Origin of the sequence: Streptomyces sp. NPDC005955, from assembly GCF_042871255.1 — a bacterium.
Taxonomy (GTDB): domain Bacteria; phylum Actinomycetota; class Actinomycetes; order Streptomycetales; family Streptomycetaceae; genus Streptomyces.
Genome location: NZ_JBIAIF010000003.1, coordinates 453,642 through 510,711 on the forward strand (window position 1 = coordinate 453,642; position 57,070 = coordinate 510,711).

Genomic DNA, 57,070 nt, shown 5'->3' on the forward strand with positions numbered 1-57,070 from the left:
CCGTGGTGCCGGAGCGGTACCAGCCGCGGCTGCGGCTGCTGACCCGCGGCGCCGAACTCCCCACCGAGCAGGAGATCGCCGAGAACCGCCGGGCCGCCCCCGCACGGCTGCGCGGCGCCGAACGCATCCGCGAGGACGACGCCGGATGACCCGCGGGGCGAGCGGTCACGCGGCCCGGGCGGTCCGACCCGGGAGGAGCGCATGAGCAGGCGACCGGCACTGCGCGGACGGGCCGCCCGACTCGCCGGGCTGCTGCCCGCCGGGCCCAGCCGGGCCGCCCGCACCCCCTTCGTCCTGCTGATGGTGCTGCTGCTCGGCGGCGGTCTGATCACCCTGCTGATGCTGAACTCGTCCCTCAACGAGGGGTCCTTCCGGCTGAGCGAACTGAAGCGGGAGACCACCGAGCTGACCGACGAGGAGCAGGCGCTGCAACGGGACGTCGACGCCTACTCCAAGCCCGGTGCGCTGCTGCGCCGCGCCCAGGAGCTCGGCATGGTGCCCGGGGGCAACCCCGCCTTCCTGGAACCCGACGGAAGGGTGCGCGGGGTCCCCGGCGAGCCGGCGCCCACCGCGCTGAGCGCCCCCGGAACGCTCCCGGCCGCCTCGGGCACCCCGTCCCCGGCGCCCTCGACCCCGGCCGCCCCCGCAGCGAGCCCGTCCACCGCGAGCCCGTCCACCGCACCGACGGGGGACGCCAGCTCGACGCCGTCCGCGACCGCCGCCCCGTCGACCTCCGGAGCCCCGGCCGCGCCCCCCTCTTCGGCTTCGCCCGCTTCCTCGCCCAGCCCCGAACCGACGACCTCCGGCAGGTGACACGGTGACCGACAGGGAACCTCCGCGACGCAGGGTCCCCGGCCCGTCCCGTCCGGACCGCCGGCCCCGCCGCGACCCCGGTGAACGCCTCTCCCACGACCCCGACCGCCCGTCCCGTCCGGACCGCGGCCGGCCGGACGGCGCCGACCGGCACGCGCACGGCGAGGGCGACCGCCGGGGCGGGCCCGAACGCATCCGCCGCCCCGCCGCCCCGCGCCCCCCCAGCGGCTCCGAACGCGCACGGACCGGTGAAGCGGAGCCCGCCGCCAGCGTGCGCCCCCCGCGCCGCCCCCGTCCCTCCACCGGCTCCTCCGGCCCGCCCAAGGGACCCCGGCAGGGCAAGACGCTGCGGCTGGGCAGCCCCCGGCCCCGGCTGCGGATGGTCAGCGTGGCGATGACCCTCGTCATGCTCGCCTTCGTGGTCCGGCTGCTCCAGGTCCAGGCCGTCGACGCGCGCGAGTACTCCGCGAAGGCCGAGGCCAACCGCTATCTGACCCGGGTGGTCGCCGCCGAGCGCGGCGCGATCACCGACCGCTCCGGGGTCGCCCTCGCGACCAGCGTCGACGCGTACGACATCACCGCCGACCCGGTGATGTTCAGCCCCGAGGAGACCAAGATCGCGGACGCCGCCGAGCAGGCCGCCGCGCTCCTCGCCCCCATCCTCGGCCAGGACACCGGCGAACTGACCAAGAAGCTCAGGACGCCCAAGACCCGGTACGTGGTGCTGGCGCGCCGTCAGACCCCGCAGGTCTGGAACCAGATCAAGGACCTCAAGAGCACGCTCGCCGACAAGGCCCGGGCCGACGGGGCGGCCGGCGACAAGGACGCCGCGAACGTCCTCGGCGGCGTCTTCCAGGAGCCCACCAGCCAGCGCGTCTACCCCAACGGCGACCTCGCGGCCGGCCTCCTCGGCTTCGTCAACGCCCAGGGCAAGGGCGGCGGCGGCCTGGAACAGCAACTCGACAAGCGCCTCGCCGGCCGTGACGGCGAGGTCACCTACGCCCAGTCGGGCGGTCGCCAGGTCCCCACCGCGGGCGGCACCGAGACACCGGCGGTCCCCGGCTCCGACGTCGAGTTGACCATCGACCGGGACATCCAGTGGGCGGCCCAGAACGCCATCGCCGAGCAGGTCAAGAAGTCCAAGGCCGACCGCGGCTACGTGATAGTCCAGGACACCCGCACGGGCGAGGTCCTGGCCATGGCCAACGCCCCCGGCTTCGACCCCAGCGACCTCTCCGCCGCCGGCTCCGCCTCCCTCGGCAACGCCGCGCTCCAGGACGCCTTCGAACCCGGCTCCACCGCCAAGGTCATGTCGATGGCGGCCGTCCTGGAGGAGAACGCGGCCACCCCGTCCACCAAGGTCACCGTCCCCAACCGGCTGCACCGCGGCGACCGGCTCTTCCAGGACGACGTCGACCACCCCACCTGGTACCTCACCCTGAACGGCGTCCTCGCCAAGTCCAGCAACATCGGCACCATCCTCGCCACCGGCCAACTCGGCAAGACGCAGCCCCAGGCGAACCGGGTCCTCCACTCGTACCTGCGCAAGTTCGGCATCGGCGGCCCGACCGGGCTCGGCTTCCCGGGCGAGACCCCCGGCATCCTCGCGGCCCCCGACAAGTGGTCGACCTCGCAGCAGTACACGATCCCCTTCGGCCAGGGCGTGTCCATCAACGCGATGCAGGCGGCCTCCGTCTACTCGACCATCGCCAACGGCGGGGTCCGCATCGAACCGAGCCTCGTGCGCGGCCACCACGGACCCGACGACCGGTTCACCCCCGTTCCCGAACCCGAGGAGACCAGGGTCGTCAGCGAGCGCACCGCGCGGACCCTCTCCCGGATGCTGGAGTCGGTGGTCGACGACGAGCAGGGCACCGGCGTCAAGGCCCGCATCCCCGGCTACCGCGTGGCGGGCAAGACCGGCACCGCCAACCGCGTCGACCCGGTCACCGGCAAGTACCGCGGCTACACCTCGTCGTTCGCCGGGTTCGCCCCGGCCGACCAACCCCGGGTCACCGTCTACTGCGCCATCCAGAACGCCACCAAGGGCAGCTACTTCGGTGGCCAGATCTGTGGCCCCGTCTACAAGGAAGTCATGCAGTTCGCCCTCAAGAGCCTCCAGGTGCCGCCGACCGGCACCCCGCCCGCGCGGCTCCCCGTCACGTTCACGCCCTGACCGCACGCGGTGGCCCTGACCGGCCCACCGAGCGACCGCCGCACCACCCGAGAGCCACCAGGAACCGCCCGTGACCACGAACACCCCTCCGCCGGGGAACCGACCCGGAGTTCCCGCCCGGCGCCCCGCACCCACCGACGGACCGGCCGTGACCGTCGCGAACCGGCCATTTAGCCCCCAGTACGGTGCGCCGGGTACGCTCACCGCCGTGTCACACGCCGATCCGTCCCACCTCACCCAGAAGGGCGCTTCCGTGAGCTACCCGGGGCCGCCGCGACCGGCCCATGTCCCTGAGACCACCCTCGCGGAGCTGGCCGATCAGCTGGGCCTGACGGCCCCCGCCCGGGGGAAGGTCACCGGCATCACCCACGACTCCCGCGCGGTGCGCCCCGGCGACCTGTACGCCGCGCTGCCCGGCGCCCGGCTCCACGGTGCCGACTTCGCCGACCAGGCCGCCGGGCTCGGCGCCACGGCCGTCCTGACCGACCCGTCGGGAGCCGACCGCGCCGCCGCCACCGGACTCCCGGTCCTCGTGGTCGACGACCCCCGCGCCCGGATGGGCGCCCTCGCGGCCACCGTCTACGGGCACCCCGGCGAGGAGCTGCTCCAGATCGGCATCACCGGCACCTCCGGCAAGACCACCACCGCGTACCTGGTCCAGGGCGGCCTGGACGCGTCGGCCGGCGGGGTCAGCGGGCTCATCGGCACCGTCGAGATGCGGATCGGCGACGAACGCGTCAAGTCCGAGCGCACCACCCCCGAGGCCACCGACCTCCAGGCGCTGTTCGCGGTGATGCGCGAACGGGGCGTCGAGGCGGTCGCGATGGAGGTTTCCAGCCATGCACTGGTCCTCGGTCGGGTCGACGGCTGCGTCTTCGACGTCGCCGTCTTCAACAACCTGAGCCCGGAGCACATGGAGTTCCACTCCGACATGGAGGACTACTTCCGGGCCAAGGCACAGCTGTTCACCCCGGACCGCAGCAAACAGGGCGTCGTCAACTACGACGACGCGTACGGCCGTCGCCTGGTCGCCGAGGCGACCGTGCCGGTCGTCACCTTCTCCGCGGAGGGCCACCCCGACGCCGACTGGCGCGCCGAGGACGTGGAGGTCGGCCCGCTCGGCTCCACCTTCACCGTGCGGGGCCCGGCGGGGGAGCGGCTCAGCGCCCGCGCCCCGCTGCCCGGCCCGTTCAACGTCGCCAACACCCTCGCCGCGATCGTCACCCTGGCCACCGCCGGGCTCGACGCGCACGCCGTCGCCGAGGGCATCGCCGCCGTCCCCGGGGTCCCCGGTCGGCTGGAACGCGTCGACGTCGGCCAGCCCTACCTGGCGGTCGTCGACTACGCCCACAAGACCGATGCCGTCGAATCGGTGCTGCGCGCGCTGCGCAAGGTCACCGAGGGACGGCTGCACGTCGTGCTCGGCTGCGGCGGCGACCGCGACACCACCAAACGCGGCCCGATGGGCGCCGCCGCCGCGCGGCTCGCCGACACCGCCCTGCTGACCTCCGACAACCCCCGCTCCGAGGACCCCCTCGCGATCCTCGCGGCCATGCTCGCGGGCGCCGCCGAGGTGCCCGCCCACGAACGCGGCGAGGTCCGGGTCTTCGAGGACCGGGCCGCCGCGATCACCGCGGCCGTCGCGCTCGCCGGACCGGGCGACACCGTGCTCGTCGCGGGCAAGGGCCACGAACAGGGCCAGGACATCGGCGGGGTGGTCCGCCCCTTCGACGACCGCCACGTGCTGCGTGACGCCATCGAGTCCTCCCGTGCCGCCCGGCGCGCCCTCGCCGCCGCCGACGGCCCCGCCCCCGCAGCCGCCGCTGCCGACGCCGGCGGTGCGCAAGCCGGCGAAGCGGCCCAGCAGACCCAGGGATGAACACGTGATCGCCCTCTCCCTCGCCGAGATCGCCTCCGTAGTCGGCGGACAGCCGCACGACATACCGGACCCCTCGGTACGCGTCACCGGACCCGTCGTCCGTGACTCCCGCGAGGTGGTCCCCGGCAGCCTCTTCGTCGCCTTCGCCGGGGAACGCGTCGACGGCCACGACTTCGCCGCCCAGGTGGTCGACGCGGGCGCGGTGGCGGTGCTGGCCGCCCGGCCCGTCGGCGTCCCCGCGATCGTCGTGGACGACGTCCAGAGCGCCCTGGGCGCCCTGGCCCGGGCCGTCGTGGAACGCCTCGGCGCCACCCTGGTCGCCCTCACCGGCTCGGCGGGCAAGACCAGCACCAAGGACCTCCTCGCCCAGGTGCTCCAGCACCACGGGCCGACGGTCTGGACGCCGGGCTCGCTCAACAACGAGATCGGGCTGCCGCTCACCGCCCTCAGCGCCACCGACGACACGCGCTACCTGGTCCTGGAGATGGGGGCGCGCGGAATCGGCCACATCCAGTACCTCACCGAACTGACCCCGCCGCGCATCGGACTCGTCCTCAACGTCGGGAGCGCCCACATCGGCGAGTTCGGCGGCCGGGAGCAGATCGCCCGGGCGAAGGGCGAACTCGTGGAAGCCCTCCCGGCCGCCGCCGAGGGCGGGATCGCGATCCTCAACGCCGACGATCCGCTCGTCCGCGCGATGGCCGCCCGCACCAAGGCCCGGGTCGTGCTCTTCGGGGAATCCGGCGAAGCGGACGTACGGGCCGAGAACGTCCGGCTCACAGCCTCCGGACAGCCTTGCTTCAGCCTTCACACACCCTCCGGGTGCGAAGACGTGACCTTGCGCCTGTACGGTGAGCACCACGTGTCGAACGCGCTTGCCGCGGCGGCCGTCGCCCATGAGCTGGGCATGCCCGTGGATGAGGTCGCACGCGCGCTCTCCGGAGCGGGCACCCTCTCCCGCTGGCGGATGGAGGTCACCGAGCGCCCCGACGGCGTGGCGGTGGTCAACGACGCCTACAACGCGAACCCCGAGTCCATGAGGGCCGCCCTGCGCGCGCTTGCCGCGATGGGAGGCGGCTCCCGGGACCGAGGGGGCCGCACGTGGGCGGTGCTCGGTGCGATGGCCGAGCTCGGTGACGAGGCGCTCGCCGAGCACGACGCGATCGGACGGCTAGCCGTCCGGCTCAACGTGAGCAAGCTCGTGGCAGTCGGGGGCAGGGAAGCGGCCTGGCTGCGCATGGGCGCCTATAACGAGGGTTCGTGGGGTGAGGAGTCGGTGCACGTGTCCGACGCACAGGCGGCGATCGACCTATTGCGCGGTGAACTGCGGCCGGGGGACGTAGTCCTCGTCAAGGCATCCCGGGCGATCGGCTTGGAGCGGGTGGCCCTGGGGCTGCTGGAAGGGGACGCGAGCGGCGAGGGTGAGGTCGCCGCCCGATGATGAATCAGATCCTCTTCGCCGGTGTCATCGGTCTGTTCCTGACACTGGTGGGCACGCCGCTGCTGATCAAGCTGCTGGCCCGCAAGGGCTACGGCCAGTACATCCGCGACGACGGCCCGCGCGAGCACCACAGCAAGCGCGGTACGCCGACCATGGGCGGCATCGCCTTCATCCTGGCGACGCTCATCGCGTACTTCCTGAGCAAGCTCATCACCGGTGCCCCGGTCACGGTCTCCGGGCTCCTGGTCCTCGGCCTGATGGCCGGAATGGGCCTGGTCGGCTTCCTCGACGACTACATCAAGATCGTCAAGCGCCGTTCGCTGGGCCTGCGGGCCAAGGCGAAGATGGCCGGACAGCTCATCGTCGGCATCGCCTTCGCGGTCCTGGCCTTGCAGTTCAAAGACCAGCGCGGACTCGCCCCGGCCTCCACCAAGCTCTCCTTCGTCATGGACTTCGGCTGGACCATCGGCCCCGTCCTGTTCGTGGTGTGGGCGCTGTTCATGATCCTCGCCATGTCCAACGGCGTGAACCTCACCGACGGACTCGACGGCCTGGCCACCGGTGCCTCGGTGATGGTCTTCGGCGCCTACACCTTCATCGGCGTCTGGCAGTACCAGGAGTCCTGTGCCGACGCGAACAAGCTGACCAACCCGGGCGCGTGTTTCGAGGTCCGGGACCCACTGGACCTCGCGGTGGTCGCCGCCGCCCTGATGGGCGCCTGCTTCGGCTTCCTGTGGTGGAACACCTCGCCGGCCAAGATCTTCATGGGCGACACCGGTTCGCTGGCCCTCGGCGGCGCCCTCGCGGGCCTCGCCATCTGCTCCCGCACCGAGCTGCTGCTCGCGCTGCTCGGCGGCCTCTTCGTCCTCATCACCATGTCGGTCGTCATCCAGGTCGGCAGCTTCCGGCTCACCGGGAAGCGCGTCTTCCGCATGGCACCGCTCCAACACCACTTCGAACTCAAGGGCTGGTCCGAAGTCCTGGTCGTGGTCCGCTTCTGGATCATCCAGGGCATGTGCGTGATCGTCGGACTCGGCCTCTTCTACGCCGGATGGGCAGCGGACAAGTGACCTTCGAGGGCACCCGGCCCGCGGATTCCTTCGCGGGACAGCACATCACCGTCGCCGGCCTCGGCGTGAGCGGCCTCAGCGCCGCCCGCGCCCTGGCCGGCTGCGGTGCGCACGTCACCGTCGTCGACGGCGGTGACGACGACACCCGCCGGCGGACGGCGGCCGTTCTCGCCGAGGAGGGCATCGCGGTCCGCCTCGGCGACGCGGACTCCCTGCCCGACGGGACCGACCTGGTGGTCACCTCACCCGGCTGGAAGCCCTCCTCGCCGCTGTTCGCCGCGGCCGCCGCGGCGGACGTCGAGGTGATCGGTGACGTCGAGGTCGCCTGGCGGCTGCGCGGCCCGGACGCGGCCCCCTGGCTCGCGGTCACCGGCACCAACGGCAAGACCACGACGACCCGGATGCTCGGCTCCATCCTGCGCGCCGCCGGACTGCGCACCGCCGAGGTCGGCAACATCGGCACCCCGATCGTCGACGTGGTCCTCGGTCAGGAACGCGCCGACGGCGCGACCCACGACGTGCTCGCCGTGGAACTCTCCAGCTACCAACTGCACTGGGCGCCCTCGGTGCGCGCCCACTCGGCCGCCGTCCTCAACCTCGCCCCCGACCACCTGGACTGGCACGGCTCCATGGCCGCGTACGCCCGGGACAAGGGACGCGTCTACGAGGGCAACCGGGTCGCCTGCGTCTACAACACCGCCGACCGGGCCACCGAGGACCTGGTGCGCGAGGCGGACGTCGAAGAGGGCTGCCGGGCGGTCGGCTTCACGCTCGGCCCGCCCGGACCCTCCCAACTCGGGGTCGTCGACGGCATCCTCGTGGACCGCGCGTTCGTGGCGGACCGGCAGCGGCAGGCCCAGGAGCTCGCCGAGGTGTCGGACGTGAACCCGCCGGCCCCGCACAACATCGCCAACGCGCTCGCGGCCGCCGCGCTCGCCCGGGCCTTCGGCGTGCCCGCCGCAGCGGTACGGGACGGGCTGCGCGCCTTCCGTCCGGACGCCCACCGGATCTCGCACGTCGCCGACGTGGACTCGGTCGCCTACGTGGACGACTCCAAGGCCACCAACACGCACGCCGCCGAGGCGTCGCTCGCCGCCTACGAGCCGGTGGTGTGGATCGCGGGCGGACTCGCCAAGGGGGCGTCCTTCGACGAACTCGTCGCCTCCGCGGCCAAGCGGCTGCGGGGCGTGGTCCTGCTGGGTGCCGATCGCGCGTTGATCGGGGAAGCCCTGGCGCGACACGCGCCCGAGGTGCCCGTGGTCGACGTGGACCGGACCGACACTGGGGCGATGTCCGCGGTGGTCGGGGCCGCCCGGGGGCTGGCGCGCGCGGGGGACACCGTCCTCCTGGCCCCGGCCTGTGCCTCCATGGACATGTTCACCAACTACAACGAGCGCGGGGACGCGTTCGCGGCGGCGGTCCGCGAACTCGACTCCGACGGCGCCTGAGCCGGTCACGTGGACGCGCGGGGCGCCCGTAGGTCTGGGAGGGTTCGCGTGAGTGCGTCGTGGCCGGAGCGTGGTGGCGGTCGGGGTTGCGCATGGTGAGCGGCAGCGGGCGGGCCGCGGCGGCCACCCGGCGGGAGCCGGCGCCCGCGGTGCCCGTCACGGGGCGGCGCGAGTCGTCGTTGAGGCGCCTTCGCGGCCGGGCCCGACGGGCCTGGGACCGCCCGTTGACCGCCTATTATCTGATTCTCGGCAGTAGCTTCCTCATCACCCTGTTGGGGTTGGTGATGGTCTACTCGGCGTCCATCATCCGGGCGTTGCAGCTCTCCCTGCCCGGGTCGTACTTCTTCCGCAAGCAGTTGCTGGCCGCCGCGCTCGGCGCGATCCTGCTGCTGGTGGCCTCCCGCATGCCCATCAAGCTGCACCGGGCGCTCGCCTATCCGATGCTCGCCGGTGCGGTCACCCTGATGGTGCTCGTCCAGGTGCCGGGGATAGGGGTCGCGGTCAACGGCAACCAGAACTGGATCGAGTTCGGCATCTTCCAGCTCCAGCCCAGCGAGTTCGGGAAGCTGGCCCTCGTGCTGTGGGGCGCCGACCTCCTCGCCCGCAAACAGGACAAACGACTGCTGAACCAGTGGAAGCACATGCTCGTGCCCCTGGTCCCGGTCGCGTTCATGGTGCTGGGCCTGATCATGCTCGGCGGGGACATGGGGACGGCGATCATCCTGACCGCCATCCTGTTCGGACTGCTGTGGCTCGCGGGGGCGCCCACCCGGCTGTTCGCCGGGGTCCTCGCGGTCGCGCTGGTGGTCGGCGCGGTCCTCATCAGGACCAGCCCCAACCGGATGTCCCGCCTCCAGTGCATCGGCGCCTCGGAACTGGGCGGCCCCACCGACCCCTGCTGGCAGGCCGTCCACGGAATCTACGCACTGGCGTCCGGCGGACTCTTTGGTTCCGGACTCGGTGCCAGTGTGGAAAAATGGGGTCAACTCCCGGAAGCCCACACTGACTTCATCTTCGCGATTGCCGGTGAAGAACTGGGTCTCGCGGGCACTCTGTCCGTGCTGGGGCTCTTCGCGGCTCTAGGCTATGCGGGTATCCGCGTGGCCGGACGCACGGAGGACCCCTTCGTGAGGTACGCCGCGGGTGGCGTGACCACCTGGATCATGGCCCAGGCCGTGATCAACATGGGTGCGGTGCTCGGCCTGCTGCCGATCGCCGGTGTCCCGCTCCCGCTGTTCTCATACGGGGGATCGGCCCTGCTGCCGACCATGTTCGCCGTCGGCCTGCTGATCGCCTTCGCGAGGGACGAACCCGCGGCCCGGGCGGCACTCGCCCGGCAACGGGCCCACGGCCGCAAGCGGACCGCGGGAAGGGGCTCCGGGACGGACCGGGCGTCCCGGAGTTGGAACACGATGCGACGGCGCGTCAGGACGCGCCCGTCCGGAGAGCGGTGAATTTCGGTGCATGTCGTACTCGCCGGCGGAGGTACCGCCGGACACATCGAGCCCGCGCTCGCCCTGGCGGACGCCCTGCGTAGGCACGATCCGACCGTGGGGATCACGGCGCTGGGCACCGAGCGCGGCCTGGAGACCCGGTTGGTCCCCGAGCGGGGCTACGAACTGGCACTGATCCCCGCCGTGCCGCTGCCCCGCAAACCGACCCCGGAACTGATCACCGTTCCCGGACGGCTGCGCGGCACCATCAAGGCGGCGGAGCAGATCCTCGAACGCACCCGGGCGGACGCCGTGGTCGGTTTCGGCGGCTACGTCGCCCTGCCCGGCTATCTGGCCGCCAAGCGCCGCGGCGTGCCCATCGTGATCCACGAGGCCAACGCCCGCCCCGGCCTGGCCAACAAGATCGGCTCCCGGTACGCGGCCCAGGTCGCGGTCTCCACCCCGGACAACAAGCTGCGCGGCGCCCGCTACATCGGCATCCCGCTGCGCCGCTCGATCGCCACCCTCGACCGGGCGGCCGTCCGGCCCGAGGCGCGGGCCGCCTTCGGGCTGGACCCGAACCTGCCGACGCTCCTGGTGTCGGGCGGGTCGCAGGGCGCCCGCCGCCTCAACGAGGTGGTCCAGCAGGCCGCGCCGTACCTCCAGCAGGCCGGCATCCAGATCCTGCACGCGGTCGGCCCCAAGAACGAACTGCCGCACATCGACAACATGCCCGGGATGCCGCCCTACATCCCGGTACCGTACGTGGACCGGATGGACCTCGCGTACGCCGCGGCCGACATGATGCTCTGCCGCGCGGGCGCGATGACCGTCGCCGAACTGTCCGCCGTCGGACTTCCGGCCGCCTACGTCCCGCTGCCCATCGGCAACGGGGAACAGCGGCTCAACGCCCAGCCGGTGGTCAAGGCGGGCGGTGGACTGCTCGTCGACGACGCCGAGCTGACGCCGCAGTGGGTGCAGGGCAACGTCCTGCCGGTGCTGGCGGACCCGCACCGGCTGTACCAGATGTCCCGTGCCGCGTCGGAGTTCGGCCGCCGGGACGCCGACGACCTGCTCGTCGGCATGGTGTACGAAGCGATCGCGTCACGCGCCAGGGCGTGACCCCAGTGCGGTTCGCGCCCAGAGCGTGACGGAAGGCAGGGAACGTGGCCGGACCGACGACCGCGGACGGTGAGCGGGACCCGGGCTCCGGCCCGCCCGGTCCCCCGGGGGAGCCGGGCCGGTTCGCCGCCCTGGCGTCCCGGCTGACCGGCCGTCTGCCCCGGTCCCGTACCCGCACGCTGGTACTGTCCGCGGCGGCCCTGGCCGTCCTCGTCGGCGGGGGGATCTGGACGCTCTACGGGTCCCCGTGGCTGCGGGTCGGCAAGGTGAACGTCTCCGGAACCGGCGTGCTCGGCCCGGACGAGGTGCGGGAGGCCGCCGGAATCCGGCTCGGCACCCCGTTGATCTCCGTCGACACGGACCGGATCGCGGATCGGCTCGCCGACGAGTTGCCCCGGATCGACGAGATTGACGTCGTTCGTTCCTGGCCGCGGGGAATCCGCCTGGAAGTCACCGAGCGGAAACCGGTCCTGATCGTGGAAAAGGGCGGAAAGTTCATCGAAGTGGACGAGGAAGCGGTGCGGTTCGCGACCGTCGCCCGGGCTCCCGCGGGCGTTCCCGTACTGGAATTGACGCCCCGTCGGACCCCCGGGCCCCAGCGCTTCGCCACCGGGGAACTCACCCGTGCCGCCGTCGAGGTCATGTCCGCCGTCCCGGCCCGGGTGGCCCGGCAGACGCGTACCCTCAAGGTCCGCAGTTATGACTCGATCACGCTGGAGTTGGCCGGTGGTCGTACGGTCGACTGGGGCAGCGTCGAGAAGGGCGAGGCGAAGGGCGTCACCCTCACCGCGTTGATGAAAGCGGCTCCCAAGGCCAGGCACTTCGACGTCAGCGTTCCCACCGCCCCGGCGTCAGCGGCGAGTTGACGCACATTTGCCCAGGCCAGCACCCTGAGTGGGCAGCGCTACGGCTGATCACATAGGGTGAAAAGAAAAACGGGAGGTTCGGCGTGTTCGTTGAACGCGCGCCACTTGTCGACTTAGTGTCCTGTTCGGAAGAGTCCAGGGAACAGGCACACTGGTAACCCTAAACTTCAGCGTTAGGGTTCGGGTCGGCGTTCGGACCGTCCCAATTCGGCATTGGCCGTCGCGGCGCGACACGGCGAGCGACGGCACGTAATCGAGGCGAGAGGCTCTCGACGTGGCAGCACCGCAGAACTACCTCGCAGTCATCAAGGTCATCGGTGTCGGCGGCGGTGGTGTCAATGCCATCAACCGGATGATCGAGGTCGGCCTCAAGGGTGTCGAGTTCATCGCGATCAACACCGACGCCCAGGCGTTGTTGATGAGCGACGCCGACGTCAAGCTCGACGTCGGTCGCGAACTCACCCGGGGCCTGGGAGCCGGGGCCAACCCGGCCGTCGGCCGCAAGGCCGCCGAGGACCACCGCGAAGAGATCGAGGAGGTCCTCAAGGGGGCCGACATGGTCTTCGTCACCGCCGGCGAAGGCGGCGGCACCGGCACCGGCGGCGCACCCGTCGTCGCCAACATCGCCCGCTCGCTGGGCGCCCTCACCATCGGCGTGGTCACCCGGCCCTTCACCTTCGAAGGCCGCCGCCGCGCCAACCAGGCCGAGGACGGCATCGCGGAACTCCGCGAAGAGGTCGACACCCTCATCGTCATCCCCAACGACCGACTGCTGTCCATCTCGGACCGCCAGGTCAGCGTGCTCGACGCGTTCAAGTCGGCCGACCAGGTCCTGCTCTCGGGCGTCCAGGGCATCACCGACCTCATCACCACCCCCGGCCTCATCAACCTCGACTTCGCCGATGTGAAGTCCGTGATGTCCGAAGCCGGTTCCGCGCTGATGGGCATCGGCTCCGCCCGCGGCGACGACCGCGCGGTGGCCGCCGCCGAGATGGCGATCTCCTCGCCGCTGCTCGAAGCCTCCATCGACGGGGCCCGCGGCGTGCTGCTGTCCATCTCCGGCGGCTCGGACCTCGGCCTCTTCGAGATCAACGAGGCCGCCCAACTGGTCAGTGAGGCCGCTCACCCCGAAGCCAACATCATCTTCGGCGCCGTCATCGACGACGCCCTCGGTGACGAGGTGCGGGTCACGGTCATCGCCGCCGGGTTCGACGGGGGCCAGCCCCCGGCCAAGCAGCACGGCAGCCTCGGCGCCAGCAGCACCAAGCGCGAGGAGTCCGCTCCCGCCCGCTCCGCCGAGTCCCGTCCGACCTACGGCGGCCTCGGCAGCGTCACGCCGCGCGAGGAGCCGCCGGTGAAGTCGGAGCCCGTCGAGGCACCGGTCTCGGGTGACTACACGTCGGCTTCCTCCGGCGCCCCGGGTTCCTCCGGCCTTTCGCCGCAGGTCCCGCCCGCCCGGTACGACAGCGCCGCGGAGGAACTGGACGTGCCGGACTTCCTCAAGTGATAGGTCGATCCGGCGAGGTGATCCCGGACCGGAGCACCACGAGCGGCGCGCACTTCGCCTTCACCGACAGGTGGGGCGGGGTGAGCGCCGCTCCGTATGAACAGCTGAACCTCGGCGGGGCCGTCGGAGACGACCCCGCCGCAGTCCGTGCCAATCGTCGTATCGTCGCCGGCAACTTGGGGTTCGACCCGGCCGCCGTCGTCTGGATGAACCAGGTCCACGGCAAGGACGTCGTCGTGACCGACGGGCCCTGGGGCGAGTCCCCGGCCCCCCGGGTCGACGCCGTCGTCACCGCCCGGCGCGGGGTCCCGCTCGCCGTGCTCACCGCGGACTGCGTGCCCGTCCTGCTGGCGGACCCGGTCGCGGGGGTCGCCGCCGCCGCGCACGCCGGACGCCCCGGCCTGGTCGCCGGGGTGGTCCCCGCCGCGGTGGCCGCCATGACGGAACTCGGCGCCGAACCCGCCCGGATCGTCGCGCGGACCGGTCCCGCGGTCTGCGGCGGCTGCTACGAGGTGCCCGAGGCGATGCGCGCCGAGGTGGCCGCCGTCGAACCGGCCGCCCACGCGGAAACCACCTGGGGCACTCCCGCCGTTGACGTGTCCGCCGGAGTGCACGCGCAGTTGGAGCGCCTCGGAGTGCACGACCGGAAGCGTTCCGAGGTGTGCACGCGGGAGTCGCACCACCACTTCTCGTACCGCCGCGACCGCACCACGGGTCGGCTCGCGGGCTACGTCTGGTTGGACTGGTAGGACATGACTGACCGTAAGGGACAACTAGCGGCCAATCTGGCGAAGGTGGAGGAACGCCTCACGGCGGCCTGTGCCGCCTCGGGACGGGACCGGGCGGACGTCACGCTCGTCGTGGTCACCAAGACCTACCCCGCCAGTGATGTCCGCCTCCTGTGGGAGCTCGGCGTCCGGCAGGTCGCGGAGAACCGGGACCAGGACGCCGCCCCCAAGGCCGCCGCCTGCGCCGACCTCCCGCTGACCTGGCACTTCGTCGGGCAGTTGCAGACCAACAAGGTCCGCTCGGTCCTCGGTTACGCCTCCGAGGTGCAGTCCGTCGACCGGGCCAGGCTGGTGACCGCGCTGTCGGGGGAGGCGGTGCGCGCCGGTCGCGAGGTCGGCTGTCTCGTCCAGGTGGCGCTCGACGCCGGGGAGAGCGCCCGCGGTGAGCGCGGCGGGGTCGGACCCGGCGGGATCGGGGAGTTGGCGGCCCTGATCGCCGGGGCCGAAGGGCTCCGGCTGGACGGTCTGATGACCGTGGCACCGCTCACCGGTCCGTACGCCGGACGGCAACGCGAGGCGTTCGGGCGGTTGATGGATTTGTCGACTGCCCTGCGCGCGGAGCATCCTGCTGCGAACATGGTGTCAGCAGGGATGAGCGGGGACCTCGAAGAGGCCGTTGCGGCCGGAGCGACACATGTGCGCGTCGGTAGTGCGGTACTCGGAGTCCGTCCCGGGCTCGGGTAACGTCACCAAGAAGTCGGACCACAGCAGAAAATATGGTCATTACCGTTGATTTGACGGGTCGACCACGTGGATCGCGGAGACTTGGTTGGCGTCAGCCGATCCACCACGCCGATCCACCACAGAGCGGAGGACTCAGAGCATGGCCGGCGCGATGCGCAAGATGGCGGTCTACCTCGGCCTCGTGGAGGACGATGGGTACGACGGCAGGGGTTTCGACCCCGATGACGATTTCGAACCCGAGTTGGACCCGGAGTCCGAGCGGGATCACCGACGGCACGACACGCCGCACCAGTCCCATCAGGGCCACGGTCAACCGCTACAGTCCCAGCGGGACGAATCGGTACGAGTGGTGCAACCCCCCGTGCAGCGCGACCCCGTGCCCCAGTCCGCCGCGCTCGCGGTGGAATCGGCACGCCCGGCGCGCATCGCTCCCGTGGCATCCATCACACCCGACCGCCAGAGCTTGGAGAAGAACGCGCCGGTGATCATGCCCAAGGTCGTGTCCGAACGGGAGCCGTACCGGATCACCACGCTGCACCCGCGGACGTACAACGAAGCCCGTACCATCGGCGAACACTTCCGTGAGGGCACTCCGGTGATCATGAACCTGACCGAGATGGACGACACCGACGCGAAGCGACTTGTCGACTTTGCCGCTGGCCTCGTCTTCGGTCTGCACGGCAGTATTGAACGCGTGACCCAGAAGGTGTTCCTGTTGTCTCCTGCTAACGTCGATGTCACGGCGGAGGACAAGGCTCGCATCGCAGAGGGCGGGTTCTTCAACCAGAGCTGAGACGCAGGACCGGCCGCAGGCCGATAATCCGGTACGACGACGCAGGCACGAACCAGGGGAGAGGGACAGCACCAGATGCGCGTGTTCTTGGACGTGATCTACATCGCGCTGATGTGTTTCCTCATCGTGCTCATCTTCCGGTTGGTCATGGACTACGTCTTCCAGTTCGCCCGCTCGTGGCAACCCGGCAAGGCGATGGTGGTCGTTCTGGAGGCCACCTACACTGTCACTGATCCACCGCTGAAGTTGCTGCGACGGTTCATCCCACCGCTGCGTCTCGGGGGCGTGGCGCTCGACCTGTCCTTCTTCGTTCTGATGATCATCGTCTACATCTTGATCTCCGTCGTGAGCCGACTGTGAACGATGACGGTCCCCGCTGATGCGGGGGTTGATCCCGCCGACGACTACGTTGAGGTAAAGAGATGCCATTGACCCCCGAGGACGTGCGGAACAAGCAGTTCACGACCGTCCGCCTTCGAGAAGGCTATGACGAGGACGAGGTCGATGCCTTCCTCGATGAGGTCGAAGCCGAACTGACCCGCCTGCTACGCGAGAACGAGGACCTGCGCGCCAAACTGGCCGCGGCGACCCGGGCCGCCGCGCAGAACCAGCAGCAGGCCGGAATGCGCAAGCCTCCGGAGCAGCAGCAGGAGCGACCGGGTCCGGTGCCCGCTGCCATATCGGGACCGCAGCCGGTGCCGCCGCAGCAACAGCAGCAGATGGGTGGCCCGATGGGCGGCCCGCCGCAGTTGCCGAGTGGTGCACCGCAGCTGCCGGCCGGTCCGGGTGGCCACGGCCCGGGCCCCATGCAGCAGGGTCCCGGCCCGATGCAGCAGGGCCCCGGTCCCATGCAGCAGGGTGTCCCCGGTCAGATGCAGCAGGGTCCCGGTGGACCGATGCAGCAGGGTGTCCCCGGCCAGATGCAGCAGGGCCCTGGCGGACCGATGCAGCAGGGTCCCGGTCAGATGCAGCAGGGCCCCGGCCCCATGCAGCAGATGGGCGGCCCCATGGGTGGACCCATGGGCGGCCACGGTCCGCAGATGTCCCAGCCCGGTCAGGGCCCCGGTGGCGACAGCGCCGCCCGGGTGCTCTCGCTCGCTCAGCAGACGGCCGACCAGGCCATCGCCGAAGCGCGGTCCGAGGCCAACAAGATCGTCGGTGAGGCCCGTAGCCGCGCCGAGGGTCTGGAGCGGGACGCCCGCGCCAAGGCCGATGCGCTGGAGCGGGACGCGCAGGAGAAGCACCGCGTCGCGATGGGCTCCCTGGAGTCCGCCCGCGCCACGCTGGAGCGCAAGGTCGAGGACCTGCGCGGCTTCGAGCGCGAGTACCGCACGCGGCTGAAGTCGTACCTGGAGTCCCAGCTGCGTCAGTTGGAGACCCAGGCCGATGACTCGCTGGCTCCGCCGCGGACGCCGTCCGCCGCGTCGCTGCCGCCGTCGCCCGCGCCGTCGATGGCTCCGGCCGGGGCGGGTGCGCCCTCCTACGGCGGGCAGTCCATGGGTGGGGCGCCCGCGCAGGGTGGTCCGTCGTACGGCGGGCAGCAGGCGATGTCGCCCGCGATGACGCAGCCGATGGCTCCGGTTCGGCCGCAGGCGCCGCAGCCGATGCAGCAGGCTCCCTCTCCCATGCGGGGCTTCCTCATCGATGAGGACGACAACTGACGGGTCGCTGACCCGAGTAGGGCGGGGCCCCCGGTACGCCGGGGGCCCCGCCCTTTTGCTGCGCGGCCCTGTACGTCCACCCCCACGTACGCTGTTCCGCGCGGTGCGCTGCGGTTGCCCGCGCAGTTCCCCGCGCCCCTGGATTCCGGGCGCTTCTCGCCGTCGTCGTCCGCCCGACGAAGTGCCACGTGGGCCCCGATAGGGGCGCGGGGAACTGCGCGAGCAACGCCAGCGCACCCGCACCCGGCGACGCACCCAGCAGCAGCCCCGAATAGGGGCGCGGGGAACTGCGCAAAGCGCCCAGCGCACTGCACGGAACAAAGCACCGTCAGGTGGGCGCACCGGATAGGGGCGCGGGGAACGGCGCGGGCAACCGCCGCGCACCCGCAGGGGAACGAAGGAGCCGGGGCGCACCGTCGTGAGGGTGCGCCCCGTGCGGGGTCAGACCTTGCGGAGGCTGAACGTCAGGGACAGCGCAGGGTCCGAGAAGACAGGAGCTTCGGGCTCCGCCCGAACGAACTCCGCGGCGAGCACCTCCTCGGACACCAGCCCTCCGTGTTCCGACAACGCCTCGACGACCCGCTCGTCCCCCGCGTCCCAACGCAACGCGATCCGATCCGCGACGTCCAACCCGCTGTTCTTGCGGGCCTCCTGGATCAACCGGATCGCGTCCCGGGCGAGTCCGGCCCTGCGCAGCTCGTCGGTGATCTCCAGATCGAGGGCGACGGTCGCCCCCGAGTCGGACGCCACGGACCAGCCTTCGCGCGGGGTCTCCGTGATGATGACCTCGTCCGCCGCGAGCTCCACCTTCTCGCCGTCGACCTCGACGAACGCCGTGCCCTCGCGCAGCGCGAGCGACAGCGCCGCCGCGTCCGCCTCGGCGACGGCCTTGGCGACCGCCTGCACGCCCTTGCCGAACCGCTTGCCGAGGGCACGGAAGTTCGCCTTCGCCGTGGTGTCGACCAGGGAGCCCCCCACCTCGGACAGCGAGGCGAGCGAGGTGACGTTCAGCTCCTCGGTGATCTGCGCGTGCAGTTCCACCGGGAGCGAGTCGAAGCCGGACACCGCGATCAGGGCCCGGGACAGCGGCTGACGGGTCTTCACCCCGGACTCCGCACGGGTCGCCCGCCCGAGTTCCACCAGCCGTCGCACCAGCGCCATCTGTCGGGACAGCTCGGGGTCGATCACGTCGAGGTCCGCCTCGGGCCACGTCGACAGGTGCACCGAGCCGGGCGCGTCCGGCGTCACCGGGACCACCAGGTCCTGCCAGACCCGCTCGGTGATGAACGGGGTCAGCGGCGCCATCAGCCGGGTGACCGTCTCGATCACCTCGTGCAGGGTCCGCAGCGCGGCCTTGTCGCCCTGCCAGAACCTGCGGCGGGAGCGCCGGACGTACCAGTTGGACAGGTCGTCGACGAAGGCCGACAGCAGCTTGCCGGCGCGCTGGGTGTCGTACGCGTCGAGCGCCCGGGTCATCTGGTCGGTCAGGGCGTGCAGTTCCGACAGCAGCCACCGGTCGAGCACCGGGCGCTCGGCGGGCGCGGGGTCGGCCGCGGAGGGCGCCCAGCCGGACGTACGGGCGTACAGGGCCTGGAAGGCGACCGTGTTCCAGTAGGTCAGCAGCGTCTTGCGGACCACCTCCTGGATGGTGCCGTGCCCGACGCGCCGGGCCGCCCAGGGGGAGCCGCCCGCGGCCATGAACCAGCGCACGGCGTCGGCGCCGTGCTGGTCCATCAGCGCGATGGGTTCCAGGATGTTCCCGAGGTGCTTGGACATCTTGCGGCCGTCCTCGGCGAGGATGTGACCGAGGCAGACCACGTTCTCGTACGAAGACTTGTCGAACACCAGGGTGCCGACCGCCATCAGCGTGTAGAACCAGCCGCGGGTCTGGTCGATCGCCTCGGAGATGAACTGCGCCGGGTAGCGGCTCTCGAACAGTTCCTTGTTCTGGAACGGGTAGCCCCACTGCGCGAACGGCATCGAACCCGAGTCGTACCAGGCGTCGATGACCTCGGGGACGCGGGTCGCGGTGGCCGTGCACTCGGGGCAGGGGAAGGTGACCGCGTCGATGAACGGCCGGTGCGGGTCCAGCTCCGACTGGTCGGTGCCGGTCAGCTCCGTCAGTTCCGCGCGGGAGCCGACGCAGGTCAGATGGCCCTCTTCGCAGCGCCAGATCGGCAGCGGGGTGCCCCAGTAGCGGTTGCGGGACAGCGCCCAGTCGATGTTGTTGTTGAGCCAGTCCCCGTAGCGACCGTGCTTGATGGAGTCGGGGAACCAGTTCGTCTTCTCGTTCTCTTCGAGCAGACGGTCCTTGATCGCGGTGGTGCGGACGTACCACGAGGGCTGGGCGTAGTACAGCAGCGCGGTGTGGCAGCGCCAGCAGTGCGGATAGCTGTGCTCGTACGGGATGTGCTTGAACAGCAGGCCCCGTTCCTGGAGGTCCCGGGTCAGCGCCTCGTCCGCCTTCTTGAAGAAGGTGCCGCCGACGAGCGGCAGGTCCTCCTCGAAGGTGCCGTCCGGGCGGACCGGGTTGACCACCGGCAGCCCGTACGCGCGGCAGACCAACAGGTCCTCCTCACCGAAGGCGGGGGACTGGTGGACGAGTCCCGTACCGTCCTCGGTGGTGACGTAGTCGGCGTTGACGACGTAGTGCGCGGGGCCGGCGTCGGCCGGGAACTCCACCAGGTCGAACGGGCGCCGGTAGGACCAGCGCTCCATCTCGGCGCCGGTGTAGCTCTGTCCGGTGGGCTCCCAGCCCTCGCCGAGCGCCTTCGCCACCAACGGCCGGGCGACGACGAGCTTCTCCGTGCCGTCGGTCACCACGTCGTAGACGACCTCGGGGTGCGCGGCGGTGGCGGTGTTGGACACCAGCGTCCACGGGGTGGTCGTCCAGACCAGGAGCGCCGCCTCGCCCGCCAGCGGGCCGGAGGTCAGGGGGAAGCGCACGTACACCGACGGGTCGACGACCGTCTCGTACCCCTGGGCCAGCTCGTGGTCGGACAGGCCGGTGCCGCAGCGCGGGCACCAGGGCGCCACCCGGTGGTCCTCCACCAGCAGGCCCTTGCCGAAGATCTCCTTCAGCGACCACCACACGGAGTCGATGTACTCCGGGTCCATGGTGCGGTAGGCGTCGTCCAGGTCGACCCAGTAGCCCATGCGGTTGGTCAGCTCGGCGAAGGCGTCCGTGTGACGGGTCACGGAGGCGCGGCACCGGTCGTTGAACTCGGCGATGCCGTACGCCTCGATGTCCTTCTTGCCGCTGAAGCCGAGTTCCTTCTCGACGGCCAGCTCCACCGGCAGGCCGTGGCAGTCCCAGCCCGCCTTGCGTGCCACGTGGTAGCCGCGCATGGTCCGGAAGCGGGGGAACACGTCCTTGAAGACCCGGGCCTCGATGTGGTGGGCGCCGGGCATGCCGTTCGCGGTCGGCGGGCCCTCGTAGAACACCCACTCGGGGCGCCCTTCCGACTGCTCCAGGCTCTTGGCGAAGATCTTGTTCTCGCGCCAGAAGTCGAGCACGGCGTGCTCCAGGGCGGGCAGGTCGATCTGGGCGGGCACCTGCTGGTACTGCGCCTCGACGCTGTGCACGGATTCTTGCGGGGGCGGGGTCATCGCGACGGCTCCTCCAACGGACTGCTGCCTTCCGTCGGAGGGACGAGAGCCGGTGCGCCTGCTGAGGCGTGCTCCCGCGGTACCACCCTCCTTGGCCTTCCGGTACGGCTGCGCCGGACGGCCCCCTCATTGGGGTGCGATGTCGGTTCTACCGGCCCCTGGCGCCCGGTGGGCGGGGTTTTCCTCCGACGGCTCCGGGGAGATCTTCACACCGCGCTCGCCCCCGGGCTCCCACCGTCCCCGGGTCGCTCTGGGCTGCGTACGCCGCTACTCGGCCCCATCCACACCTGTTCGCCCCGTCAGTGTACGGGCCCCGGGCGCGCCTGCCGAACCGGTTTGCCGAGGGCCGTCCCTCCCCGGGCGCTCCGGGAGGCCGAGCGTGCCGGCGGTGACTCGAACGGGGGACGGCGGGCCCGCGCGTACCGGTGCGTGCTCGGCGCCGTCGGGAGCGGCCCGTCGACCGGGAGTGACCGTTCCGGTGGGTTCGTCACCGTTTGCCGCTCTTGTCGTGGCGACTTATCGTCCCCAGAGCGATGTGGGTGCACGATCCCGACAGCTGAAGGGGGCCGCGGCCATGGTGGCGAAACGGACCGCCGCGCAGTACGCGCCCTCCGGGGCGGACCCCCCTCCGGGCGGTGCTGGCGGCGACGGGCCCGAGGCCGCCGGGAAAACGCCGGCGAAGAAGCCTCCGCCGGCCAAGAAGGCGCCGGCGAAGGCCACGGCCAAGAAGGCGACCGAGAAGGCGGCTGCGAAGGGAACGGCGGCCAAGAAGGCGGCCCCGAAGAGGGCCCCTGCCAAGAAGGCCGCCGCCAAGAAAGCCGCCGCCAAGAAAGCCCCTGCCAAGAAGGCGACGGCCAAGAAGGCGGCTGCGAAGGAGACGGTCGCCGAGAAGGTCGCTGCCGAGGAGACCGTCGGCGGGGCGGCCGTGGGCGAGGTGGCCGTGGGCGGGGGACCGGTGGTCGGTGAAGGGGGCGCCAAGGAGTCGACCGCGGCGAAGCGGACGGCCGCCAGGAAGGCGACGGCCGGGAAGGGCGGGCGCACGAGCACGACCACGTCCACGAGCGCGGGCAGGAGCAGTAAGCGGGCCGCCGGCCGGGCAGACATCCCAGGGGCGGCCGGGACCACCCCGGGCGGGGCGACGAAACGTTCGGGGAGCCGTAGCAGCACACGCAGTACCGACAGGGCGACTGCGGTCGCGGAGACGACGGGAGCCACGACAGTGGTTGCGAAGAAGACGCGGGGCACGACCACGGGGACGAAGGCGCCCACCTCGGTGCCGGGAGCACGGCTCGCCGCGGCGGAACCCGGCGAACTGCCGGTGCGCCCCGGTGAGGACGCCTGGACGCCCGAGGAGGTCGCCGAGGCCCGGGCACTGCTGTCCGCCGACGCGACCCGGTTGCGCGAGGAGATCAGCTCCTCCGAGGCGTCGCTGGCGGGGCTGATGCGGGACTCCGGGGACGGCGCGGGCGACGACCAGGCCGACACCGGGACCAAGAACATCACCCGCGAGCACGAACTCTCGCTCACGGCCAACGCCCGCATCATGCTCGAACAGACCGAGCACGCCCTCGAACGGCTCGCCGCCGGGACGTACGGGCTCTGCGAGAACTGCGGCAAGCCCATCGGCAAGGCCCGCATGCAGGCGTTCCCCCGGGCCACCCTGTGCGTGGAGTGCAAGCAGAAGCAGGAGCGGCGGGGCTGACCCCCTCCGCCGCCGGGGCCCGGACGGCGCCCGCGGTGCGGCTGCTCCCCTGATCAGCCGCGGGGCCGGTGCCGTACCCTCGTCCTCAGTCAGGTACCTAGGCTGAGGGACTCACGTGGCAGAGGCGGAGCGCACCATCGACACCCCGGACTCCCCGGACCCCGCCGGCGCGGCGTCGGCCCCCGGCGGCGAGCACGACGACCAGCGGGACGCGGTCGCGGGTGCCGTCGCGGACGGGGAAGGGACCCCGGTCCCGCGCGGCAAGCGGCGGATCGCGGTGCTGCTCGCGGTGGCCGCCTTCGCCTACGCGCTCGACCTGGGCAGCAAGCTGCTCGTCGTCGCCAAGCTGGAGCACCACGAGCCGATCAACGTCATCGGCGAGTGGCTCCGCTTCGAGGCGATCCGCAATCCGGGCGCGGCCTTCGGCGTGGGCGAGGCGTTCACCGTGATCTTCACGCTGATCGCGGCGACCGTGATCGTGGTGATCATCCGGCTCGCCCGCAAGCTGTACAGCGCCCCCTGGGCCATCGCCCTGGGCCTGCTGCTCGGTGGTGCCCTGGGGAACCTCACCGACCGGATCTTCCGGGCCCCGGGCGTCTTCGAGGGCGCCGTCGTGGACTTCATCGCGCCGAAGGGCTTCGCGGTCTTCAACCTCGCGGACTCCGCGATCGTGTGCGGCGGCATCCTGATCGTGCTGCTGTCCTTCCGCGGGCTCGACCCGGACGGAACCGTCCACAAGGACTGAGGTCCCCGGCCCCCGGCTGAGGGGCGGGCCGGACCCGGCGAACGACGCGGTCCGGGCGGGGGCACCTGCTGCGTCCTGCATACTCGACGGGTGAGCGCTATTCCCGAGATCCGAACCCTGCCCGTGCCGGACGGCCTGGAGGGCGAGCGCGTCGACGCCGCCATCTCCCGGATGTTCGGCTTCTCCCGTACGAAGGCGGCGGAGCTGGCCGCCGCGGGCAAGGTGCTGGTCGACGGTACGGCGGTCGGCAAGTCCGAGCGTGTGCACGGGGGGGCCTGGCTGGAGGTGGAGATGCCGCTGCCGCCCGCCCCGGTGCAGGTCGTCGCCGAGCCCGTCGAGGGCATGGAGATCATCCACGACGACGACGACGTCGTGGTGATCGTCAAGCCCGTCGGGGTCGCCGCGCACCCGAGCCCCGGCTGGACCGGCCCCACCGTCATCGGCGGGCTGGCCGCCGCCGGCTACCGGATCTCCACCTCGGGCGCCGCCGAACGCCAGGGCATCGTGCACCGGCTCGACGTGGGGACCTCGGGGCTGATGGTGGTCGCGAAGTCCGAGTACGCGTACAGCTCGCTCAAGCAGCAGTTCCGCGAGCGGACCGTGGACAAGCGGTACCACACCCTGGTTCAGGGGCACCCCGACCCGACCAGCGGCACCATCGACGCGCCGATCGGGCGGCACCCCCAGCACGACTACAAGTGGGCGGTCGTCGCCGAGGGCAAGCCGTCGATCACCCACTACGACCTGCTGGAGGCGTTCCGGGCGGCCTCGCTCCTCGACGTGAAGCTGGAGACCGGCCGCACCCACCAGATCCGGGTGCACATGGCCGCGCACCGCCATCCGTGCGTCGGCGACCTCACCTACGGGGCCGATCCCACGCTCGCCGCCCGGCTCGGGCTGACCCGGCAGTGGCTGCACGCGGTGCGCCTCGGGTTCGAGCACCCGGGGGAGGCCCGCTGGGTGGAGTTCGAGAGCACCTATCCCGAGGACCTCCAGCGGGCGCTGGACCGGGTGCGCGCCGAGTCCTCGTAGGAGGAGACCCCCTAGCCGGGGGGCAGGACGGCTGCCGTGGTGTTGATCCGCGGCAGCGCGTAGGGGTGGTGCTCGGCGAGCCAGCTCAGCATCCGCTCGCGGACCGCGACCCGCACCGTCCAGATGTCGTCGGCGTCCTTCGCGGTGACCACGGCGCGCACCTGCATCGTGGTCGGGGTGGTGTCGGTGACGGCTAGGGTGAACTCGCGCCGGTCCCAGGCCGGGCACTGCGCCAGGACCTCGGCCAGTCGCTTGCGCATCGCGTCCACCGGAGCGCTGTGGTCGAGGTGGAAGAAGACGGTGCCGGTCATCTGCACCCCGCCCCGGGACCAGTTCTCGAACGGCTGGCTGGTGAAGTACGAGACGGGCATGGTGATGCGTCGCTCGTCCCAGGTGCGGACGGTGAGGAAGGTCAGCGTGATTTCGTCCACCGTGCCCCACTCGCCGTCCACCACCACCGTGTCGCCGAGCCGCACCATGTCGCCGAAGGCGATCTGGAAACCGGCGAACAGGTTCCCCAGGGTGGACTGCGCGGCGACACCCGCCACGATCCCGAGCACCCCCGCGGAGGCCAGCAGCGAGGTGCCCGCCGTCCGCATCGCGGGGAACGTCAGCAGCATCGCCGCGACGGCGACCACTCCGACCACGGCCGTGACGACCCGCTGGATCAGGGTCACCTGGGTGCGGACCCTGCGCAGTCGCGCGGGGTCGCGGTGCGCGGTGGCGTAGCGGCGGTACGAGGACTCCACGACCGCCGCGGCGACGCGCACCAGCAGCCAGGCCGTGGCCCCGATGAGGACCAGCGACAGCAGCCGTCCCATGCTCGCCGTGTGGTCACCCCAGAGGCCGGCCCGTCGGTACGAGCCCCTGAGCAGGGCCGTGCACAGCACCACCTGGAGGGGGAGTCGGCAGCGGCGCAGGAGTCCCCACAACGGGGCCTCGGGGTGGCGGCGGTCGGCCCGGCGGAGCAGTCGGTCGACGGCCCACCCGAGCAGCAGGGTGAGCACGACGGAACCGCCGAGGACCAGGGCGGGGCGTAGTACGTTCTCCATGCCTGCGCTTGTTACCGGCTCCGACCGGTCGTGAACATCCGATCTCCGGGCGGCGCCCCGCTCACGGTCGGGTGCCGGGCTCCGTCGACGCCGACCGGTCCTCGTCCTGGTGGTGCTTGTGCCGCTGGTAGTGGCGGGCCACCCGGGTGCGGTTGCCGCAGCGCGTGGCCGAGCACCAGCGTCGACGGGGGTTCGCGGCGAGGAACAGCAGCACGCAGTCGGGGGCCTCGCAGACGCGCACCCGCTGGAGGTCGGGGCCGGCGATGAGGGCGGCGGCCGACTCGGCCAACCGGGCGGCGATCCACTGCCCCGGAGTGCCGCCGGTGCGTCGGGTCACCGCGGTGACGGCCGTTCCGTCCCAGGCCAGTCGGAGCGTGCCGGGCGCCGTGCGCTGCGCCCGGTTCAGGGTGGCCAGCGCGGATTCGGGGGGCCGCGCGCCGCTGCGCACCCGTGCGAGGACGGTCGCGGTGGCGTCCCGTACTTCCCGCACCGCTTCCAGGTCCGCGAGCGTCACCTCCGCTCCGTGGCCTTCGGGCAGCCGGTCGGCCTGGAGCGCGAGCCAACTGCGCAGCTGCTCGGCCGTGGTGAGGAGATCGCCGCTGCTCGGCCGGGTGTTGACCAGGTCGAGGGCGAGGGGCTCACCGGTGAACGGTGCCGTATCACTCATGAACCTAATGCTATACCGCCGTGCTTAACCATTAGGTATGGTCAGTGCAGGCTAACGCATCAACTCGCCATGGAGGCATTAGTGAGTGCGCATCCCCCCACCCGTCCGCTCGTCGCGGCGCCGGCCCCGGCGGTCCACCGTCACCTCGACGTCGACGGCGTGCGGGTCTTCTACCGGGAGTCCCTGCCCGAGCGCCCGGACGCCCCGGTCCTCCTCCTGCTGCACGGATTCCCCTCCGCCTCCCACCAGTTCCGGCGGCTGATCGACACCCTCGGCTCCCGGTACCGGCTGATCGCCCCCGACTACCCGGGCTTCGGCCACACCGAGGCGCCCGCCGGCTTCACCTACTCCTTCGACCGGCTCGCCGACGTCATGGAGGGGTTCGTGCAGGGGCTCGGTCTGGACCGGTTCACCCTGTACGTCTTCGACTTCGGCGCGCCCGTCGGGTTCCGGCTCGCGACCCGGCACCCCGAGTGGATCGCGGGACTGGTCGTCCAGAACGGCAATGCGTACGAGGAGGGGCTGTCCGACGCCGCACGGGACTTCATCGCCCTGCGCCCGGAACAGGAAGGCGCCCGGGAGACCGTCCGCGCGCTCTTCACCCTCTCCGGCACGCGCTTCCAGTACGAGTCGGGGACCCGCGATCCGGAGCGGATCGCCCCCGACGGTTGGATCCTCGACCAGTACTTCCTGGATCAGCCCGGGCGCAAGGACGCCCAGGAGGCGCTCGCCTTCGACTACCACACCAACGTCGAGCAGTACGGCCGGTGGCAGGAGTGGCTGCGGACCCACACCCCGCCGGTGTTGATCGTCTGGGGCAGCGATGACCCGTTCTTCCCCGAGCCCGGTGCGCACGCCTACCTCAAGGACGTGCCCGAGGCCGCGCTGCACACCTTCCCCACCGGCCACTTCGCCCTGGAGGAGGACCTCCCCGGGATCGCCCCCCTGATCGCCGACTTCCTCGACTCCCTCTCCGGCCTGCCCGATCTGAACGGGGCGTGATCCGCCGCGGGCGACCGGCTCGCCTCCGGGCCCGTCCATGACCGTCCGCTCCCCGACTTCGCCCGCCAGTCTGCGGGGTCGGGTCGGCGGGTCGCCCCCCGCCCGGTCTGCCCGAAAGTCGGGCGCGCCGGTTCCCGGCGATTTGAAGAAGGCTCATGGACGGCTAGACAAGTTTGACTAGACTGCGGTGATGAGTGAGACGACCCATCCGATCCTTCCCTGTCGGACCCTCCCGCCGGTCCTCGACTTCTACACCGCGCTGGGGTTCGAGGTGACCTTCCGACAGCAGAGCCCCAATCCCTACGCGGTGGTCCGACGCGGCGGTGCGGAGCTGCACTTCTTCGCGATGAAACGGTACGAGCCGACCGAGTCGTACAGCACGTGCTACGTCCGGACCGATGACGTCGACGGACTGCACCGGGCCTTCCGCGCCGGGCTCAAGGCGGCGTACGGCAAGGTCCCGACCCGGGGGCTGCCCCGCATCGGGGCGCTGAGCGACACCTCGCACGGCGTGCGCCAGTTCCTGCTGACCGACCCGGGCGGCAACTGCGTCCGGGTGGGCCAACCCACGGACGGCGACCAGCACCACCGGCCCGCGCCCCGGGAGACCTTCGCGCGGGCCCTGCACCACGCCGGGCTCCTCGCCGGCTCCAAGGAGGACCCGGCGGCCGCCGCCAAGGTCATCGACCGGGTGCTGGACCTGCGGGACGAACGACCCACGCCCGTGCAACTGCTGCGCCTGCTGGTGCTCCGGGCCGACGTCGCGGGCCGACTGGGCGACGCGGAAGGGGCCGCGTCCGTGCTCGCCCGGGCGGCGGCGGTCCCCCTCACCGCACCGGAGCGCGCCCGGGTCGGCGACGACCTGCGGCGGCTGGGGGAGTTGCAGGAGTGACCCGACCGGGGAAGACCGCCGGGGGGGGGGGGGGGGGGGGCCGGCCCCCCCCCCCCCGGGCCCCCCGACCCCCCCCCCCCCCCCCGGCGGGGGGGGCCCCCCCCGGGGCCCCGGGGGCGCCCGCCCCCCGGCGCGGCCGGGGGGGGGGGGGGGGGGGCGGGGGGGGCCCCCCCCGGGGGCCCCCCGGGGGGGGGGGGGGGGCCCCCCCCCCCCCCCACGCCCGGGTTCACCCGTTCCCCGACGTCCGGACCTGGTCCTTCGGGCCCTCGCCGGGAACCGGGGCGCTACGCGACGCCGTGCTCCGTGGCGCAGTACTGCGGAGTGCCGGCGGCCCCGTCCTTCAGACAGATCTGGACGGTGACGCGCTTGCCCGCGGCAATGCTCAGGTCCGTCCGCGCGCACGGGTTGCCGGAACCGTTGGCGTCCTCCAGCGGGATCCAGTAGCTCTGCTGGGGGGTGGACCAACCGATGTGGCCGCTCGCGCGCAGGCCGTCCGACCTGTTGTCGCAGACGGTGAAGATGTCGCCGTTGGAGGCGAATCCCGCGGCTCCGCCGTTGAACGGGTCCGTGGTGTCGACGTAGACGTCCGTGCCCGCCACGGCCGGGCCGGCCGCGAACATCAGTGCGGCGGCTCCGAGGACCAATCCGCCACCCAGGGTCTTCATACGCATGCTCATGGATCCCTCTCGTCGTGGAATCGAGGTGCAGAAGGCTTGCGTGTCATGACTATGTGCGGGGCGCGGAAGCGAACAAGGTCCTTTCCCGACAGGACCGGCCGTGGTGTTGAAAGGTGCAGGTGGGACCGTCGAACGGGGGGCTCGACCCCCGCTCGGCGGTGCCCGTCCCGGGACCCGGGCCCCGGCGAACCGCAAGACGACGGGGCGCTCGGAACGGAGCGCGGACCCAGTCGCGCGCTCCGTCCGGGCGCCCCGGTGAGCCGTACGGGGCGCCCTGCGGGCACCCCGTACGACGGGCGTGCGGACGTCAGCCCTTGAGGGCCTTGTCCAACGCCTTGTTGTACTCCTCCACCGTTCCGGGCGAGCTCTCCGAGCCCTCGGCGGTGACCTTCTTGCCGTCCATCACCAGGGACGGGGTCCCCGTGACGCCGTCCTTGTTCTCGTCGAACGTCTTCGACATCTCCAGCGCCCAGCGGTCGTAGGTGCCGCCCTCGACCGCGTTCTGGAACTCCTTGTTGCCCTTGAGCTCCTTGACGTCGTTCGCCACCTTGATGAGGTACGAGTCCTCCTTGAAGGAGTCCTTCGACTCCTCGGGGTGGTGCTTCTTCGAGTACAGCTGCTCCTTGTAGTCCATGAACGCCTCGGGGCTGACGTTCAGGGCGGCGCCGAGCGCGCTCAGCGCGTTGCGCGAGCCCTCACCCATGATCCGCTCGTCGAGGAAGGAGGCGCCTATGAACTGGACCTTGTACTTGCCGTCCGCGACGTCCTGCTTGATGGTCGACCCGAGGGTCTGCTCGAAGCCCGCGCAGGCCGGGCAGCGCGGGTCCTCGTACAGCTTCAGGGTCTTCTTGGCCGAGTCCTTGCCGATGACGACGGTGGTGCCGTTCTCGCCGCTGGAGTTCGCCGGCTTGACCAGCTTGGCCTTGGCCGCCTTCTCCCAGTACTCGGGCTTGTTGGCCTCCATGACCAGGTAGCCGGCGCCGGCGGCGACCGCGAGCACGCCGACGATCGAGGCGCCCACGATCATCTGGCGCCGCGTCCTGTCCCGCTTGGCCTGCTTCTCGCGCTCGATCCGCAGCCGCTCGCGGGCCGCCGTCTTCGCCGCCTGGCTGTTCCTCTTGCTCATGGGGGAGATCTCCGTGTGATGACGTCTCCGCGCGCGGCGGAGTACGGGATGGGAAGTGGGGTTGCCGGATCGCCCGGCGGGTCCGTCGTGACGGGGACCGGTCAGCCGCGGGGGCGACCGGTCAGCCGAGGAGCAGGGCGGGGGGAGGGCCCCTGCGGACCACCGAGTGCGCCCACAGCCGAGGGCGGACGATCACGCCGGGGAAGGCCGGGGCGGCGACCGGCGGATGTCCGGTCCCCCGGTGGGCGCACACCGCGGCGACCGCGAGCAACAGCGGTCGGAAGGTGCTGACGGCCACCGTGCGCAGCAGCCGCGCCAACGCCCGCTCGCCGCGCCACAGCCAGACCGAGGCCAGCAGCCCGATGCCCAGGTGCGCGGCGAGCAGCAGCCAGGCGGTGCCGGGGGTGGTGTGGACGAGCAGGTCCGCCGCGCGTCCCCGCTCGCCGGCCACCACGGCCGCCGCCAGCGGGGTGCCGACCTCCGTACCCGCGCACAGCACGTCCAGGCCCACCGAGCGCAGCGGACCGGTGACGGGACCGCCGGCCGGGCCGTAGCAGGTGTGCTGCCCGACGGTGAACACGGTGTCCGCGACGAGTTCCAGCGGCACCAGCAGCGCGGCGATGGGGCCGAAGCCGCGTTCCCGTCGTCCTGCCAGGGCGTAGGCGAGGAGGAAGACGACGACGGTGACGCAGACGGTCGTCGACAGGGGCAGCGGCACCCCGGACAGCAGCACGTGCGACGCGGTCGACAGCGTCACGGTCAGTGCCGTGAACAGTGCCGCGCGCACGGCTCTGAGCGGGGTACCGGGTATGTCCATCGCCCAGGAGTCTCCCATGGCCGGGGGTAAGAGAGCACTAAAGGGTTGCTGTGCGTGCTGCGGGGCGGGTGATCCGCTGCGGCGGGCCCGCCCCGGCGGGCCTACAGGCCGGGGATCCGGCCGTTGCGGAACAGGTCGACGAAGGTCTGGTGGTCGTGGCGGGCCCGCGCCCCGTAGTGGTGCGCGAAGTCGACCAGCAGCTGCGCGAAGCCGTCCTCGTCCGCGGCGATGGCGGCGTCGATGGCCCGCTCGGTGGAGAACGGCACCAGCTCCGAGTGCCCGCTCTCGTCGTCCGCCGCCGCGTGCATCGTGGCCGTCGCCCGGCCGAGGTCGGCGACCACCGCGGTGATCTCGTCCAGGTCGTCGATGTCCGACCAGTCGAGGTCCACCGCGTACGGCGACACCTCGGCGACCAGCTGGCCGGCGCCGTCCAGCTCGGTCCAGCCCAGCCACGGGTCCGCGTGCGCCTGGAGGGCACGCTGCGAGATCACGGTGCGGTGCCCCTCGTGCTGCCAGTACTCCCGGATCGCCCGGTCCGTGACGTGCCGGGACACGGCGGGGGTCTGGGCCTGCTTGAGGTAGATGACGACGTCGTTCTCCAGGGCGTCGCTGTTGCCCTCCAGGAGGATGTTGTACGAGGGCAGGCCCGCCGAGCCGATCCCGACGCCCCGCCGGCCGACCACGTCCTTCACCCGGTACGAGTCGGGCCGGGTCAGGGAGGACTCGGGGAGCGTCTCCAGATAGCCGTCGAAGGCCGCGAGGACCTTGTACCGGGTGGCCGCGTCCAGCTCGATGGAGCCGCCGCCGGGGGCGAAGCGGCGCTCGAAGTCACGGATCTCCGTCATCGAGTCGAGCAGCGAGAACCGGGTCAGCGAGCGGGCGGTGCGCAGCGCGCCCAGCAGCGGGCCCTCGGCGGTGTCCAGGCTGAACGGGGGCACCTCCTCGCCCGGTGTCCCGCTCGCGAGGGTGTGGATGCGCTCCCGGTAGGCGTCCGCGTACGTCCGCACCAGGCCGGAGATCTGGTCGTCGCTCAGCGCCTTCGCGTAGCCGATCAGTGCGACGGAGGCCGCGAAGCGCTTGAGGTCCCAGGTGAAGGGCCCGACGTACGCCTCGTCGAAGTCGTTGACGTTGAAGATCAGCCGGCCCTGGGAGTCCATGTAGGTGCCGAAGTTCTCGGCGTGCAGGTCGCCGTGGATCCACACCCGGGAGGTCCGCTCGTCCAGGTACGGGCCGCCGGTGGGGCCCGGGGTGCCCGGCGCCGCCACGCCGGCGCCCTCCGCGGCGAGGTCCCGGTAGAAGAGGCAGGCCGTGCCGCGGTAGAAGGCGAAGGCGGAGGCGGCCATCTTGCGGAACTTCACCCGGAACGCCGCGGGGTCGGCGGCCAGCAGCTCGCCGAAGGCGGAGTCGAAGACGCTGAGGATCTCCTCAGCCCGCTGCCCGGCGCTGGGCCGCTGGACCGGGGGTACGGACAGAACCGACATATGAGGGTGCCTCCTGCTGCGGAACATCACGGATCCGGGGGTGCCGTGCACGGACGTCGTCGCCGGCGCGCACGGTGCCCCTCCCTCCCAACGTCCGGGCCCGCCGCCGAGTGCCCGAACGGACGTTCCCGCGTCACCCGTGAGAAGGGCGGTCCGCCCGTCGGGTGGTTCCGCCCGCCGCCGTCGCGGGGGACGGGCCGGGCCGTCGGACGTAGACTTCCACGCTGTCCCCCCAGACCGTCGCCGACCCTTCCGCTGGAGGCCGCTCCGTGTCGAAACCGCCGTTCACGCACCTGCACGTCCACACCCAGTACTCGCTGCTGGACGGTGCCGCGCGGTTGAAGGACATGTTCAACGCCTGCGGTGAGATGGGCATGACCCACATCGCCATGACCGACCACGGCAACCTGCACGGGGCGTACGACTTCTTCCACCAGGCGACGAAGGCGGGCATCACCCCGATCCTCGGGATCGAGGCGTACGTGGCGCCGGAGTCCCGGCGCAACAAGCGCAAGATCCAGTGGGGCCAGCCGCACCAGAAGCGGGACGACGTGTCCGGTTCGGGTGGTTACACCCACAAGACGATCTGGGCGTCGAACGCGACGGGACTGCACAACCTCTTCCGGCTGTCCTCGGACGCGTACGCCGAGGGGTGGCTCCAGAAGTGGCCGCGGATGGACCGGGAGACCATCGCCCAGTGGTCGGAGGGGCTGATCGCCTCCACCGGCTGTCCCTCGGGCGAACTCCAGACGCGACTGCGGCTCGGCCAGTTCGACGAGGCGCTCAAGGCCGCCTCCGACTACCAGGACATCTTCGGCAAGGGCCGGTACTTCCTGGAGCTGATGGACCACGGCATCGAGATCGAGCGGCGGGTGCGCGACGGGCTGCTGGAGATCGGCAAGAAGCTGGGCATCCCCCCGATCGTCACCAACGACTCGCACTACACGTACGCGTCGGAGTCGGTGGCGCACGACGCGCTGCTGTGCATCCAGACCGGCAAGAACCTCTCCGACCCGGACCGGTTCCGGTTCGACGGCACCGGCTACTACCTGAAGTCGACGGAGGAGATGTACGCCATCGACTCCTCCGACGCCTGGCAGGAGGGGTGCCGCAACACGCTGCTGGTGGCGGAGCAGGTCGACACCGAAGGCATGTTCGGCAAGCGCGACCTGATGCCGAAGTTCGACATCCCCGAGGGTTACACCGAGGTCTCCTGGTTCCGCGAGGAGACCATGCGCGGCATGGAGCGCCGCTTCCCGGGGGGCATCCCGGACGACCGGATCAAGCAGGTCGAGTACGAGATGGACACGATCATCTCGATGGGCTTCCCGGGGTACTTCCTCGTGGTCGCCGACTTCATCATGTGGGCCAAGAACCAGGGCATCGCGGTGGGCCCCGGCCGGGGCTCCGCGGCCGGCTCGATCGTCGCGTACGCGCTCGGCATCACCGACCTCGACCCGATCCCGCACGGTCTGATCTTCGAGCGCTTCCTCAACCCCGAGCGCATCTCCATGCCCGACGTCGACATCGACTTCGACGAGCGCAGGCGCGTCGAGGTGATCCGGTACGTGACGGAGAAGTACGGCGCCGACAAGGTCGCCATGATCGGCACCTACGGCACCATCAAGGCCAAGAACGCGATCAAGGACTCCGCGCGCGTCCTCGGCTACCCGTACGCCATGGGCGACCGCATCACCAAGGCCATGCCCGCCGACGTCCTCGGCAAGGGCATCCCGCTGTCCGGCATCATCGACCCCACCCACCCGCGCTACTCGGAGGCGGGCGAGGTGCGGGGGATGTACGAGAACGAGCCGGACGTCAAGAAGGTCATCGACACCGCGCGCGGCGTGGAGGGCCTGGTCCGGCAGATGGGCGTGCACGCCGCCGGCGTGATCATGTCCAGCGAGCGGATCACCGACCACGTGCCGGTCTGGGTGCGCCACTCCGACCAGGTCACCATCACCCAGTGGGACTACCCGAGTTGTGAGTCGCTCGGCCTGCTGAAGATGGACTTCCTCGGGCTGCGCAACCTGACGATCATGGACGACGCCGTCAAGATGGTGAAGTCCAACAAGGACGTCGACATCGACCTCCTGGGACTGCCGCTGGACGACCCGAAGACCTTCGAACTCCTCCAGCGCGGCGACACCCTCGGCGTCTTCCAGTTCGACGGCGGACCCATGCGGTCCCTGCTGCGGCTGATGAAGCCCGACAACTTCGAAGACATCTCCGCCGTGTCCGCCCTGTACCGGCCGGGCCCGATGGGCATGAACTCGCACACGAACTACGCCCTGCGCAAGAACGGCCAGCAGGAGATCACGCCCATCCACAAGGAGCTGGAAGAGCCCCTGAAGGAGGTCCTGGACGTCACCTACGGCCTGATCGTCTACCAGGAGCAGGTGCAGAAGGCCGCCCAGATCGTCGCCGGCTACTCGCTCGGCGAGGCCGACATCCTGCGCCGGGTGATGGGCAAGAAGAAGCCGGAGGAGCTGGAGAAGAACTTCGCGATCTTCCAGGCCGGCGCCCGGCGCAACGAGTACAGCGACGAGGCCATCCAGTCCCTGTGGGACGTGCTGGTGCCGTTCGCCGGGTACGCGTTCAACAAGGCCCACTCGGCGGCGTACGGACTGGTCTCGTACTGGACGGCGTACCTCAAGGCGAACTACCCGGCCGAGTACATGGCGGGGCTGCTCACCTCGGTCAAGGACGACAAGGACAAGTCGGCCGTCTACCTCAACGAGTGCCGCCGGATGGGCATCAAGGTGCTGCCGCCCAACGTCAACGAGTCGATGGCGAACTTCGCCGCGCAGGGTGACGACGTGATCCTCTTCGGGCTCTCCGCGGTGCGCAACGTCGGCACGAACGTCGTGGACTCGATCATCCGCAGCCGCAAGGCCAAGGGCAAGTACGGGTCGTTCCCCGACTACCTGGACAAGGTCGAGGCGGTCGTCTGCAACAAGCGCACCACCGAGTCCCTGATCAAGGCCGGCGCCTTCGACACCATGGGGCACACCCGCAAGGGCCTCACCGCCCAGTACGAGCCCATGATCGACAACGTCGTCCAGGTGAAGCGCAAGGAGGCCGAGGGGCAGTTCGACCTCTTCGGCGGGATGGGTGACGAGGCCGCCGACGAGCCGGGCTTCGGGCTGGACGTGGAGTTCTCGCCCGACGAGTGGGAGAAGACGTACCTGCTGGCCCAGGAGCGCGAGATGCTCGGCCTCTACGTCTCCGACCACCCCCTGTTCGGCATCGAGCACGTCCTGTCGGACAAGGCGGACGCCTCCATCTCCCAGCTCACCGGCGGGGAACACGCGGACGGTGCGGTCGTCACCATCGGCGGGATCATCTCCGGCCTCCAGCGCAAGATGACCAAGCAGGGCAACGCCTGGGCCATCGCCACCGTGGAGGACCTGGCCGGCTCCATCGAGTGCATGTTCTTCCCGGCCACCTACCAACTGGTGTCCACGCAGCTGGTCGAGGACGCCGTGGTCTTCGTCAAGGGCCGGCTCGACAAGCGGGAGGACGTGCCCCGGCTGGTCGCGATGGAGCTGATGGTCCCCGACCTGTCGAACGCGGGCACCGACGCCGCCGTGGTGATCACCATCCCGGCGGTGAAGGTCACCCCGCCGATGATCAGCCGCCTCGGGGAGATCCTCGGGCACCACAAGGGCAACAGCGAGGTGCGGATCAGGTTGGAGGGCCCCCGCAAGACCACCGTCCTGCGGCTGGACCGGCACCGGGTGCAGCCCGACCCGGCGCTCTTCGGCGACCTGAAGGTGCTGCTCGGCCCGTCCTGCCTGGCCGGCTGAGTTCCGCACCCCCGTGCGGGGGGTGAACGAGCGAGAGGGGCGCGCCCGACCGGGCGCGCCCCTCTCCGTCGTCGTACGGCGTGCGGTCGTACGACGGATCAGTTGTGGCCGAAGCGCTTCTGGCGCCCCTTGCGCGCCACGTCGCCGGGAGTGACCTGGGACTGGCGCTGGTCGGTCTGGGACTCTAGGGAGGACCGCTGGGCTTCCTGGGTGCCCTGCTCGGCCGCCGAGGAACGGTGCTGTTGGCCGCCGTGCTTGCGGTTCTTGTTCTTGGCCATGGTGATCTGCCTCCTGTAGGGGGATCTGGGGGCCAGAGCCGGGACCAGATTCACATAAGCCGACAAGTCGCGCATGTCGGAGATTTACCCTGAGTAGTGGCGGCCGGCGGGGCGCCCCGGGTGAATCCGCCACGCCGAAGATCGAGTTCGGGCCGTTAACCCCCCGTCGGTCGGGCAGACTCGAAGCAAGCCTGAGGAAACCCGACGAGCGCCCGCGTCGGGGAGGGGGCCCGGTGGCCCAGCGGCTCAGCGGCCCCACCACCCTGAAGGGGCGCTTTCAGACATCCCGTTGCTCGTCGCAGGGACAGTTCAGGAAAGAGGGTGGGTCACGTGGAACGCTGTGTCGTCCTGGTGGACGCCGGGTACCTGCTGGGAGCCGCCGCGAGTCTCCTCGCCGGAGAACCGTCGCGGTCCCGCATCACCGTCGACCACGCCGCCCTGATCCAGGGGCTCCGCGAACGCGCCGAGCGGGACACCGAACGCCCGCTGCTGCGGATCTACTGGTTCGACGGCGCCCCCGACCGCGTACCGCAACCCGACCACCGCAGACTGCGCGTGATGCCCCGGGTCACGGTCCGCCTCGGCGCCCTGACCCGCAGCGACGGCCGGTGGGCGCAGAAGGGCGTCGACGCCGCCATGCACGCCGAGCTGACCGAACTGGCCCGCAACCGGGCGTGCTCCGACGTCGTCCTCGTCACCGGCGACGGCGATCTGCTGCCCGGCATGATGGCCGCCAAGGAGCACGGGGTCGCCGTCCACCTGTGGGCGGTCCAGGCCGCCGACGGCGACTACAACCAGTCCGAGGACCTGGTGGCCGAGGCCGACGAGCGCCGCGTCCTCGACCGCGCCTGGATCACCCGGGCCGTACGCGCCAAGGACGGCACCGGAGCCTGCGCCCCGCCGCCGGTGCCGCGGCCGGAGATCGCCGCGATCCTCTCCGCCCCGCTGCCCGACGCACCCCTGCCCGCGCCCCCGCTGCCCGGGCCGGTCGCCGCCCCGACCGCCGACCACGTGGCCGCTCCCCGGCACGAGGCGCCGGCCCACCACGAGAACGGCACCGCGGAACGCGCCAAGACCGTGCCCACCCCCAAGGACCTCGCCGCGCTGCGCGGCCCGGCCGCACCCTCCGTGCCCGGCGGGGCCACCGGGGCCACCCTGCGCTGGTCCTCCGACAAGGGCTGGGTGGACCGCCCCGGCACCGCCGAACCCCCCGAGCTCGCCACCCTGCCCACCCTCGCCCAGCTCACCAGCGCCGAACAGCGCTGGGCGGACCGCGAGGAGGACATCACCACGGTCGGCGGCGACCCCTACGAGGTCGGCCAGGTCTTCGCCCGCCGCTGGATGGGCCGACTGCCCGAGCCCGCCGTCCTCGAACGCCTCTCCGTGCTCTACCCCAGGGTCCCGCACCGCATCGACGGGGAACTCCTGCGCTACGCCGCCCGCTTCGGTCTCCTCGCCCACAAGGACGACCAGATCGACGAGAACGACCGGTACGCGATCCGGGCCGGCTTCTGGCGCGAGGTCGACCTGCGGACCGCCGAACACGCCCCCGCCGGGGAGTGACCCCCCGCCCCGCCGGACCGGAACCGGGGCCCTGACGCCCCCGGGGCGGGCGGGCCCGTCGGCCCGTCCCCGGCGGGCTTGCCCACCCCGGGGACCCACCGTGCCCCCCGCACCCCGTAGGCTCCATCCTCGTGAGTACGCGCCCCGCACACCCTGACCACCTCGGTGACGTGGTGTGCGCGGTGCGTGACCTGGTGAAGACGTACCGGGCCACCCGGGGCCGCCGCGGCGCCCCCGGCACCCCGGAGGTGCGGGCCACCGACCACGTGCGCCTCGACATCCGACGCGGCGAGATCTTCGGGCTGCTCGGCCCGAACGGCGCCGGGAAGTCCACCCTGGTGCGCCAGCTCACCGGACTGATGCGGCCGGACTCCGGCAGCGTGGAGATCCTCGGCCACGACATCGTGCGCCACCCCGACCGGGCCGCCCGCATCCTCGCCTACCTCGGCCAGGAGTCCAGCGCCCTCGACGAGCTGACCGTCTCCCTCGCCGCGGAGACCACGGCCCGGCTGCGCGGCCTCGACGCCGCCGCGGCCCGCGCCGAGCGGGACGCCGTCCTCGACGAACTGGGCCTCACCCCGCTCGCGTCCCGCCCGATCGCCAAGCTCTCCGGCGGACAGCGGCGGCTCGCCTGCGTCGCGGCGGCGCTGGTCGGCGAGCGGCCCCTGCTGGTGCTGGACGAACCCACCACCGCCATGGACCCCATCGCGCGGCGCGCCGTGTGGGCCGCGATCGACCGGCGCCGCGCCGGGTACGGCACCACCGTCCTGCTGGTCACCCACAACGTCATCGAGGCGGAGACCGTCCTCGACCGGGTCGCCGTGCTCGACCGGGGGCGGGTGATCGCCTGTGACACGCCCGGCGGGCTGAAGGAACGCCTCGCGGGGGAGGTGCGGGTGGAACTCGTGTGGCGCGAGCGCGCCCCGCTCGACATCCCGGAGGTCGCCGCGCTGCGGTCCTCCGCCACCGAATCCGGTCGCCGCTGGGTGCTGCGGCTCGCCCCCGACGAGGCGCGGGCCGCCGTCGCCGCGGTCACCGGAGGCGCGGCCTTCGCCGCCCTCGACGACTTCACGCTGGCGACCCCCAGCCTGGAGGACGTCTATCTGGCCCTGGGCGGCACCGACACCGAAGCGACGGGCCTGGTGAAGGCATGACCCACCGACCACCCACGGACGCCCTGCCGCACGCTGCCAGGAACAGGAGCCTCACCCCGTGACCGTCGTACCCGCCGAGGTGCTCTCCCACCGTCGCAGTGAGCCCGCGCGTCCCGCGAGCCGTCCGGTCCCCGCGCCCCTGGCGCCGCGCGCCCGACTGCTGCCCGCGCTCGTCGCCGTCTACCGCGCCCAGCTCTCCCGGGCGCGGGTCGCCCGCATCCCGCTGCTGTTCGTCGCCACCTTCCAGTCCGTCGGGATCATGGTCCTGATGCGGGGGGTCGTCGACGGCGGCGAGGAGGCGCGGGCGGTCGTCGCCGGGTCCAGCGTCCTGGTGGTCGCGTTCGTCGCGCTCAACCTGCTCGCCCAGTACTTCGGCCGGCTGCGGGCGGACGGCGGACTCGACCACTACGCCACGCTGCCCGTGCCGCCCGCCGCGGTGGTCCTCGGGGCCGCCGCCGCGTACGCCTCCTTCACGGTCCCCGGCACCTTCGTCACCGCCGCCGTGGGCTGCGTCCTGTTCCAACTCCCGTTCACCCACCTGTGGGTGCTGTTGGCGGTGATCCCGCTGGCGGGGGCCGCCCTCGCCGGGCTCGGCGCCGCCCTGGGGCTCCTCGCGCCCCGCCCGGAACTGGCCACCCTGCTCGGTCAACTGGGCATGTCCGCCGCGCTGCTGCTCGGGGTGCTGCCGCCCGAGCGACTGCCGCTGGCGGTCCAGTACGGGCGCGATCTGCTGCCCTCCACCTACGGCGTGGAGGCGTTCGCGCGGACGTTCGCGCCGCACCCCGACTGGGGGGTCATCGGGCTGCACCTCGCGGTCTGCGCCGGGGTCGGCGTCATCTCGCTCGCCGTGGCGACCTGGGCGTACCGGCGGGCCGCCGTCCGATGACGCGGGTGGTGCGCCGGGCTGGCACGATGTCAGGGTGACCACACCGTCAACGCCGCCTACGCCGCCGCAGCCGCAGCCACCCCACGACCAGCCGCCCGCCGAGGGCGGCTGGGGCACTCCGCCCTCCGGCCCCCCCTCGGCGGGGCCCGGGGAGTCCGGTGAGGGGACGGAGCCGGGGCTGCGGGAAGAACTCCGCGAGGCCGCCGTGATCACGGTCGCGGTCGCCGCCGCGGGCGTCCTGCTGGGGCTGCTGTGGCTGTGGCTGGCGCCCCGGGTGCCGCTCGTCTCGGACGCCGACGCCGTCTACCTCGGGGACACCGAGGGGGAACAGGCCATCGGCATCGACGGAACGTTCACCCTGCTCGCGATCGGGTTCGGCGCGCTCAGCGCCCTCGCGGTGTTCCTGTGGCGCAAGCGCGGCGGCATCCCGCTGGTCGTCGCCCTGGCCGTCGGCAGTCTGCTCGGCGGGCTGCTGGCGTGGCGGCTCGGCGTGTGGCTCGGCCCGACCGAGGACGTGGTCGCGCACGCGAAGGAGGTAGGCAAGGGCGTCACCTTCGACGCGCCGCTGAAGCTGGAGGCCCTGGGCACCCTGTTGGTGTGGCCGGTCACCGCCCTGCTGCTGCACCTGTGCCTGACCGCCCTGTTCGCCCCCCGCGACCCCGACCCGTACGACCTGCCGCTCGCCCACGGTCCCGGGCCCTGGGACCAGACGCCCGCGGCCGGTGGGCCGACCGGCTCCGGAGTCGACGGTCCGGCGCGGGACCCGTACGCGCCTCCGCCGCAGGACGGTGGTCCTGCGTACGACGACGGGCGCGGTCCGGGACCGTCCCGCTAGCGACCGTGCCGCTGCGGGACCACGGGTCAGGTCCGGCCGATGGACGCCAGCGCCGCGCCGGTGAGGGCCACCAGGTCCGCGGGGGCCAGCTCGACCTCCAGACCCCGACGGCCCGCGGACACGCAGATCGTGGCGTGCTCCCCGGCCGAGGCGTCGAGGACGGTGCGCAGCCGCTTGCGCTGCCCGAGCGGCGAGATCCCGCCCCGGACGTACCCGGTGACGCGTTCCGCCGCCGCGGGGTCCGCCATCGCGGCCTTCTTGCCCCCGACCGCGGTGGCGAGCGCCTTCAGGTCCAGGCTCCCGGCGACCGGGACCACCGCGACCGTGAGTTCGCCGTCCACGTCGGCGACGAGGGTCTTGAACACCCGATCGGGTGAGACGCCCATGGCCTGTGCCGCCTCCTCGCCGTACGAGGGATGGGCGGGATCGTGGGCGTAGGCGTGGACGGTGAACGCCGTGCCGGCCGCCGTCAGGGCCACGGTCGCGGGCGTACCGCCCGTCTGCTGCTTCTGCTTCTTCGCCATCGGGACGCTCGGGCTCCTCGTTCGCCTCGGCCGGTGCGGGTCAGTTCAGGCTGGTGGGGGCACGGGTGAGGTCCACCGCCGGCACGGAGGGCAGGGTGCGGATGATCGCGGTCTCGCCGCGCAACAGCCGCAGCTCGTCCCGGAGCCGGGACGCGGTGTCCGGCGCCTGGAGCAGCCGCTGTTTGGTCGGGGTGTCCAGCACCATCGCCGCGGCGACCAGGTACGAGACGACCGACGGTTCGTCGGGCAGCTCCCCGTTGGTGGCCAGCGACCGCTCACGGGCCCCCGCCAGCCGCTTCTGGTAGGCCCTGAAGGCCCGCAGCACCCCTTCGGCCAGGGCGCCCGCCTCGTCCCCGGGTTCCTCGGCCAGCTCCTCCACCTCGGCCGTCAGATAGGGCCCGGACGCGTCGACCGAGTGCAGCCGCACCCGGGTGGTCCCGGTGGCGAGCACCTCGAACCCGCCGTCGGGGCGCTCCCGCAGGGTCGCCGCGTCGGCGATGCAGCCCGTGCCGTGGAACGCCTTCAACGGGTCGTCGCCGAAGCCCGCGGCGGGACCGCGCTCGGGCAACGCGGTCGGGTCGGGGAGACCCGGTGCGCTGGGGGCCACCTCGTGGCCGTCCCGGATCGCCACGATCACGAAGCGCCGGGGTTCGTCGTCGGGGGTCTTCAGCAGATCGCGCATCAGGGCGCGATAGCGCTCCTCGAAGACGTTCAGGGGCACGACGAGCCCCGGGAACAGCACCGAGTTGAGCGGGAACAGCGGCAGCCGGACGGTGGTCACGACGTGCAAGCCTAGTGGTCGCCGGGGAGTGCCGGGCTCCGGCGGGCACGCAGCGGGGTCGAGGCGGCCACCTCGATCCGGACCCCGTCCCGCAACTCCAGGAACTGTCCGAGCGGATCGTCCGAGAACCGGTCCCACGGGAACGAGGTGGCGTACGGGCCGGTCCGCCGCAGTTGCTCCAGCGCCTCGGACCAGCGTTCCAGGCGCACCAGCACGCAGATCAGGATGTTGCGCACCTCCGCCGGCCAGGGGTCGGCGGGCGCATGGCGGGCGGACAGGCGCACGGCCCGGTCCACGGCGGCGTCGAGCCGGTGCCGGGGCACGGCGCCGGGACCGGTGCGGGTGGTCAGATGGCCGAAGACCGCCCGGACCGGCAGGGCCTGGACGAGGGAGTCCGGCAGTGCGTCGTGCGCGGCGCGCTCCGCGAAGTCGAAGCACTGTCCGTGTCCGGCTTCGCCCCCGGTGGCGGCCAGGAAGCGCAGGGCGGCCACATGGCAGCCGTAGTGGTGCGGGGAGCGGCGCACCGCCTCGCCCCACAGCGCTGCGAAGCGGGCTTGCGGATCGGTGCCGCCGCGGGCGTGGTCGAGGGCCACCCGCCAGGGCACCGGATCGCGCGGGTCGCCCTCGGCGGCGGCCGTGACCAGCGCGGCGAGCGCGTGGAGCCGTTCGGCGCGGGCGGGGGCCGCCCCCGCCCAGGCGTCGGCCACCGCCTGCTCGGCGGTGAGCAGCCGGAGGTCGGGGTCGTGCGGGGCGGCGTCGCGCCAGCGGGCGAGCCACTCGGGTCGGGGCCCGGCGAAGGCCGCGAGGCGGGTGACGTAGCGGTCGCGGTCCTCCCACTCGGCGCCCTCGCGGGTGGCGGCGAGCAGATCGGCGGCGGGGCGGTGCTCACCGCGTCCCGCGGCCACCAGCGCGGGGCCCAGCCGGTGGTCCGGAACGTCGAGCAGGACCTCATCGTCGGCGGGGAGTCCCGCAGCGAGCGAGGAGGTGTGTCGGGCCATCCGGGCGGTACGGATGAGGGCACGCAGCAGAGCCATGGTCCGAACCATTGAAAACCGCAGGTCGGACGGGGCGCCAGGGCAACCCGGTGACGGTTCGGTAACCGCGTCCGGGTTGCTTCCGCGACGGTCAAGTCCCGGCAAAGGCCCCGGCCCCGGGGCGGACCCTCAGCCCCGGCGCAACAGCCGGGTCGCGCCGGCCGCCACCGCCGTCGCCAGGATCCACCCCGCGATGATCATCGTGGTGGCGAACCACTGCCACCACCCGGACAGCCGCCAGTGACCGTCCTGGCCGAGGTCCATCACCGGGATCAGCAGGTCCAGGGCGAACAGCGCCGCGTTCCAGTCCGGGTGGTCGTCCGGTTTCAGCGGGGGCGGCGCGGCCCGGGAGAACGCGACCCCGCAGGCACCCCACAGCACCGCCATCCACAGGGCCGCCCGGCCGGGGCGGTACCCGTAGGCGACGGCCCAGTCCTGGGCGTACCCCCACAACTTGGCCCCGATCGGCAGCGTCTCCCGTCGTCGGCGCTGCTTGGCGAGCAGCACCTCGCGCGCCTCGGCGTCCTCCCCGCTGTCCCGCAGCACCGCGGCCAGCCGCTCGTACGGCTCGGGGTGGTACTCCGGGGTGGCCGCCGCCACCCACTCCAGCCGGCGCGCCAGCGGGAAGCTCCCCGTCGGCACCAGGTGTTCGTACCAGAAGCCGCCCATCTGGAGCCGGCCGGCACCGGGCCAGCTGGTCGACCGGTCGACCAGGTTGACCACCCGCGCGCCCGACAGGACCGCCCGCCCGCGGTCGGGGCGCTCCCCGAGGAAACGTAACTCCGGGGTCTGCACCCGGCGCAGCGACAGTTCCTGGTCGTCGGTCATCACGAACCGCGCCCCGGCCAGGTCCACGGCGTCCCCGAATCGTCCGTCGTCCAGGCGGACGCCGCCCCGGCACTCGAAGCGCCGCACCCGGGTCCCGTGCGCGGGGGTCGTGCCGCCGTTGGCGACCGGGTCGATGACGGCGGCGGGGGTCAGGTACAGCGAGCGTTCGACGGTCAACTGCGGGGCGTTGAGCGCACGGTCGCCGTACGGATTGACCAGCCGGCTGCCCCGCAGGCTCAGCGACACCCCGACCTTCGCCCCGCGCAGGCTCACCTCGCCGTACGCCTCCAGCAACTCCGCCTGGAGGTCCTGGCCGACGCTCATGCCGTCCGCCACCAGCGCCCGGCCGCGGCGGTCGCCGAACACGACGGCCTGGCTGAGCAACAGGTCCGTGCCGATCTGGGCGTCGGTCATGCGGATGCCGTGCTGGAAGCGGCAGCGCGGCAGGTGCAGGTCGCCCTCGGTGTGCACCCGGGCCGCCTCCAGCCGGGGCACCGCGCAGTCGACCATCCGCAGCGTCACGAACCCGGCCTCCGGCAGCAGCACCTCCCGTTCGAAGCGGCACCGGTTCAGCTCCACGTACGGGGAGACCGTGCCGCCCGCCAGATCGAGGGTGCCCGAGACGAACAGTCCCGTCAGCTTCAGCGAGGCGACCCGTCCGGGCAGCGCGGGCGGCCCGTCCAGCAACAGCCAGCACACGACCCTCGCCCGTACCGTCCGCTCCGGACCCCAGGGCCGTCCGCCGTGCGGATCGTCCGCGAACGGATCGCCCGTGCGCAGGTCGTAGCGGCTCCCGTTGCGGAACGCCTGCCACATGCCGATCTCCGCCGCGGTGAGACCGTCCGGCGGATCGCCGGTGCTCGTCGCCGTACCCCCGTCGTCCGCGCCACTGCCGACCACCACGCCTCCTCGCTGCTCCCTGCTCAGTTGCCGAACTGCCGAACTGCCGAACTGCCGAACTGCCGAGTTGCTGAATTGCCGAGTTGCTGAATCGCTGGGTTGTCTCGTGGGTCGCACTGCTCCGTGGTCCGTGCCCGCGTCGACGCACGGCATCGCCGCACCGTGCGCGTCGTCGGTGCCGCCCGTATCGCGAGGACGCCGATCAGCCGCTCGCCGGTCACGCAGGGTGACGGCTCGTGGTGGGTGGCGATCCTGGGCGGTCCGTTCCATCGAGGCCGTTCCGCGCTGGCCGTGTCGTCCGTGACGTCCGTGTCGGGGGCGCGATCCCCTCGACCCCGCGCGGCTCATCCACCTCGGTGGCTCGTACGATCGTTCATACCCCCTGGGTGATGATATGAACACGTACGGTGAGGTCGATTGGGGGCGTGCTGGCGCAGCGTCACGTTCGGATGCTCCCGGCGCCTTCGGGTGCCCCGTATCAGTCATTGATACGCCCGCCCGACGGTCTCGCGCCGTCTGAGAGAATTGGGTCCGTGATCTCCCGAATCGATCTGCGCGGTGACGCCCTCCCCGAGGGCGGCGCCCTGCGCGACCTGTTGCCCCGTGCCGACTTCGACGTCGAGGCCGCCCTGGAGAAGGTGCGACCCCTCTGCGAGGACGTGCACCATCGGGGCGACGCGGCGCTGATCGACTTCGCGAAGCGGTTCGACGGGGTCGTCCTCGACCGGGTCAAGGTTCCCGCCCGGGCGCTCGCCGACGCGCTGGCCGCCCTCGATCCCGCCGTGCGCGCCGCACTGGAGGAGTCGATCCGTCGCGCGCGCCTGGTCCACCGCGCCCAGCGCCGCACCGCGCACACCACCCAGGTCGTCCCCGGCGGCACCGTCACCGAGAAGTGGGTGCCCGTCGAGCGGGTCGGGCTCTACGCCCCCGGCGGCCGGTCGGTGTACCCGTCCTCCGTCGTGATGAACGCCGTCCCCGCCCAGGAGGCCGGCGTCGCCTCCATCGCCCTGGCCTCCCCGCCGCAAGCGGAGTTCGACGGCCTGCCGCACCCCACCATCCTGGCCGCCTGCGCCCTGCTCGGCGTGGACGAGGTCTACGCCGTCGGCGGCGCCCAGGCCGTCGCCATGTTCGCCTACGGCACCGAGTCCTGCCCGCCCGCCAACATGGTCACCGGCCCCGGCAACATCTGGGTCGCCGCCGCCAAGCGCTACTTCACCGGTCGCATCGGCATCGACACCGAGGCCGGCCCCACCGAGATCGCGGTCCTCGCCGACGACACCGCCGACCCGGTCCACCTCGCCTCCGACCTGATCAGCCAGGCCGAACACGACCCGCTGGCCGCCGCCGTCCTGGTCACCGACTCCGCGGCGCTCGCCGACGCGGTCGCGGAAGAACTCAAGCCCCAGGTCGCCGCGACCAAGCACGTCGAGGACCGCGTCGTGCCCGCCCTCACCGGCCGCCAGTCCGCGATCGTCCTCGTCGACGGCATCGAGGAGGGGCTGCGCGTCGTCGACGCCTACGGCGCCGAGCACCTGGAGATCCAGACCGCCGACGCCGCCGCCGTCGCCGACCGGGTCAAGAACGCCGGCGCGGTCTTCGTCGGCCCCTGGGCCCCCGTCTCCCTCGGCGACTACTGCGCGGGCTCCAACCACGTCCTGCCCACGGGCGGCTGCGCCTGCCACTCCTCCGGGCTGTCCGTGCAGTCGTTCCTGCGCGGCATCCACATCGTGGACTACACCCGTGAGGCCCTGGCCGAGGTCGCCCACCACGTGGTGACCCTCGCGGAGGCGGAGGACCTGCCCGCGCACGGCGCGGCGATCAAGGCACGGTTCGGATGGAAGGTTCCCCAGAGCAAGTGACCCGCATCGACGACCTCCCCGTGCGCGACGAGCTGCGCGGCCAGAGCCCCTACGGCGCGCCCCAACTCGACGTCCCCGTCCGGCTGAACACCAACGAGAACCCGTACCCGCTGCCCGACGCCCTGGTCGAGCGGATCACCGAGCGGGTCCGCGAGGCCGCCCGGCACCTCAACCGCTACCCCGACCGGAACGCGATCGAGCTGCGCACCGCACTCGCCGCGTACCTCACCCGCACCGGCGGCCACCGCGTCGACACGGCCAACGTCTGGGCGGCCAACGGCTCCAACGAGGTCATCCAGCAGCTCCTCCAGACCTTCGGCGGCCCCGGCCGCACCGCGATCGGCTTCGAGCCCTCCTACTCGATGCACCCGCTGATCTCCCGCGGCACCGGCACCGGCTGGATCGACGGGCCCCGCAACGCCGACTTCACCATCGACGCCGACGCCGCGGCCCGGGCCGTCACCGCACACCGGCCGCACGTCGTGTTCATCACCTCGCCCAACAACCCCACCGGCAACGCGGTGCCCGCCGAGACGGTCCTCGCCCTGTACGAGGCCGCGCAGGCCGCCCGACCGTCCCTGGTGATCGCGGACGAGGCGTACGTCGAGTTCAGCCACGGCGAATCGCTGCTGCCGCTGCTCGAAGGCCGCCCCAACCTGGTCATCTCCCGGACCATGTCCAAGGCGTTCGGCGCCGCGGGCCTGCGCCTCGGCTACCTCGCCGCCGACCCGGCCGTGGTGGACGCGGTGCAACTCGTCCGGCTGCCCTACCACCTGTCGGCCGTCACCCAGGCCACCGCCCTGGCCGCCCTGGAGCACACCGACACCCTCCTCGGCTACGTCGAGCAGCTCAAGTCCGAACGGGACCGGCTGGTCACCGAACTGCGCGCCCTCGACTACGAGGTGACCGTCTCCGACGCGAACTTCGTGCAGTTCGGTCGCTTCGACGGCGAGGGCGGCGCGCACGCCGTGTGGCAGCGCATCCTGGACCGGGGCGTCCTCGTCCGCGACAACGGCGTACCGGGATACCTGCGGGTCTCCGCCGGCACCCCCGAAGAGAACGACGCTTTCCTCGACGCGGTCCGCGAAGTCAAGAAGGAGCTCAGCGCATGACCCCCCAGGCACGCATCGGAAGGGTGGAACGCTCCACCAAGGAGACCTCCGTCCTCGTCGAGATCGACCTCGACGGCAGCGGCAAGGTCGACGTGTCGACCGGGGTCGGCTTCTACGACCACATGCTCGACCAGCTCGGCCGCCACGGTCTGTTCGACCTCACCGTCAGGACCGAGGGCGACCTGCACATCGACACCCACCACACCATCGAGGACACCGCGCTCGCCCTGGGCGCCGCCTTCAAGCAGGCCCTCGGCGACAAGGTCGGCATCTACCGCTTCGGCAACTGCACGGTCCCCCTGGACGAGTCCCTCGCCCAGGTCACCGTGGACCTGTCGGGCCGCCCCTACCTCGTGCACAGCGAGCCCGAGCAGATGGCGCCCATGATCGGCACCTACGACACCACCATGACCCGGCACATCCTGGAGTCGTTCGTCGCCCAGGCGCAGATCGCGCTGCACGTCCACGTGCCCTACGGGCGCAACGCCCACCACATCGTGGAGTGCCAGTTCAAGGCCCTCGCCCGCGCCCTGCGCTACGCGAGCGAGCGGGACCCGCGCGCGGAGGGCATCCTCCCGTCCACGAAGGGCGCCCTGTAAGCCATGAACGGACTGTCCACCGTCCTCATCTTCGTCGGGCTCTTCCTGGTCGGCGGCATCGTCTCCTTCGCCAAGCAGGGCCTGTCGAAGAGCCTGCTGGTCCTCCTGTCCATCGGCGCCGGCATGTGCCTGGTCGCGGGCGTCCTGCGACTCGACTACTGGAACTGAGGAGGCCGCCTTGAGCACCAGCAGCAGCCGCAAGAAGGTGGTCGTCTTCGACTACGGCTTCGGCAACATCCGCTCCGCGGAACGCGCCCTCGCCCGGGTGGGGGCCGACGTCGAGATCACCCGCGACTACGACACCGCGATGAACGCCGACGGACTGCTCGTCCCCGGCGTCGGCGCGTTCGCCGCCTGCATGAACGGCCTCAGCCAGGCCCGCGGCGACTGGATCGTCGACCGCCGGCTCTCCGGCGGCCGACCCGTCCTGGGCATCTGCGTCGGCATGCAGATCCTCTTCGCCGAGGGCATCGAACACGGCGAGCGGACCGAGGGCCTCGACCAGTGGCCCGGCACCGTCGAGCACCTCCAGGCCGACGTGGTGCCGCACATGGGCTGGAACACCGTCGACGCGCCCGCCGACTCCCGGCTGTTCGCCGGGCTCGACGCCGACGCCCGCTACTACTTCGTGCACTCCTACGCCGTCCAGGACTGGACCCTGGAGATCACCAACCCGGCGATGAGCGCCCCGCTCGTCACCTGGTCCACGCACGGAAAGCCCTTCGTCGCCGCCGTCGAGAACGGCGCCCTGTGGGCCACCCAGTTCCACCCCGAGAAGTCCGGCGACGCCGGAGCCCAGCTCCTCACCAACTGGATCGGAACCCTGTGAGCACGCTTGAACTCCTCCCCGCCGTCGACGTCCGCGACGGTCAGGCCGTCCGCCTCGTGCACGGCGAGTCCGGTACGGAGACCTCCTACGGCTCCCCGCTGGAGGCGGCCCTCACCTGGCAGCGGGCGGGCGCCGAGTGGCTGCACCTGGTCGACCTCGACGCCGCCTTCGGCACCGGCGACAACCGGACGCTGATCGCCGAGGTCGCCGGGGCCATGGACATCAAGGTCGAGCTGTCCGGCGGCATCCGCGACGACGCCTCGCTCGCCGCCGCCCTCGCCACCGGCTGCACCCGGGTCAACCTCGGCACCGCCGCCCTGGAGACCCCCGAGTGGGTCGCCAAGATCATCGCCGAGCACGGCGACAAGATCGCCGTCGGCCTCGACGTGCGCGGCACCACCCTGCGCGGCCGGGGCTGGACCCGCGACGGCGGCGACCTGTACGAGACCCTCGCCCGTCTCGACGCCGAGGGCTGCGCCCGCTACGTCGTCACCGACATCGCCAAGGACGGCACCCTCCAGGGCCCCAACCTGGAACTGCTGAAGAACGTCTGCGCGGCCACCGACCGTCCCGTCGTCGCCTCCGGCGGCGTCTCCTCCCTGGACGACCTGCGCGCCATCGCCGCCCTCGTCCCGCAGGGCGTCGAGGGCGCCATCGTCGGCAAGGCGCTCTACGCCGAGGCGTTCACCCTCGAAGAGGCGCTGGAGGCGGTGGCTTCCGCATGACCGACTCCGTGCGCAAGGTGGTGACGGGCGCCCCCTGGGAGGAGGCCTTCGGCTACTCCCGCGCGGTGGAGCTGCCGAACGGCCTCGTCCTGGTCTCCGGCTGCACCTCGGTGGTCGACGGCAAGATCGCCGACGGCGGCCCCCACGAGCAGGCGGTCAACTCCTTCCGGGTCGCGTTCGACGCCCTGGCGCAGCTGGGCCTGGGCGCCGAACACGTCGTGCGGACCCGGATGTACCTCACCCACGCCCGGGACGTGGACGAGGTCGGCCGCGCCCACAAGGAGCTGTTCGACGCCGTCCGCCCCGCCGCCTCCATGATCATCGTGTCCGGGTTCGTCGACCCGCGGCTCCTGGTCGAGGTCGAGGTCGAGGCGTACCGGGGCGGTGCAGCATGAGCCTCGCGGTCCGTGTCATCCCCTGTCTGGACGTCGACGGCGGCCGGGTCGTCAAAGGCGTCAACTTCGAGAACCTGCGGGACGCGGGCGACCCCGTCGAGATGGCCCGGGTGTACGACGCCGAAGGCGCCGACGAGCTGACCTTCCTCGACATCACCGCCTCGTCCGGCAACCGGGAGACCACCTACGACGTGGTCCGCCGGACCGCCGAGCAGGTGTTCATCCCGCTGACCGTCGGCGGCGGCGTCCGCACCGCCGAGGACGTCGACAAGCTGCTGCGCGCCGGCGCGGACAAGGTCGGCGTCAACACCGCCGCCATCGCCCGCCCCGACCTCATCCGGGAGATCGCCGAGCGCTTCGGCCGTCAGGTGCTCGTCCTGTCCGTCGACGCCCGCCGCACCCCCGCGGGCACCTTCGAGGTGACCACCCACGGCGGGCGCCGGGGCACCGGGCTCGACGCCGTCGAATGGGCCCACCGCGCCGCCGACCTCGGCGCCGGCGAGATCCTGCTCAACTCGATGGACGCCGACGGCACCAAGGACGGCTACGACCTGGAGATGATCACCGCCGTGCGCCGTCACGTCACGGTGCCGGTCATCGCCTCCGGCGGCGCCGGACGGCTCGCGGACTTCCCGCCGGCCGTCGCCGCGGGCGCCGACGCGGTGCTCGCCGCCTCCGTCTTCCACTTCGGCGACCTGCGGATCGGCGAGGTCAAGGACACCCTGCGGGAGGCCGGCCACCCGGTGCGCTGAGCCCGGGCGCCGGCCCCGACGGACGTCAGCTGCGGCGTCCGTCGGCCCCGTGGACGTCAGATGCCGATCTGCTTCGCCCCGTGGAGCTTCTCGACGGCCTCCTGGTCGCCCGCCAGGTCCACCGAAGCGGCGTCCTGGCGGCCGAACGCGAACATCAACAGCTCACCCGGCTCGCCCGTGACCGTCACCACGGGCGTGCCGCGGTGGGCGACCACCGTCTGACCGTCCGGGCGCCGCAGCACCACGCCCACCGGGAGCTTGCGCCCCAGTAGCCGCGCGGTGCGCTCCAGCCGGGACCACAGGGAGTCCGAGAAGACCGGGTCCAGGGGGCGCGGCGTCCAGTCGGGCTGCGCCCGGCGCACGTCCTCGGCGTGGACGTAGAACTCCACCGCGTTCGACGCCTCGTCCACCTGCTTCAACGAGAACGGCGAGAACTTCGGCGGGCCCGTCCGGATCAGTTGGATCAGTTCCTCGTACGGCTTGGCCGCGAACTCCGCCTGCACCCGCTCCAGCCGGTCCGCGAGGGGCTTGAAGAGGATTCCGCCGGCCGCGTCCGCGCGGCGCTCGCGCACCACGACGTGCGCCGCCAGGTCCCGCGTCCGCCAGCCCTCGCAGAGCGTCGGCGCCTCGGGTCCCGCCGACTCCAACAGGTCAGCGAGGAGCAGTCGTTCGCGTTTCGCATGGGTCGACATGCGGCCCAGGGTACGGCGCCCCCCGCGGCCCTGCCAGGCGACGACCCCCGCCCCCCGCCCTCCGGCCCCCTCCGCCCCGCCCCCCGGGTGCACCCCCGCCCCCGTCCGCCGGCTCCCCCTCGCCCCCGCCGTCCGGCTCCCCCGCCCCGTCCGGACGGGTGCCCCCGCGCGCCCCCCGAACGCGTCCAGTGAGCGGACCGCCGCCCCACCGGACCACCCGGGTGCAGCACAATGGACGGCATGACCAGCACGCCCCGTGAGCCCGGCGCCCTCGACCCGCGGATCGCCGCCCGCCTCAAGCGCACCCCGGACGGCCTCCTGCCCGCCATCGCCCAGCAGTACGACACCGGCGAGGTGCTCATGCTGGGGTGGATGGACGACGAGGCGCTGCACCGCACGCTCACCACCGGCCGCTGCACCTACTGGTCCCGCAGCCGCCGCGAGTACTGGGTCAAGGGCGACACCTCCGGACACGTCCAGCACGTCAAGTCCGTCGCCCTCGACTGCGACGCGGACACCCTCCTCGTCAAGGTCGACCAGGTCGGCGCCGCCTGTCACACCGGCGACCGCACCTGCTTCGATGCCGGCACCCTGCCGCTGGGCCAGTAGGGTCACCCGCCATGGACCTGGAGACCTTCCGCAAGCTCGCCGCCGACCGCCGCGTCGTCCCCGTCAGCCGCACCCTCCTCGCGGACGGCGACACCCCGGTCGGGCTGTACCGCAAGCTCGCCGCCGAACGCCCCGGCACCTTCCTGCTGGAGTCCGCCGAGAACGGCCGCTCCTGGTCCCGCTACTCCTTCGTCGGGGTCCGCAGCGCCGCCACCCTCACCACCCGGGACGGCCGGGCGCACTGGCAGGGCACCCCGCCGGTGGGCGTCCCCGTCGACGGCGACCCGCTCGCCGCGCTGCGCGCCACCGTCGAGACCCTGCACACCCCCCGCGACCTCACCGCCGGGATGCCCCCGTTCACCGGCGGCATGGTCGGCTACCTCGGGTACGACATCGTGCGCCGCCTGGAGAAGATCGGCCCCGGCGAACAGGACGACCTGAAGCTGCCCGAGCTGACCATGCTGCTCACCTCGGACCTCGCCGTGCTCGACCACTGGAACGGCACGGTGATGCTCATCGCCAACGCCATCAACCACAACGACCTCGACACCGGGGTGGACGAGGCGTGGGCCGACGCCGTCGCCCGGCTCGACGCCATGGAGGCCGACCTCTCCCGGCCGCTCGCCCAGCCCCCCGCGGCGCTGCCGCCCTCGGAGCTGCCCGAGTTCACCGCCCGCTGGGGCGGCCCCGACTACCAGCTGGCCGTGGCGGACATCAAGGAGCGCATCCGCGCCGGCGAGGCGTTCCAGGTGGTGCCCTCCCAGCGCTTCGAGACCCCGTGCGAAGCGAGCGCCCTGGACGTGTACCGGGTCCTGCGGGCCACCAACCCGTCCCCGTACATGTACCTGATCCGCTTCGACGGGTTCGACGTCGTCGGCTCCTCGCCGGAAGCCCTGGTCAAGGTCGAGGACGGGCACGCCCTGCTGCACCCCATCGCCGGCACCCGGCCGCGCGGCGCCACGCCCCAGGAGGACCAGGCCCTCGCCGACGAACTCCTCGCCGACCCCAAGGAACGCGCCGAGCACCTGATGCTGGTCGACCTCGGCCGCAACGACCTCGGCCGGGTCTGCGAGCCGGGTTCCGTCGAGGTCGTCGACTTCATGTCCATCGAGCGGTACTCGCACGTGATGCACATCGTCTCCACGGTCACCGGCCGGGTCGCCCCCGGCCGCACCGCGTACGACGTGCTGACCGCCTGCTTCCCCGCCGGGACGCTCTCCGGCGCGCCCAAGCCCCGGGCCATGCAGATCATCGACGAGCTGGAGCCCTCCCGGCGCGGCCTGTACGGCGGGTGCGTCGGCTACCTGGACTTCGCCGGGGACTCCGACACGGCCATCGCCATCCGCACCGCCCTGCTGCGCGACGGCACGGCGTACGTGCAGGCCGGGGCCGGGGTCGTCGCCGACTCCGACCCCGAGATGGAGGACCAGGAGTGCCGCAACAAGGCGGCGGCCGTGCTCCGGGCCGTCCACACGGCGAACCGCCTCGCCGGCGCCCGGGACACCGGGCGCGGCTGACGGGCCCCACCCCCGGGTCGGTCCGGCGGGTCGGGCAAGGGATAGTGGGGGAGTGACTTCCGCCGTACCGCAGCCCCGTGGGGGCACCGAACGACCGTCCGCCGGGGGCCGGGCCGGGCTCCGCAGCCTGGCCGTCGCCCTGTTGCTGGGCGCGGTCGGTTCCGCCGTCGCCCTGCTGGCCAGCCGTCAGGGGTGGACCGAGGGCACGGCCTCCGTCCCGGGCGGTGACTTCCCGCTGACCGCCAAGGGCAGCGAGGTGACCGGCGTTCCCGCGGCCCTCGCGGTCGTCGGACTCGCCGCACTGGTCGCCGTGTTCGCGGTCCGCCGGGCCGGTCGGGTGCTCGTCGCCGCGCTGCTCACCCTCTGCGGTGCGGGCACCGTCGTCGCCGCCGTGCTCGGCGCGAGCGACAGCGCGGCCCTGGACGACCGGGCCGCCGAGGTCTCGGGCGACGCCTCCGCGACCGTGGACGCCCTCAGCCACAGCAGCTGGCCGTACGTCGCCGCCGCCGGGGGACTGCTCATCCTGCTCGCGGGGCTCCTGGCGCTGCGTTACGGCCGGCTGTGGCCCGCCATGTCCGGCCGCTACGAACGCGACGGCACCCCGCGCCGTCGCCGCGCCCCGGTCGTCGACCCCGACCGCCCCGAGGACCTGTGGAAGGCCATCGACCGCGGTGAGGACCCCACCCAGGCGGACGGCCCGTCGCCCGCCACGTAGGGGGACGCCCAGGAGGAGGGGCCCTCGGCCCCCGTTCAGCCGTACGGGCGCGCGCCGCCGCCCACCCCGCGCGCACACCGGACCCCTCCGTGCGGGAGAATGACCCCGAGCGTCCGGGTCGCTACGCGCAGCCGGTCGCACACAGCCGCCTTTCAGCAACGAGGAGCAAGTCATGTCGGGCAGCAGCCACGGTCACACCCCGGCCGCCTGGGTCAGCGTCATCATCGCCTTCGTGGGTTTCTGCGTTGCGGGTGCCTTCATGGTCATGGCGAACACGGTCGGCTTCTGGGCCGGCATGGCGATCCTCGCGCTCTCCCCGATCGTCGGCGGCGCCATGAGCATGGCCGGCATGGGACAGAAGCGGCCCAAGGACATCCTCCGCGCCGAGAGCTGAGGCCACGGGGACGCCGCGCGCGGGGGCCGACCCGCGCGACGCGCCCCGGGGGACGGGCGGGCCGGGTGACCACACCGGGGCCCGCCTTCCGTGCGTCCGGGGCCAGCCCGCGCGTTCTGGGGGGAGACGACCCCCGCCCGCCCCGCACGTCGCGCGCGGGCGGGACACCGGGGGCAGAATGCTCGCGTGAGCGCCGAATCCGAGTACGTCCCGGCCCCGGCCCCCGCCGGAGCGGCCCCGACCCGCCCCGACCCGCCCCTGCGGCGGCTCCTGGTGCCGGTGGGCGTCCTCGGCGCGGTGGCCGCGGGCTTCGCCTACGTGGGTGCGGTGGACCCGGGCGAACCCGGCCACTACCCTGCCTGTCCGCTGTTCCGGCTCACCGGCCTGCTCTGTCCGGGCTGCGGCGGACTGCGCAGCGCCCACGCCTTCGTCCACGGGGACCTGGGCGCCGCCCTGGGCGCCAACGCACCCGCCGTCCTCGCCTACCTCGCCTTCGCCGTCCTGTGGACGACGTGGGCGGTGCGGAGCGCACGCGGACGCTCCTTCGGCGTCGTTCCGCCCACCGCGGTGCTCTGGGCCACCGGCGCGCTGCTGGCCGCCTTCACGGTTGTCCGGAACCTGCCGTTCGGTGGCTGGCTCAGACCTTGATCATCAAAGAACGTCCAGGTAGTGGGACCGCACGGCACCGGATGCGGACCCGCTGCGGTCCTGCGGATACCATCACAGTGACCACCCGAACCGCTCACCGGCGATCCGGGATCACCGCCTCACACGTCAACCGTCAGGGAAGGGGGCCGCTCGCGTGAGTGTGCTCGACGAGATCATCGACGGAGTCCGTGCCGACCTCGCGGAAAGGCAGGCGCGGGTCAGCCTCGACGAGCTCAAGGAGCGCGCGGCGAAGGCTCCCGCGGTCCGCGACGGCGCCGCCGCACTCCGCGGCGAGGGCGTCCAGGTCATCTGCGAGGTGAAGCGGTCGAGCCCCTCCAAGGGCGCGCTCGCCGCGATCGCCGATCCCGCGGCGCTCGCCGCGGACTACCAGGCGGGCGGCGCCGCCGTCATCTCCGTCCTCACCGAACAGCGCAGGTTCGGCGGCTCCCTCGCCGACCTGGAGGCCGTCCGGGCCCGGGTGGACATCCCCGTCCTGCGCAAGGACTTCATCGTCACCTCCTACCAGCTGTGGGAGGCCCGTGCGTACGGGGCCGACCTCGCGCTGCTGATCGTGGCCGCCCTCGACCAGCCCGCCCTGGTGTCGCTCATCGAGCGGGCCGAGTCCATCGGGCTGACCCCGCTGGTGGAGGTCCACGACGAGGACGAGGTGGAACGGGCCGTCGACGCGGGCGCCCGGGTGATCGGCGTGAACGCCCGCAACCTCAAGACCCTCAAGGTCGACCGGGCCACCTTCGACCGGGTCGCGCCGGAGATCCCGGACGGGATCGTCAAGATCGCCGAGTCGGGCGTGCGCGGTCCGCACGACCTCATCGCGTACGCCAACGCCGGCGCCGACGCGGTGCTCGTCGGAGAGTCCCTGGTGACCGGCAAGGACCCCAAGACCGCCGTGTCCGACCTCGTCGCCGCCGGCGCGCACCCCGCCCTGCGGCACGGCAGGAGCTGACCGACCGGTGCCCATCGCGTCCCGACTCGCCCGCGGCTGCAAGCCGCGCGGCTGCCGCGCGCCCGCGCGCAAGGTCCGCGGACGCCGGGTGCGGTACGTGATCGGGGACGAGCCGGGGCAGGTCAACGGGATGCGATGGTGCGCCCCCGACGGCACAGGAGCAAGGCAGACCACCCGTACGGCGG

The 57,070-nt window shown here is 72.3% G+C and carries 54 protein-coding genes (2 of these 54 only partly in view); 41 read left to right on the plus strand and 13 right to left on the minus strand.

The features are described from left to right. The 16 genes from rsmH to ACFYOU_RS10560 form a co-directional block, all read left to right on the plus strand. Positions 1-149: the final stretch of a 16S rRNA (cytosine(1402)-N(4))-methyltransferase RsmH gene (gene rsmH / locus ACFYOU_RS10485; protein WP_391304693.1), read on the plus strand. 925 nt of this gene lie to the left of the window's left edge; only the last 149 of its 1,074 coding nucleotides appear in the window; its start codon lies off the left edge, out of view; it ends in the stop codon at positions 147-149. A gap of 52 nt (positions 150-201) precedes the next feature. After that, positions 202-813 carry a hypothetical protein gene (locus tag ACFYOU_RS10490; RefSeq protein ID WP_391304695.1) on the plus strand — a complete coding sequence of 204 codons (612 nt, stop codon included), beginning with the start codon at positions 202-204 and terminating at the stop codon, positions 811-813. A gap of 4 nt (positions 814-817) precedes the next feature. Continuing rightward, positions 818-2,989, plus strand: a complete 2,172-nt coding sequence (locus tag ACFYOU_RS10495) for a penicillin-binding transpeptidase domain-containing protein (protein WP_391304696.1) — start codon at positions 818-820, stop codon at positions 2,987-2,989. A gap of 208 nt (positions 2,990-3,197) precedes the next feature. Continuing rightward, positions 3,198-4,868 (plus strand): UDP-N-acetylmuramoyl-L-alanyl-D-glutamate--2,6-diaminopimelate ligase, encoded by a 1,671-nt coding sequence (locus ACFYOU_RS10500; RefSeq protein WP_391304698.1) that lies wholly within the window; start codon positions 3,198-3,200, stop codon positions 4,866-4,868. 4 nt (positions 4,869-4,872) lie between these two features. Then, on the plus strand, positions 4,873-6,309 hold the full coding sequence (murF, locus tag ACFYOU_RS10505) for a UDP-N-acetylmuramoyl-tripeptide--D-alanyl-D-alanine ligase (RefSeq protein WP_391304700.1): 1,437 nt from the start codon (positions 4,873-4,875) through the stop codon (positions 6,307-6,309). Further along, positions 6,306-7,379 carry a phospho-N-acetylmuramoyl-pentapeptide-transferase gene (gene mraY / locus ACFYOU_RS10510; protein WP_389761504.1) on the plus strand — a complete coding sequence of 358 codons (1,074 nt, stop codon included), beginning with the start codon at positions 6,306-6,308 and terminating at the stop codon, positions 7,377-7,379. The genes murF and mraY overlap by 4 nt, the downstream gene beginning before the upstream one ends. Beyond that, positions 7,361-8,827 (plus strand): UDP-N-acetylmuramoyl-L-alanine--D-glutamate ligase, encoded by a 1,467-nt coding sequence (gene murD / locus ACFYOU_RS10515; RefSeq protein WP_391304702.1) that lies wholly within the window; start codon positions 7,361-7,363, stop codon positions 8,825-8,827. Before mraY ends, murD begins: the two co-directional genes overlap by 19 nt. 92 nt (positions 8,828-8,919) lie before the next feature. Beyond that, positions 8,920-10,281 carry a putative lipid II flippase FtsW gene (gene ftsW, locus ACFYOU_RS10520; protein WP_389761666.1) on the plus strand — a complete coding sequence of 454 codons (1,362 nt, stop codon included), beginning with the start codon at positions 8,920-8,922 and terminating at the stop codon, positions 10,279-10,281. A gap of 6 nt (positions 10,282-10,287) precedes the next feature. Continuing rightward, positions 10,288-11,382, plus strand: coding sequence for an undecaprenyldiphospho-muramoylpentapeptide beta-N-acetylglucosaminyltransferase (gene murG / locus ACFYOU_RS10525; RefSeq protein ID WP_385485578.1), 1,095 nt, complete (start codon positions 10,288-10,290; stop codon positions 11,380-11,382). 44 nt (positions 11,383-11,426) lie between these two features. Further along, positions 11,427-12,248, plus strand: a complete 822-nt coding sequence (locus ACFYOU_RS10530) for an FtsQ-type POTRA domain-containing protein (RefSeq protein ID WP_391304704.1) — start codon at positions 11,427-11,429, stop codon at positions 12,246-12,248. A gap of 274 nt (positions 12,249-12,522) precedes the next feature. Further along, positions 12,523-13,755 carry a cell division protein FtsZ gene (gene ftsZ, locus ACFYOU_RS10535; RefSeq protein WP_389761498.1) on the plus strand — a complete coding sequence of 411 codons (1,233 nt, stop codon included), beginning with the start codon at positions 12,523-12,525 and terminating at the stop codon, positions 13,753-13,755. Positions 13,756-13,772: 17 nt separating this feature from the next. Beyond that, positions 13,773-14,504, plus strand: a complete 732-nt coding sequence (pgeF, locus tag ACFYOU_RS10540; protein WP_391304974.1) for a peptidoglycan editing factor PgeF — start codon at positions 13,773-13,775, stop codon at positions 14,502-14,504. A 3-nt stretch (positions 14,505-14,507) separates the two neighbouring features. Then, a complete protein-coding gene (locus tag ACFYOU_RS10545; protein WP_391304706.1) occupies positions 14,508-15,227 on the plus strand; it encodes a YggS family pyridoxal phosphate-dependent enzyme in 720 nt (239 codons plus the stop codon). Positions 15,228-15,366: 139 nt separating this feature from the next. Then, on the plus strand, positions 15,367-16,020 hold the full coding sequence (locus tag ACFYOU_RS10550; RefSeq protein ID WP_385485570.1) for a cell division protein SepF: 654 nt from the start codon (positions 15,367-15,369) through the stop codon (positions 16,018-16,020). A gap of 75 nt (positions 16,021-16,095) precedes the next feature. Further along, positions 16,096-16,380 carry a YggT family protein gene (locus tag ACFYOU_RS10555; RefSeq protein WP_385485568.1) on the plus strand — a complete coding sequence of 95 codons (285 nt, stop codon included), beginning with the start codon at positions 16,096-16,098 and terminating at the stop codon, positions 16,378-16,380. A 62-nt stretch (positions 16,381-16,442) separates the two neighbouring features. Beyond that, positions 16,443-17,681 carry a DivIVA domain-containing protein gene (locus ACFYOU_RS10560; RefSeq protein WP_389761494.1) on the plus strand — a complete coding sequence of 413 codons (1,239 nt, stop codon included), beginning with the start codon at positions 16,443-16,445 and terminating at the stop codon, positions 17,679-17,681. 441 nt (positions 17,682-18,122) lie between these two features. Here the strand turns inward: ACFYOU_RS10560 and ileS are convergent, their stop codons facing one another. Then, positions 18,123-21,290, minus strand: a complete 3,168-nt coding sequence (gene ileS, locus ACFYOU_RS10565; RefSeq protein ID WP_391304709.1) for an isoleucine--tRNA ligase — start codon at positions 21,288-21,290, stop codon at positions 18,123-18,125. Between the two features lie 574 nt (positions 21,291-21,864). On the opposite strand from ileS, the gene ACFYOU_RS10570 reads away from it, so the two are divergent. From ACFYOU_RS10570 to ACFYOU_RS10580, 3 genes are all read left to right on the plus strand, one after another. Further along, the gene (locus ACFYOU_RS10570) at positions 21,865-22,992 is read left to right on the plus strand and encodes a TraR/DksA C4-type zinc finger protein (protein ID WP_391304711.1); all 1,128 of its coding nucleotides are present in this window, start codon (positions 21,865-21,867) and stop codon (positions 22,990-22,992) included. Between the two features lie 115 nt (positions 22,993-23,107). Continuing rightward, complete coding sequence (gene lspA, locus ACFYOU_RS10575) at positions 23,108-23,737, plus strand: signal peptidase II (protein ID WP_389761487.1); 630 nt, start codon at positions 23,108-23,110, stop codon at positions 23,735-23,737. Positions 23,738-23,827: 90 nt separating this feature from the next. Continuing rightward, positions 23,828-24,769 carry an RluA family pseudouridine synthase gene (locus tag ACFYOU_RS10580; protein WP_389761485.1) on the plus strand — a complete coding sequence of 314 codons (942 nt, stop codon included), beginning with the start codon at positions 23,828-23,830 and terminating at the stop codon, positions 24,767-24,769. Positions 24,770-24,780: 11 nt separating this feature from the next. Here ACFYOU_RS10580 and ACFYOU_RS10585 read toward each other — a convergent pair whose 3' ends face one another. After that, on the minus strand, positions 24,781-25,821 hold the full coding sequence (locus ACFYOU_RS10585; protein ID WP_391304713.1) for a mechanosensitive ion channel domain-containing protein: 1,041 nt from the start codon (positions 25,819-25,821) through the stop codon (positions 24,781-24,783). Positions 25,822-25,882: 61 nt separating this feature from the next. Next, positions 25,883-26,488: an ABATE domain-containing protein gene (locus ACFYOU_RS10590; RefSeq protein WP_391304715.1), complete on the minus strand. Its 606-nt coding sequence runs from the start codon at positions 26,486-26,488 to the stop codon at positions 25,883-25,885. Between the two features lie 81 nt (positions 26,489-26,569). On the opposite strand from ACFYOU_RS10590, the gene ACFYOU_RS10595 reads away from it, so the two are divergent. Together ACFYOU_RS10595 and ACFYOU_RS10600 are read left to right on the plus strand one after the other, a co-directional pair. Continuing rightward, positions 26,570-27,490 carry an alpha/beta fold hydrolase gene (locus tag ACFYOU_RS10595; RefSeq protein WP_391304717.1) on the plus strand — a complete coding sequence of 307 codons (921 nt, stop codon included), beginning with the start codon at positions 26,570-26,572 and terminating at the stop codon, positions 27,488-27,490. A gap of 190 nt (positions 27,491-27,680) precedes the next feature. Next, positions 27,681-28,382 (plus strand): bleomycin resistance protein, encoded by a 702-nt coding sequence (locus ACFYOU_RS10600; protein WP_391304719.1) that lies wholly within the window; start codon positions 27,681-27,683, stop codon positions 28,380-28,382. Between the two features lie 284 nt (positions 28,383-28,666). Here ACFYOU_RS10600 and ACFYOU_RS10605 read toward each other — a convergent pair whose 3' ends face one another. From ACFYOU_RS10605 to ACFYOU_RS10620, 4 genes are all read right to left on the minus strand, one after another. After that, complete coding sequence (locus ACFYOU_RS10605) at positions 28,667-29,059, minus strand: hypothetical protein (protein WP_391304720.1); 393 nt, start codon at positions 29,057-29,059, stop codon at positions 28,667-28,669. Between the two features lie 307 nt (positions 29,060-29,366). Next, entirely contained in the window at positions 29,367-30,185 is an 819-nt protein-coding gene (locus tag ACFYOU_RS10610) for a thioredoxin domain-containing protein (protein WP_391304721.1), read from the minus strand. A gap of 121 nt (positions 30,186-30,306) precedes the next feature. After that, complete coding sequence (locus ACFYOU_RS10615) at positions 30,307-31,002, minus strand: hypothetical protein (protein WP_385485543.1); 696 nt, start codon at positions 31,000-31,002, stop codon at positions 30,307-30,309. A 101-nt stretch (positions 31,003-31,103) separates the two neighbouring features. Beyond that, positions 31,104-32,483 carry a DUF2252 family protein gene (locus ACFYOU_RS10620; RefSeq protein WP_391304722.1) on the minus strand — a complete coding sequence of 460 codons (1,380 nt, stop codon included), beginning with the start codon at positions 32,481-32,483 and terminating at the stop codon, positions 31,104-31,106. A gap of 269 nt (positions 32,484-32,752) precedes the next feature. On the opposite strand from ACFYOU_RS10620, the gene dnaE reads away from it, so the two are divergent. Further along, the gene (dnaE, locus tag ACFYOU_RS10625) at positions 32,753-36,292 is read left to right on the plus strand and encodes a DNA polymerase III subunit alpha (RefSeq protein WP_389761468.1); all 3,540 of its coding nucleotides are present in this window, start codon (positions 32,753-32,755) and stop codon (positions 36,290-36,292) included. A gap of 98 nt (positions 36,293-36,390) precedes the next feature. On the opposite strand, the gene ACFYOU_RS10630 is transcribed toward dnaE, so the two are convergent. Continuing rightward, positions 36,391-36,570, minus strand: a complete 180-nt coding sequence (locus tag ACFYOU_RS10630) for a hypothetical protein (protein ID WP_387006271.1) — start codon at positions 36,568-36,570, stop codon at positions 36,391-36,393. A 330-nt stretch (positions 36,571-36,900) separates the two neighbouring features. Between ACFYOU_RS10630 and ACFYOU_RS10635 the strand changes: the two genes are divergently transcribed. From ACFYOU_RS10635 to ACFYOU_RS10650, 4 genes are all read left to right on the plus strand, one after another. Further along, on the plus strand, positions 36,901-38,133 hold the full coding sequence (locus tag ACFYOU_RS10635; protein WP_391304724.1) for an NYN domain-containing protein: 1,233 nt from the start codon (positions 36,901-36,903) through the stop codon (positions 38,131-38,133). Positions 38,134-38,264: 131 nt separating this feature from the next. Next, positions 38,265-39,287, plus strand: coding sequence for an ABC transporter ATP-binding protein (locus tag ACFYOU_RS10640; RefSeq protein ID WP_389761462.1), 1,023 nt, complete (start codon positions 38,265-38,267; stop codon positions 39,285-39,287). Between the two features lie 58 nt (positions 39,288-39,345). After that, positions 39,346-40,173: an ABC transporter permease gene (locus ACFYOU_RS10645; RefSeq protein ID WP_387006264.1), complete on the plus strand. Its 828-nt coding sequence runs from the start codon at positions 39,346-39,348 to the stop codon at positions 40,171-40,173. 34 nt (positions 40,174-40,207) lie between these two features. Then, positions 40,208-41,008 carry a hypothetical protein gene (locus ACFYOU_RS10650; protein ID WP_391304725.1) on the plus strand — a complete coding sequence of 267 codons (801 nt, stop codon included), beginning with the start codon at positions 40,208-40,210 and terminating at the stop codon, positions 41,006-41,008. Between the two features lie 26 nt (positions 41,009-41,034). Here ACFYOU_RS10650 and ybaK read toward each other — a convergent pair whose 3' ends face one another. From ybaK to ACFYOU_RS10670, 4 genes are all read right to left on the minus strand, one after another. Further along, complete coding sequence (ybaK, locus tag ACFYOU_RS10655; protein WP_389761457.1) at positions 41,035-41,532, minus strand: Cys-tRNA(Pro) deacylase; 498 nt, start codon at positions 41,530-41,532, stop codon at positions 41,035-41,037. Between the two features lie 40 nt (positions 41,533-41,572). Continuing rightward, positions 41,573-42,313, minus strand: a complete 741-nt coding sequence (locus ACFYOU_RS10660; RefSeq protein WP_385755215.1) for an LON peptidase substrate-binding domain-containing protein — start codon at positions 42,311-42,313, stop codon at positions 41,573-41,575. 11 nt (positions 42,314-42,324) lie between these two features. Continuing rightward, positions 42,325-43,347 carry a hypothetical protein gene (locus tag ACFYOU_RS10665; RefSeq protein ID WP_391304728.1) on the minus strand — a complete coding sequence of 341 codons (1,023 nt, stop codon included), beginning with the start codon at positions 43,345-43,347 and terminating at the stop codon, positions 42,325-42,327. Between the two features lie 129 nt (positions 43,348-43,476). Beyond that, the gene (locus ACFYOU_RS10670) at positions 43,477-44,991 is read right to left on the minus strand and encodes an oxidoreductase (protein WP_391304976.1); all 1,515 of its coding nucleotides are present in this window, start codon (positions 44,989-44,991) and stop codon (positions 43,477-43,479) included. A 617-nt stretch (positions 44,992-45,608) separates the two neighbouring features. Between ACFYOU_RS10670 and hisD the strand changes: the two genes are divergently transcribed. The 8 genes from hisD to hisF are packed head-to-tail and all read left to right on the plus strand — an operon-like array spanning position 45,609 to position 51,346. Further along, on the plus strand, positions 45,609-46,934 hold the full coding sequence (gene hisD / locus ACFYOU_RS10675) for a histidinol dehydrogenase (protein ID WP_391304730.1): 1,326 nt from the start codon (positions 45,609-45,611) through the stop codon (positions 46,932-46,934). Continuing rightward, positions 46,910-48,046 (plus strand): histidinol-phosphate transaminase, encoded by a 1,137-nt coding sequence (locus tag ACFYOU_RS10680; RefSeq protein ID WP_391304732.1) that lies wholly within the window; start codon positions 46,910-46,912, stop codon positions 48,044-48,046. Before hisD ends, ACFYOU_RS10680 begins: the two co-directional genes overlap by 25 nt. Next, positions 48,043-48,645 carry an imidazoleglycerol-phosphate dehydratase HisB gene (gene hisB / locus ACFYOU_RS10685; protein WP_385485521.1) on the plus strand — a complete coding sequence of 201 codons (603 nt, stop codon included), beginning with the start codon at positions 48,043-48,045 and terminating at the stop codon, positions 48,643-48,645. Before ACFYOU_RS10680 ends, hisB begins: the two co-directional genes overlap by 4 nt. Before the next feature lie 3 nt (positions 48,646-48,648). Further along, positions 48,649-48,813, plus strand: coding sequence for a hypothetical protein (locus tag ACFYOU_RS10690; RefSeq protein ID WP_385485519.1), 165 nt, complete (start codon positions 48,649-48,651; stop codon positions 48,811-48,813). A 10-nt stretch (positions 48,814-48,823) separates the two neighbouring features. Beyond that, positions 48,824-49,474 carry an imidazole glycerol phosphate synthase subunit HisH gene (hisH, locus tag ACFYOU_RS10695; protein WP_387006240.1) on the plus strand — a complete coding sequence of 217 codons (651 nt, stop codon included), beginning with the start codon at positions 48,824-48,826 and terminating at the stop codon, positions 49,472-49,474. Further along, complete coding sequence (gene priA / locus ACFYOU_RS10700) at positions 49,471-50,199, plus strand: bifunctional 1-(5-phosphoribosyl)-5-((5-phosphoribosylamino)methylideneamino)imidazole-4-carboxamide isomerase/phosphoribosylanthranilate isomerase PriA (RefSeq protein WP_389761446.1); 729 nt, start codon at positions 49,471-49,473, stop codon at positions 50,197-50,199. Before hisH ends, priA begins: the two co-directional genes overlap by 4 nt. Beyond that, the gene (locus ACFYOU_RS10705) at positions 50,196-50,594 is read left to right on the plus strand and encodes a Rid family hydrolase (protein WP_391304735.1); all 399 of its coding nucleotides are present in this window, start codon (positions 50,196-50,198) and stop codon (positions 50,592-50,594) included. Before priA ends, ACFYOU_RS10705 begins: the two co-directional genes overlap by 4 nt. Beyond that, positions 50,591-51,346 (plus strand): imidazole glycerol phosphate synthase subunit HisF, encoded by a 756-nt coding sequence (gene hisF, locus ACFYOU_RS10710; protein ID WP_385485512.1) that lies wholly within the window; start codon positions 50,591-50,593, stop codon positions 51,344-51,346. The genes ACFYOU_RS10705 and hisF overlap by 4 nt, the downstream gene beginning before the upstream one ends. 56 nt (positions 51,347-51,402) lie before the next feature. On the opposite strand, the gene ACFYOU_RS10715 is transcribed toward hisF, so the two are convergent. Next, complete coding sequence (locus ACFYOU_RS10715; RefSeq protein WP_389761441.1) at positions 51,403-52,038, minus strand: TIGR03085 family metal-binding protein; 636 nt, start codon at positions 52,036-52,038, stop codon at positions 51,403-51,405. Between the two features lie 240 nt (positions 52,039-52,278). Between ACFYOU_RS10715 and hisI the strand changes: the two genes are divergently transcribed. The 7 genes from hisI to trpM all read left to right on the plus strand — a co-directional run. Beyond that, complete coding sequence (gene hisI, locus ACFYOU_RS10720; RefSeq protein WP_385485508.1) at positions 52,279-52,647, plus strand: phosphoribosyl-AMP cyclohydrolase; 369 nt, start codon at positions 52,279-52,281, stop codon at positions 52,645-52,647. A gap of 11 nt (positions 52,648-52,658) precedes the next feature. Further along, positions 52,659-54,164 (plus strand): anthranilate synthase component I, encoded by a 1,506-nt coding sequence (locus ACFYOU_RS10725; RefSeq protein ID WP_387006225.1) that lies wholly within the window; start codon positions 52,659-52,661, stop codon positions 54,162-54,164. Between the two features lie 52 nt (positions 54,165-54,216). Further along, positions 54,217-54,879, plus strand: a complete 663-nt coding sequence (locus ACFYOU_RS10730; protein WP_389761437.1) for a TIGR02234 family membrane protein — start codon at positions 54,217-54,219, stop codon at positions 54,877-54,879. A gap of 172 nt (positions 54,880-55,051) precedes the next feature. Next, a complete protein-coding gene (locus ACFYOU_RS10735) occupies positions 55,052-55,273 on the plus strand; it encodes an HGxxPAAW family protein (RefSeq protein WP_385485502.1) in 222 nt (73 codons plus the stop codon). 186 nt (positions 55,274-55,459) lie between these two features. Beyond that, the gene (locus tag ACFYOU_RS10740) at positions 55,460-55,921 is read left to right on the plus strand and encodes a DUF2752 domain-containing protein (RefSeq protein ID WP_391304738.1); all 462 of its coding nucleotides are present in this window, start codon (positions 55,460-55,462) and stop codon (positions 55,919-55,921) included. 154 nt (positions 55,922-56,075) lie between these two features. Next, complete coding sequence (trpC, locus tag ACFYOU_RS10745) at positions 56,076-56,885, plus strand: indole-3-glycerol phosphate synthase TrpC (RefSeq protein WP_387006220.1); 810 nt, start codon at positions 56,076-56,078, stop codon at positions 56,883-56,885. Positions 56,886-56,892: 7 nt separating this feature from the next. Next, a protein-coding gene (trpM, locus tag ACFYOU_RS10750) for a tryptophan biosynthesis modulator TrpM (protein ID WP_389761430.1) crosses the window boundary here: on the plus strand, positions 56,893-57,070 show its 5' portion. It continues 17 nt past the right edge of the window; 178 of the gene's 195 nt are visible here — the first part of the coding sequence; it begins with the start codon at positions 56,893-56,895; its stop codon lies beyond the right edge, outside the window.

Excerpts from the sequence above, each read along its gene's own strand:
- murD (WP_391304702.1), top strand. The coding sequence starts at position 7,361 with ATGGGCAGCGGACAAGTGACCTTCGAGGGCACCCGGCCCGCGGATTCC.
- ACFYOU_RS10620 (WP_391304722.1), bottom strand. The coding sequence starts at position 32,483 with ATGTCGGTTCTGTCCGTACCCCCGGTCCAGCGGCCCAGCGCCGGGCAG.
- ftsW (WP_389761666.1), top strand. The coding sequence starts at position 8,920 with ATGGTGAGCGGCAGCGGGCGGGCCGCGGCGGCCACCCGGCGGGAGCCG.
- ybaK (WP_389761457.1), bottom strand. The coding sequence starts at position 41,532 with ATGGCGAAGAAGCAGAAGCAGCAGACGGGCGGTACGCCCGCGACCGTG.
- ACFYOU_RS10600 (WP_391304719.1), top strand. The coding sequence starts at position 27,681 with ATGAGTGAGACGACCCATCCGATCCTTCCCTGTCGGACCCTCCCGCCG.
- hisB (WP_385485521.1), top strand. The coding sequence starts at position 48,043 with ATGACCCCCCAGGCACGCATCGGAAGGGTGGAACGCTCCACCAAGGAG.
- ACFYOU_RS10670 (WP_391304976.1), bottom strand. The coding sequence starts at position 44,991 with ATGTGGCAGGCGTTCCGCAACGGGAGCCGCTACGACCTGCGCACGGGC.
- ACFYOU_RS10630 (WP_387006271.1), bottom strand. The coding sequence starts at position 36,570 with ATGGCCAAGAACAAGAACCGCAAGCACGGCGGCCAACAGCACCGTTCC.
- ACFYOU_RS10560 (WP_389761494.1), top strand. The coding sequence starts at position 16,443 with ATGCCATTGACCCCCGAGGACGTGCGGAACAAGCAGTTCACGACCGTC.
- ACFYOU_RS10555 (WP_385485568.1), top strand. The coding sequence starts at position 16,096 with ATGCGCGTGTTCTTGGACGTGATCTACATCGCGCTGATGTGTTTCCTC.
- ACFYOU_RS10735 (WP_385485502.1), top strand. The coding sequence starts at position 55,052 with ATGTCGGGCAGCAGCCACGGTCACACCCCGGCCGCCTGGGTCAGCGTC.
- ACFYOU_RS10615 (WP_385485543.1), bottom strand. The coding sequence starts at position 31,002 with ATGGACATACCCGGTACCCCGCTCAGAGCCGTGCGCGCGGCACTGTTC.
- ACFYOU_RS10680 (WP_391304732.1), top strand. The coding sequence starts at position 46,910 with ATGGAAGGTTCCCCAGAGCAAGTGACCCGCATCGACGACCTCCCCGTG.
- ACFYOU_RS10545 (WP_391304706.1), top strand. The coding sequence starts at position 14,508 with ATGACTGACCGTAAGGGACAACTAGCGGCCAATCTGGCGAAGGTGGAG.
- hisF (WP_385485512.1), top strand. The coding sequence starts at position 50,591 with ATGAGCCTCGCGGTCCGTGTCATCCCCTGTCTGGACGTCGACGGCGGC.
- ACFYOU_RS10570 (WP_391304711.1), top strand. The coding sequence starts at position 21,865 with ATGGTGGCGAAACGGACCGCCGCGCAGTACGCGCCCTCCGGGGCGGAC.
- ACFYOU_RS10610 (WP_391304721.1), bottom strand. The coding sequence starts at position 30,185 with ATGAGCAAGAGGAACAGCCAGGCGGCGAAGACGGCGGCCCGCGAGCGG.
- ACFYOU_RS10585 (WP_391304713.1), bottom strand. The coding sequence starts at position 25,821 with ATGGAGAACGTACTACGCCCCGCCCTGGTCCTCGGCGGTTCCGTCGTG.
- ACFYOU_RS10490 (WP_391304695.1), top strand. The coding sequence starts at position 202 with ATGAGCAGGCGACCGGCACTGCGCGGACGGGCCGCCCGACTCGCCGGG.
- ACFYOU_RS10690 (WP_385485519.1), top strand. The coding sequence starts at position 48,649 with ATGAACGGACTGTCCACCGTCCTCATCTTCGTCGGGCTCTTCCTGGTC.
- ACFYOU_RS10590 (WP_391304715.1), bottom strand. The coding sequence starts at position 26,488 with ATGAGTGATACGGCACCGTTCACCGGTGAGCCCCTCGCCCTCGACCTG.
- mraY (WP_389761504.1), top strand. The coding sequence starts at position 6,306 with ATGATGAATCAGATCCTCTTCGCCGGTGTCATCGGTCTGTTCCTGACA.
- hisI (WP_385485508.1), top strand. The coding sequence starts at position 52,279 with ATGACCAGCACGCCCCGTGAGCCCGGCGCCCTCGACCCGCGGATCGCC.
- ileS (WP_391304709.1), bottom strand. The coding sequence starts at position 21,290 with ATGACCCCGCCCCCGCAAGAATCCGTGCACAGCGTCGAGGCGCAGTAC.
- ACFYOU_RS10725 (WP_387006225.1), top strand. The coding sequence starts at position 52,659 with ATGGACCTGGAGACCTTCCGCAAGCTCGCCGCCGACCGCCGCGTCGTC.
- ACFYOU_RS10550 (WP_385485570.1), top strand. The coding sequence starts at position 15,367 with ATGGCCGGCGCGATGCGCAAGATGGCGGTCTACCTCGGCCTCGTGGAG.
- ACFYOU_RS10605 (WP_391304720.1), bottom strand. The coding sequence starts at position 29,059 with ATGAGCATGCGTATGAAGACCCTGGGTGGCGGATTGGTCCTCGGAGCC.
- ACFYOU_RS10665 (WP_391304728.1), bottom strand. The coding sequence starts at position 43,347 with ATGGCTCTGCTGCGTGCCCTCATCCGTACCGCCCGGATGGCCCGACAC.
- ACFYOU_RS10705 (WP_391304735.1), top strand. The coding sequence starts at position 50,196 with ATGACCGACTCCGTGCGCAAGGTGGTGACGGGCGCCCCCTGGGAGGAG.
- ACFYOU_RS10715 (WP_389761441.1), bottom strand. The coding sequence starts at position 52,038 with ATGTCGACCCATGCGAAACGCGAACGACTGCTCCTCGCTGACCTGTTG.